Origin of the sequence: Phenylobacterium sp. (assembly GCF_035539035.1) — a bacterium.
GTDB lineage: Bacteria > Pseudomonadota > Alphaproteobacteria > Caulobacterales > Caulobacteraceae > Phenylobacterium.
The window spans coordinates 110262-162804 of the sequence record NZ_DATLJI010000011.1 but is presented as its reverse complement, the minus strand read 5'-3'; the positions used below and the strand labels follow the sequence as shown (position 1 = coordinate 162804).

The window sequence follows — 52543 nt, the reverse complement described above, 5'->3', positions numbered from 1 at the left end:
GAAGTCCGCGGCGTGCCCGGCTGCGCCAACGCCACCACCACCTGCAACATCGGCCTGGGCACCAACCAGGGCCTTCGCCGGCAGCTCGGCGGCGGCTTCCTGAACATCGTGCCGCAGACGGGTGACGCCTGGTCGGTGGGCCTGGACTACATCCCGCCCTACATCCCGGGCTTCGCGGCCAACATCACGCTCTTCAACAACACCTTCGAAGGCGGCGTGAACTCGCCGAACCCGAACTCGATCGTCAACTCGGCGGGCCTGCACGACCGCCTGGTGATCTGCCCCAACACCTGCACCACCGAGCAGATCAACACCTTCGCGAACCTGGCGGGCGGGGCGACGATCAACGGGGCGGTGCCGGCCCAGGTCTACTTCCTGCTGGACCAGAGCTCGGGCAACGTCCTGAACCTGGACATCCAGGGGATCGACTTCATGTTCCAGTACCGCATCCCGACGGACAGTCTCGGCACGTTCCGCATCGGCGACGCGCTCACCTACTTCACCCGCTTCGACCAGAACTTCGGCGGCGGCTCGAGCTTCAGCGTGCTGAACACCTCGGGCTACAACACCACCTTCCCGTCGATCCAGTTCAAGAACCGCGCCTCCTTCGGGTGGGACTTCGGCGCCTTCTCGGCCGACGTGTTCATGAACTACACGGGCAGCTACCGGAACTGGAGCAACACCTCGGTGGCGCCGGTGCTGGTGGACTCCATCGGCAACCCGACGGGCGGCGGCGACAAGGTGAAGTCGCAGACCATCTGGGACCTCCACGCCTCCTACGACTTCGAGGACGGCTACGGCATCATGGAGAACGCCCAGGTGTACCTGGACATCCAGAACGTCCTCGACACCGACCCGTCCTTCTACAACGGCAACACCGCCGGCATCCTCGGCGGGGCGTGGGGCTTCAACGGCTTCGCCTCCAATCCGATCGGCCGCCTGGTCTCGGTCGGCGTGCGGGCGAAGTTCTAGTCCGGCCGCAGGCCCCGGGCCGCAAGGTCCGGGGCCGGGCAGGGGAGGAGAGTTCAAGATGGCGTCTGCAATCCTGAAGCCCGTGGCCCTGGCGGCCCTGCTGGGAAGCCTTGCCTTGGTCGGGGCCAACTCGGCCGGCGCGCAGGCCCAACGGCCTCCGCCGGACTCGGTGATCGCCTGGTCGCCCAAGCCCACGAAGGCCACGCCCTGGACGGCGCCCAACAAGGCGCACTGGAAGCTGGCCGATGTGCTGGCCAAGCGCCGCGGCCAGAAGAGCTGGCGCGAGCCCATCGTCCGGGACCGGGACTTCGAGGCCACCTATGTCCAGATGGCCCCGGGCGAGAAGACCAAGACCCAGTTCTGGCCCGACAACCGGGTGTTCTGGATCGTCCAGGACGGCGAGATGCGGGTGACGATCGAGGGCCAGGAGCCGTTCGTGGCGTCCAAGGGCTTCCTCGTCCAGGTACCCTACCGGGTGCCCTACAGCATCGAGACGGTGGGCGACAGGCCGTCGCTGCGCTTCGAGGTGACCCAGGCCGGGGCGGCCCCGCTCTACCCCACGACCGAGACGCCCACGCCGGTCCCCGGCAAGACCTATGTGAAGGTCGCCTTCAACGGCAAGGGCGCCTACGACGACGTCAACAAGCCCTTCCTCGACTTCAACAAGGATCTCGTCCAGGGCGGCGCACGCGGCGGGGCCTTCGTGCGCGACGACCACACCTTCGCCAACGTGATCCGCGGCCGCGGCCAGCCCGTGCCGCCGCCCACCAACCTCGGCCACTTCCACAACGACTACGGCGAGTTCTGGCTCGTGATGGAGGGCCAGATCGACTACCTGATCGAGGGCGTTCCGTTCTTCAGCGCCCAGGCCGGCGACGTGGTCTACGCGCCTGTGGGCCGCTGGCACCGCGCCAGCTTCGGCGGGACCGGCCCGGCTACGCGCCTGGCCATCAACCCCCGTCCGGCGGGCCTGCACAACTACGAGGCCCCCCACTAGTTTCCCCCTGAGTATCTCCCTCGAAGCGTACCGGACGGGGTCGGCCACAGCCGGCCCCGTTCCGCGTTCGGGGGCGCCCAGGCCAGCCCTGCCGTGAGGTGCCAAACCAAGACGGCTGCTTTACTTGGGTGGGGTCCGAGCGCGAATCGAGGCGAGCGGACCGCCGCCCGCAAACGAGCCGACGAATCCCGGAATGCCCATCCATCCCAGGTGCAGCAACTGCGGCGGCGAAAGATTCGCGCTCCCGGGACCGTCGTCCGACGTGTCGACGACGACAGACGGCCAAGTCATCCCGCACCGCTGGAGCAAGAGCGAATGCGACGCCTGCGGCATGGTCGAGAGCCTGCTCCCGAACCTCGCCGAGCTGAGCGGCTTCTCCTATCGGGACACCTACCGCTTCTACGACAGGGCCGCGATGGCGGCGTTCGAGGCGCCCCGCTACGAGATGTACGCGTATATGGTGGGCGACGTGATCGGCAAGGTCTCGGCGAGGCGGGTCCTCGAACTGGGCGCCGGGGCGGGATGGGTGCTCGAGCGCCTGGGCGCGCGCCATCCAGGCGTGGCCCTGAAGGGGCTGGAGCCGTCTTCCGCCATGGTCGAGGCCGCCAGGGCCGCCGGGCTCCAGATGATCGCGGGGGAACTGCCGAACGCCGAGATCGCGGCGTGGCGGCCGGACTTCGTCTACTCGATCAATGTCATCGAGCACGTGCCGGACTGCGGGCTGTTTCTCGCGGCGGCGGCGGACGTCCTGGCGGACGGGGGAACCCTGCTGATCATCTGCCCCAACGGGCAGGCCGTCGATCCGGAGCTGCTGTTCGTCGATCACCTCCGCACGCTGGAGCCGCAGCATCTGCTCGCCTTCGCCGGCCGCGCGGGCTTCCAGCTTCAGGATTGGTGGCCGCTCGCGCCGGAGTACGGCGCGTTCCAGGCGATGCTGCTGCGGCGGCGGACGACCTCGCCGCAACCCCGGAACGGCGCGGCGCCGTTCGAGCGCCCGGAGGGGCTGAGCGCCCGGCGACGCGACTTCCTGGAGCGGTGGAGCCGGCTGGATTCGATGCTGCTGGAGCGGCTGGGCGACGCGAAGCGCATCCTGGGCTTCGGCGCCGGCGAGACGGCGGACCTGCTCGCCGCCTATGCCCCCCGGACCTGGGCCCGCGTCGGCCGGCTCTGCGTCGACAGGCCCGCCACGCCGGGCGGGAGCGTCGTGGCCGGGTGTGCAGGTCGCAGCATCAGCTACCTGGACGAGGTGGACCCGGGCGAGTGGGACGCCGTTCTCCTGTCCCTGAAGCCGCGGCATCACGCCCGGGCCGCGCCTCGGCTGGCCGGGATGTTCGGACGGGTCGTGCGCTGGGACGACACCTTGCCGGAGCCGTTCCAATGAGGACCGCACAGGAGGCCGCACTGGCGCAGGGCGTCGTGTTCGAGGCCGCTTCGCTGTCGCCCCGGCAGGTCGCCGCAGCCCTGCGCGAGCGCGGCGCCGTCCTGGTGAGGGGCGCTTTGGATGCGGCGTCGATCGAGGTCCTGGAGACGGCGGCGATCGCCAGCTCCCGCAGTCTCGCCGAGATGATCGGCCGGCCGGTGAACGACATGCCCATCTGCTTCAGCGACCCCGCCACGGGCCAGGCCGGCGGCCTGTCGACCTGGAACGGCGGGCCCTACCCGGACTTCCCCGGCGCCCTGGCCGAATCCGGAATGGATCGAAGCTGGTACTATGAGGGCCGGAGGAACTACAAAATCCGTTTCTGGGAGAACGGCGCCTCTTTTCCGAACGTCATACTCGGCCTGGTGCTGCGGTCGCGCCTCCTTGAGATCGCCACGACCTATTTCGGCGACGACGTCGTCTCGCCCTACAGCCACAACACGGTCCGCTACCAGTCGGCCTCGATCTCGGACTTCAGCTACGCCTTTCATCAGGACGGCAGCTTCCATTCGCGCCATCCGGACGAACATGCCGGCCTGACCATCTGGGCGCCCTTCACCCCCTGCGGCGTGGATGCGCCGGGGCTCGAGGTGTCTCCGTACCGCATTGACCGCATCCTCCCCCCGCCCGCCGGCGTGGCCGAGCCCTACCTCTTCATCGAGGACGGCGTGGCCCGTGAGGCGTGCCAGGACCGCTTCTGGCGGCCGGTCATGGACCGCGGCGACGTGCTGATCTTCGACCACTTCGCGGTCCACCGCTCGGCGATCGATCCCGGAATGTCCCGGACCCGCTACAGCGCCGACGTCCGCCTGTTCGCGAAGCATCGCCTCCCGGCGTTCGTGCGGGACTCGATCGGATGGCTGCCGGAGTTTCCCAGCTCGCCTGGGCCAGCCTAGGGGAGGGAACTGGGGCGGTGGCGGTGAGAGAGGGATTCGAACCCTCGATAGGCTTTCACCTATACACGCGTTCCAGGCGTGCGCCTTCAACCACTCGGCCACCTCACCACGCGCCACAGGGGGAGCGGGCTCCCCTCGGGAGGCGCGCAATATAGTCAGGATGCCTCCCGGGGCAAGCGGCGCGTGGCGCGGGCGTCGAAGTGGCCGCGGGAGGTGCATCGCGGGCCCGGAAGACCTATCTTGGGAAGCCCCGCGAAGGAGCCCGCCATGCTGTTCAAGAAGACCCTCGAGCTGCCGACCCAGGAGACCGCGCTGCCGGGCCGCGCGCACCCGATCCCCACCGCCGAGACCCACTTCGTCAACGGCCGGCCGCTGAAGGGTCCCTATCCCGAGGGGCTGGAGACGGCGGTGTTCGCCATGGGCTGCTTCTGGGGCGTGGAGCGGGTGTTCTGGAACCTGCCCGGCGTCTACGTGACCGCCGCGGGCTATGTGAACGGCGTGACGCCCAACCCGAGCTACGAGGAGGTCTGCTCCGGCCGCACGGGCCATACCGAGGCGGTGCTGGTGGTCTACGACCCCAAGGTCGTCACCTACGAGGACCTGCTGAAGACCTTCTGGGAGAACCACGACCCGACCCAGGGGATGCGCCAGGGCAACGACATCGGCACCCAGTACCGCTCGGGCGTCTATCCCACCAGCGACGCCCAGGCCCAGGCGGCCGAGGCCTCGCGGGAGGCCTACCAGCAGGCGCTGGGCAAGCAGGGCTACGGCGCCATCACCACGGAGATCGTCCCGGCCGGCCCGTTCTATTTCGCCGAGGACTACCACCAGCAGTATCTGGCGAAGAATCCGCACGGCTACTGCGGCATCGGCGGCACGGGCGTGACCTGCCCGATCGGCGTCGGCGTCCAGGCCTGACGGCGGGGGCGGTGGCCCATGACGCGGGCGGAGGTCGAGGCGGTGGCCACGGCGCTCCCCGGCGCCGCCAAGGTCACGCTCTGGGACCGGCTCGACGTCTACAAGGTGCGCGGCAGGGTGTTCGCAAGTTGCGGTGAGCGCGACGGCCTGACGTTCCGCGCCTCGCAGATCCTCTACGCCGTGCTCATCGATGACGGTCCGGGCCGGCCGGCCCCGGGGTTCGTCCCCGGCGGCTGGGTTAACCTGCCGCTCGCAGAGGCCGACGCCGCCGACGCCGCCGGCTGGATCGAGAACTCCCACCGCCTTGCCGCCGCAGGGCTCACCCGCAAGGTTCGCCAGGAGCTCGGCCTCGCATGATCACCCGCGACGAGATCGGCGCCGTGGCCATGGCCCTGCCGGCCGTGACCATGGTCGTCCAGTGGGGCGGTTCGGACGTCTACAAGGTCGGCGGCAAGGTGTTCGCCATCTGCGGCGACGACGGCGTCTCGTTCAAGGTGAGCGAGATCGGCTTCGTCGTGCTCACCGAGGAGGGCGGCCCCGGCCGCCAGGCGCCCTACTGCGCCAAGGGGCAGTGGGTGAACGTGGACTATGCCGACATGGCCCCGGACGACGCCCAGGGCTGGCTCGCCACCGCCCACTCGCTGATCGCCGGCAAGCTGACCCGCAAGGCGCGCGTGGAACTGGGGCTCAGCTGATCGGGTCCCCGCCGCCGTCGCCCTGGGCGGGCGGCGCGGGCGGGCGGCTCTCCACCAGCCGGCGCAGATCGGCGATGGCGCGCGCGGCCGGCGAGCGGCGCTGGCGCCAGAACAGCAGCCCCATCGAGCCGATCGTCGCGGCCATGAAGGCGTAGGGGCCGAACAGCCAGGCGCCCGCCGAGAGCGCGAAGTAGTAGCCGCGGACGCCCGAGTTGAACGAGGAGAGCGCCGGGTTGAGCAGCCGGGCCGCCACGTCGCCGAACACCTTGGCCTCCTCCGGCGTCAGGCCCTCGGGCACGGCGCCCACGGTGGCGATGCAGTAGTTCATCTGGCGGATCGACCAGATGAAGTCGAGCAGGCCCCGGGCCAGGCTGACCAGCACCAGGGCCAGCTGGAACTCGAACAGGAAGCGCGAGGAGGTGCGGATCACCTCGAGCGCCGAGACGCTGCGGAAGGTGTTCTCGCCCCCGAACAGCGCCCCGGCTGTGGCGGCGATCAGGATCAGGTTGGACGAGGCGAAGAACGAGGCCGAGTTCAGGGCGTGGCCCAGCAGCTGGCCGTCCATGAACCGGTTCTCGCGCGCCACCATGTTGCGCATCCAGGCGGCCCGGATGGCCATCAGGTCGGTGTTGATCACCCCGCCGCGCTGGCGCGCGAGCAGGCGCAGCAGCGGCTGGTAGGCCAGCCAGCAGACGACGAACAGGCCAAGGGCCGCCAGGTCGAGGGCGCTCACGCCGTCAGTCCTCCCGGATCAGGCTGTGGCGGTTGGTGTCGCGCAGGCGCAGCGCCACCACCATGGCCACGCCCATGATCGCCGACACATAGACGTAGAAGCCGCTCTCCGCGCCGATGCCCTTGAACCACAGCGCCAGATACTCCGCCGTGCCCCCGAACAGGGCGTTCGCGACCGCATAGGGCAGGGCGACGCCCAGGGCGCGCACATGGGCGGGGAACAGCTCGGCCTTCACCAGGCCGCTCACCGCCGTGTAGCCCGAGAGGATCAGCAGCAGCAGGATCACCAGCCCGGTCGCCAGGGTCGCCGAGGTGGCGCCGGAGAGCGCGGTCATCACCGGATAGGTGGCCACCAGTCCGCCGCCGAAGGCCATGGCGATGGTGGTCTTGCGTCCCAGCCGGTCCGACAGCCAGCCGAACAGCGGCTGGGCGAACATGTAGACGATCAGCGCCACCGCGGTGATCGAGGTGGCCGCGCCCTTGGTGAAGCCCGCCGTGTTGACCAGGAACTTCTGCATGTAGGTCGTGTAGGCGTAGAAGGCCAAGGAGCCGCCGGCCGTCAGCACGAAGATGATGCCGCTCTCGCGCGGGTAGCGGGCGAACAGCATCATGGTGCGCGCGCGCTCGGCGCCCTCCGCCTTGGCGGCCAGGTAGGACGCGCTCTCGTCCATCCCCCGCCGGATCCAGAACACCACGACGGCCAGGGCGCCGCCGATGAAGAACGGGATGCGCCAGCCCCAGTCGGCGAGGTCGGCCGGATCCATGAGGGTCTGCAGCAGGATCAGAACGGCGAGCGCCAGGAGCTGGCCGGCGATCAGGGTCACGTACTGGAAGCTGGCCCAGAAGCCGCGGCGGGCGCGGCTGGCCATCTCGGAGATGTAGGTGGCGCTGGCGCCGTACTCGCCGCCCACCGACAGGCCCTGCAGGATGCGCGCGAGCAGCAGGCCCACGGCCGCCCATTCGCCGATCTGGCGCGCGTCGGGCAGGAGCGCGATGGCCAGCGCCCCGGCGCACATCATGGCCACGCTGACCGCCAGCGCCTCGCGCCGCCCGCGGCGGTCGGCGTAGAGCCCCATCAGCCAGGCGCCCAGCGGCCGGGCGAAGAAGCCCACGGCGAAGATGGCCGCAGTCTGCAGGAGCTGGGCGGTGGTGTCGCCGGCCGGGAAGAAGTGCGGCGCGAAGTAGAGGGCGAAGGAGGAGTAGGCGAACCAGTCGTACCACTCCACGAGGTTGCCCGCGGAGCCGCCGACGATGGCCTTGGCGCGCTGGAACGGCGTCAGTCCCGCCTGCGTCGCCGCCGCCGGCGCCTGGGTGTCGACCCCCGTTTCAGCCGCCGTCATGCATCCTCCCCCGTTTGCTGGGGAGGATGCTAGGCGATTGGAGCGCCGAGGCTAAGAGGCGATCGCTACAACCGTCCCATCAGGACGAGGATGATGATGATCACCAGCACCAGGCCGAGCCCGCCCGAGGGGAAATAGCCCCAGCCGCGCGAATAGCCCCAGCTCGGCAGGGCGCCGATCAGGAGCAGGATCAGGATGATGATGAGGATGGTGCCAAGCGACATTGCGCCGTCTCTCCTTGAGCCGTGTCTCCCCACCCGCCGCGCAAACGGCTGTGGTCAAGCTGCGGTTCCGGAGAGCGCCCGGCGCGCCCGTCAGTCGGCGGCGTCGGCCGTGTGGAAGCGGGCCTCGGTGTCGCGCATGCCGAGCGCGTACATCATGCCGATCCAGCCGCCCTTGATGCGCGGCAGGGCCAGCAGGGTGATCAGGCCCAGCGAGCCCAGGATGATCGGCACGGAGTAGTAGGCCGAGCTCTCCCAGACGATCGGGAAGAACAGCATGGGCGCCACGATCAGGTGGCCGACCAGCAGGATGGTGAGATAGGCCGGACCGTCGTCCGCCGGATAGCGCGCCAGCTCGTGGCCGCAGGCCTCGCAGCGCTCGGAGACCTTCAGGTACTTGCGGAACAGCTTGCCCTTCCCGCACGCGGGACAGTGGTGCTGGAGGCCGCGGGAGACCGAGCGGCCGAGCGGGTGCAGGATTTCAGCCATGCGCCGCCATATGGCCCGCCGGCCGCGGTTTAGGAAGGGCGAACGGCGTCATGCCGCACGCTTCGGACCCGTTTTGGGGCGGCCTCGGCCGCCCCGCCGCGGCTACCTGTTGGTGCGGTGCTGCTCGAGGGGCGTCGGCGCGCCGGTGGCGTCGGCGTCGTTGCCCACATCGCCTTCCTCGGTGTTCTCGGCCTCGTCGCCGCGCAGGATGTGCGGATCCTCGCCCGCGATGGTCGTCCCACGGGAGGCGCCGATGCCGGGATCGTCCTGAAGGTCGTCGCGCGGGGGCGTGGCCTCGCCGGGCGCGGGATGCTTGGACGTGCTCATGGGGACCTCCTTTGGGGTTGGTCCCGGTCGAACGGCGCCCGCACCCGGGCCGTTCCCTCACATCAGCGCTTGGCGTCCTCGGCGGTGCTGCTCACCGCGTCGCCGGCGGCGGAGAGGTCGCGGCCGAGGCCGGACAGCGTGTTGCACCCGGACACCCAGAGCGCCGAAAGCGCGGCGCCCAGCACGATCAGTTTGCGCATGTGGTTCCCACCCGTCTTCACGGGCCGCCATTTCGGATGTGCGGCCGCGCCCGTCAAGCCTCCGGTGCGGAAAGCCCCGACAGGCGGGCCGACATGCGCCGCACATGGCTGCCCGGCCAGTAGAGGCGCCCGCAGGCCGGGCAGGCGCGGAAGGGGCCGCGCAGGGCCTGGGCCTGGGCGGGCATGCGGTCGATCTCGTCCAGGGTGGCCTGCCGCAGCCGGGCGTTGTCCATGACGCAGCGGGTGAAGGGGGCGAAGTCCCAGTCCAGCACCACGTTGCGGGTCAGGCTCTCGGCCTCCGCCTCGACGCCGCGGCCTTCGATCAGCACCGATTCGGGCAGGGCGGCCTCGGCCAGCCGCTTGTCGCGGGTGAGCAGGATGCGGCCCTCCTCCCGGGCGATGTGCAGCAGGGCCGAGTCCTTCTCCCCGCCGCTCGCCAGATAGGTGTCGTACCCCGCCGCCCGGAGCAGGCGGGCCAGGCGCACCAGCATCTCGTCGCACAGGAACCGCATGCGGATTCAACGCAGAAGGGCCTAGGCTGGCCGCATGTCCCCGATCCTCGGCCAGCTCGTGCTCGCGGTCCACCTCCTGGTGATCGCCTTCAACGTCCTGGGCCTCGTGGCCATCCCGCTGGGCGCGCGGCTGGGCTGGGGCTGGGTGAGGATCCGCTGGTGGCGGGCGCTGCACCTGGCGTCCTGGGTGGTGGTGGCGATCCAGGCGGCGCTGGGCCGCGCCTGCTTCCTGACCATCTGGCAGGACGACCTCACCGGCGGCGGAGCGGAGCCCCCGCTGATCATGCGGCTCGTGAACGGCCTGATCTACTGGCCGCTGCCGATGTGGGTCTTCACGGCGCTCTATCTGGCGCTGTTCGCCCTGGTGCTCGTCCTGTGGCGCCGCGTGCCGCCGGGCCGGGCGAAACTCGCATAACGCTGCGCTGCAACAAACTCTTCACCGAAGAGTTTTGCAGGTGCGAAGCGGCTGGGCTATAGCCCGCCCCGAGTTCCTGGAGTGTCAGTGTCCATGCTTGCCGTCCCGATGCGCACCTTCCCCGGCCTGTTCGTCGGCCGCCGGACCGTTGTGGAGGCGCTGGAATCCTCGGTGCAGAGCCAGGGCGCGCGCTTCGTCTGCGGCGCCTGCGACGACATCATCTTCACCGCCCAGGACCGCGAGGCGCTGGCCGACCTCGTCGTGAAGTGCCGCTGCGGCGAGTTCAACCAGATCTAGCCACGCGGGGGCGCTGGCCCTAGTCCGCGTCCATCTTCAGCGCGGCGATGAAGGCTTCCTGCGGGATCTCCACCTTGCCGAACTGGCGCATGCGCTTCTTGCCCTCCTTCTGCTTGTCGAGGAGCTTGCGCTTGCGGCTGGCGTCGCCGCCGTAGCACTTGGCCGTCACGTCCTTGCGCAGCGCCCGCACGGTCTCGCGCGCGATGATCCGGCCGCCGATCGCCGCCTGGATCGGGATCTGGAACATGTGCGGCGGGATCAGCTCCTTCATCTTCTCGACCATGCCGCGGCCGCGCTGCTCGGCGCGGTTGCGGTGGACGAGCATGGAGAGCGCGTCGACGGGCTCGGCGTTGACCAGGATCGACATCTTCACGAGGTCGCCCTCGCGGTACTCCTCGATCGTGTAGTCGAAGGAGGCGTAGCCCTTCGAGATCGACTTCAGCCGGTCGTAGAAGTCGAACACCACCTCGTTCAGCGGCAGGTCGTAGACCAGCATGGCCCGCGCGCCGACGTAGGACAGCTCGCGCTGCTCGCCCCGGCGGTCCTGGCAGAGCTTGATGATCGAGCCGAGATACTCGTCCGGGGTGAAGATGGTGGCCTTGATCCAGGGCTCGGAGATGCTCTCGATCTTCACCGGGTCCGGCAGGTCCGCCGGATTGTGCAGCTCGATCTCCGAGCCGTCGGTCATCTTGATCCTGTAGACGACGCTGGGCGCCGTCGCGATCAGGTCGAGGTCGAACTCGCGCGACAGCCGCTCCTGGATGATCTCCAGGTGCAGCAGGCCCAGGAAGCCGCAGCGGAAGCCGAAGCCGAGGGCCGCGCTGGTCTCCATCTCGTAGGTGAAGGAGGCGTCGTTCAGGCGCAGGCGGCCGATCGCGGCGCGCAGGTCCTCGAAGTCGGCGGCGTCCACCGGGAACAGGCCGCAGAACACCACCGGCTGGACCTCGCGGAAGCCCGGCAGGGGCTGGTCCGCGGGCTTGCGCTCGTCGGTGATGGTGTCGCCGACCGCGGCGTGGGCGACTTCCTTGATCTGGGCGGTGATGAAGCCGATCTCGCCGGGGCCCAGCTCCTCCACCTCGGTGCGCTTGGGCCGGAAGTAGCCGATCCGGTCGACCAGGTGGGTCGAGCCGGTCTGCATCATGCGAATGCGCTGGCCCGAACGCAGCGTCCCGTCGATCACCCGCACCAGCACCACGACGCCCAGGTACGGGTCGTACCAGGCGTCCACCAGCAGGGCCTTCAGCGGCGCGGCGGGGTCACCCTTCGGGGCGGGCAGGCGCTTCACGACCGCCTCCAGCACCTCGTGGATGCCCAGGCCCGTCTTTGCCGAGGCCAGAACGGCGTCGGAAGCGTCGAGGCCGATGACGTCCTCGATCTGCTGGCGCACCCGCTCGGGCTCGGCGGCCGGCAGGTCGACCTTGTTCAGGACCGGCACGATCTCGTGGTTGTTGTCGATCGCCTGATAGACGTTGGCCAGCGTCTGGGCCTCGACGCCCTGGCTGGCGTCCACCACCAGGATCGAGCCCTCGCAGGCGGCCAGGCTGCGCGAGACCTCGTAGGCGAAGTCCACGTGGCCGGGGGTGTCCATCAGGTTCAGGACATAGGTCTCGCCGTCGTCGGCCTTGTAGTGCAGGCGCACGGTCTGGGCCTTGATGGTGATCCCCCGCTCGCGCTCGATGTCCATGTTGTCGAGCACCTGCTCGGACATCTCGCGGGCGGTCAGCGCGCCGGTCTCCTGGATCAGCCGGTCGGACAGCGTCGACTTGCCGTGGTCGATGTGCGCCACGATGGAAAAGTTGCGGATCTTGTCGAGGGGAGTGCTCATCAGGCGCGCCCTCTAGCACATATCGCGCGCTTCGCGAGGGACGCGGCGTCGCGTCACGGCGTGCGTGGTTAATCCAGCGTTAAACTGCGATGTTCATTCACTGGCCCTGGGCGGGAGCTAGTTTGGACTACCTCAAGGAGAAGACGCGCCCATGGATCGCCGCACCCTCATCACAGCCGGGCTGGTGACGCTCGGGACCGCCGCCGTGGCGCGCGCCCAGCCCTCGACCGAAATCCGCGACCTGCCGCCGGCCCGCGCCGTCGACGAGACCGCCGCGCCGCGGCCCGAGGCCCCGCCGCCGCCGAACTCGACCCCCAGCTATCCGGCCCAGCCGCCGGGCCAGGTGGAGACCTACACGCGCGACGAGATGGTCCAGAACGTCTCGGACTTCATGGGCGTCACGGCCGAGACCGCCGGCGCCGCCGTGGAGAAGGTGTTCGCCAGGAACGGCCGGCCTACCGCCTACATCGCGGGCGAGGAGGGCTCCGGCGCCCTGGTGTTCGGCGCCCGCTACGGCCGCGGCCTGCTCTACATGAAGGGCCGCGAGCCCGTGGAGGTCTACTGGCAGGGCCCCTCGGCCGGCTGGGACTTCGGCGGCAACGCCAGCCGCGTCTTCACCCTGTGCTACGACCTGGAGAACCCCGAGACCCTGTTCCAGCGGTTCCCGGGCGTCGAGGGCTCGGCCTATTTCGTGGGCGGCCTGGGCGTGAACTATCAGAAGGCCGCGGGCGTGACCCTGGCCCCGATCCGCGCCGGCGTCGGCGTGCGGCTGGGCGCCAACGTGGGCTACCTCAGCTACTCCAAGAAGCGCCACATCCTGCCGTTCTAGGAGGGCGCAAGCCGCAGGCGGGCGGGACGCCGGTCGGGGCCGTAGTCGGCGTCCGGCACGGCGATGGTCGCGCCGTCCTGCGGGAAGACCTCGGGGTTGAGCGTGCGCGAATAGACCCGGCCGCGGGGCGAAAAGGCGTGGGTGGCGCGGCCGTCCTCGGCGGTGATCGTCACCACGCAGTTCCAGGCGGCGGCGAGCCCGGCGAACACCTGGCGGTTCTCCAGCGTGTTCCAGGCGTGCCGCCGGCCGGGCAGGGCGCAGACCTGGACCGCCACCGGCCAGCGGTCGAGGTCGCCCACGCTCAGCAGGAAGCCGCAATCGGGCGGGAAGAACCGGTCCGGCAGCACCGCCGGGTCCTGGCGCCAGAGGCAATGGAAGGTCCGGCACGACGCCGGATGCGCGCCCCAGATCGAACAGCCCGGCCGATCCGCCGGCCGGTGGCGGCAGGCCGTCCAGGTCGGCTTGTCGAGCTCCCGCACCGCCATCACCGTGCAGCAGGCGTCGCAGCCGCCGCAGGCGCGGGCGGGGGAATCGGTCATGGGCCGAGGGTGAGGCCTCGGCGACGGCCCGAAAAGCCGCCTCGCGGCCGCAGGCCCTAGCTCCTGAGCTTCGCGCCCACGGCCTTCTCCGCCGCGGCCACGATCTTGGCCGACAGGGCCTCGATCTCGGCGTCGGTGAGGGTCTTCTCGCGCGGCTGGACCACCACCTCCACGGCCACCGACTTGGTCCCCTCCGGCACGCCCTTGCCCTGGTACACGTCGAAGACGCGGGCGTCGGCGATCAGCGCCTTGTCCGCGCCCAGGATCGGGCGGATCAGGTCCCCGGCCGGCGTCGCCTCCGCCACCACGAAGGCGAAGTCCCGCCGCAGCGGCATCAGCGCCGAGAGGTCCAGCGCCGGCTTCGTCTTGATCGCCTTCCTCTTGCCCTCCGGGATGGCCTCGAGGTTCAGCTCGAACGCCAGCATCGGACCGTCGGCGTCGAGCGCCTTCAGGATGCGCGGATGCAGCTCGCCGAACTCGGCGACCACGTTCTTCGGGCCAAGCTGCAGGCGCGCCGAGCGGCCGGGATGCCACCAGGGCGAGTTGCTCCCCTGCACAGTCTGCAGCGCCGGCGCGCCCAGCTCCTCCAGCAGGAACATCAGGTCGGCCTTCAGGGCGAACAGCGGATCGGCCTTGGCGCCGTCCCACCGGCGGGGCGGACGCGGCGCCACGAGGGCGGCCACCGCCGTCCACTGGTCCTCCGACCGGTCGCCGCGGAAGTTCGGGCCCACCTCGAACAGAGCCGCGTCGGCGAAGCCCTTGCGGGCGTTGCGGGCGGCGGCCTCGATCAGGTTCGGCAGCACCGAGGGGCGCATGCAGGCCAGGTCCGAGGCGATCGGGTTGGCCAGCACCAGCTCCGGCTGGCCGCCGCCGAACATCTGCGCCCACTCCGTGCGCATGAAGCTCCAGGTCAGCGCCTCGGAATAGCCGCGCGCGGCCAGCGCCCGGCGGGCGTTGCGCATGCGGGTCTGGCGCACGGTCAGTGCGCCGCCGGTCGGGGCGGCGATCTCCGGCAGCGGGTCGGTGGGCAGGTTGTCGTAGCCGGCGATCCGGGCGACCTCCTCCACGAGGTCGGCCTTGCCCTCCACGTCGCGCCGCCAGGACGGCGGCTGGACGGTGTCGCCCGACAGCTGGAAGCCCAGCTTCTCCAGGATCTCGTCGGTCCGAGCACGCGGCAGGTCGAGGCCGGACAGCTTCTTCACATAGGCCCGGTCGAAGTCGAAGGCCACCGGCGGGGCGGGCGCCTGGCCGGCGACCCGGATCTCCGACGCTTCGCCGCCGCAGAGGTCCAGGATCATGCGGGTCGCGAGCTCCAGGCCCGGGACCACGCTCTCCGGGTCCACGCCGCGCGCGAAGCGGTACTGGGCGTCGGAGGTGATGCCGGTGGTCCGGCCGGTCTGGGCCGTGCGGATCGGATCGAACCAGGCGCACTCCACGAAGACGTCGACGGTGGCCTCGGAGCAGCCGGTGCTCTCCCCGCCCATCATGCCGCCGAGGCCCACCGGCCGCTGGCCGTCGGCGTCGGCGATGACGCACATCTCGGGAGTCAGGTCGTAGGTCTTGCCGTCCAGGGCGATGAGCTGCTCGTCCTTGTGGGCGTGCGGCGTGGGCTGGTCCTCGCCGGAGGGCTCGGACGGCCCGCGACCCAGGCGGGCCTCGATCGTCTCGCCGACCAGCAGGGCGCGGTCGTAGACGTGCAGCGGCCGGGCGCGGTCGTAGGAGATGTAGTTGGTGACGTCCACCAGCGCGTTGATCGGGCGCAGGCCCACGCTCGCCAGACGCTGCTGCAGCCAGGCGGGGGAGGGCCCGTTCTTCACGCCCCGGATAAGGCGGCCGGCGAACACCGGGCAGGCGTCGCCGTCCACCCGGATTTCGATCGGGCACGGGAACTTGCCGGCCACCGGCTCCGTCGGGTCGGGCTTCAGCGTGCCCAGGCCCGCGGCGGCGAGGTCGCGGGCGATGCCGCGCACGCCCAGCCAGTCGGGCCGGTTCGGCGTCACCTCGAAGTCGATCACCGCCTCCAGGCCGAAGGCCTCGGTCGCCGACGCGCCGACCGGCAGGGCGTCCGGCAGCTCGACGATGCCGTCGGACTCCTCGGCCACCTCCAGCTCCTTCGCCGAGCAGAGCATGCCGTTGGAGACCACGCCGCGCACCGGCCGCGCCTCGAGGGTGACGCCGGAGCCCGGCACATAGGCGCCGATCGGGGCGTAGATGGTGGTCAGGCCCGCGCGCGCGTTCGGCGCGCCGCAGACGATCTCCAGCCGGCCGTCCTTGGTGTCCACCTGGCAGACCCGCAGCTTGTCGGCGTTGGGGTGCTGCACGGCCTCGACGATCTTGGCGACCGTGAACTTGGCGAGCTTGGCGGCCGGGTTCTCGACGCCCTCGACCTCGAGGCCGGCCATGGTCATGGCCTCCACCACCTCCTCGACGGTGGCGGTCGTGTCCAGGTGCTCCTTGAGCCAGGAGAGGGTGAACTTCATCTCGCTATCCTCTCGACGCTCAGCTCAGGCCGGTGGCGGGGTTGGGCGCCTGGAAGGCCGAGAAGCCGTAGTGCTCCAGCCAGCGGACGTCGGCGGCGAACATGTCGCGCAGGTCGGGCATGCCGTACTTCAGCGCGCCCAGCCGGTCGATGCCGAGGCCGAAGGCGAAGCCCTGCCACTCGTCGGGATCCAGGCCGCAGTTCTCGAGCACCTTGGGATGCACCATCCCGCCGCCCAGGATCTCCAGCCAGTCCGACCCCTCGCCGATCCGGATCGCCCCGCCCGAGCGGTCGCACTGCACGTCCATCTCGCAGGACGGCTCGGTGAACGGGAAGTGGTGCGGCCGGAAGCGGGTGACCACGGCGTCGGTCTCGAAGAACCGGCGCGTGAAGGCGTCCAGGGTCCACTTCAGGTGGCCCATGTGGATGTTCCGGTCGATGACCAGCCCTTCCATCTGGTGGAACATCGGCGTGTGGGTGGCGTCCGAGTCCGAGCGGTAGACCCGGCCCGGCACGATCACGCGGATCGGCGGGGCCTGACCCTGGGCGATCCAGGCCGGCAGCTTGCCGTTCTGGCCCTGCTGCATGACGCGGACCTGCACCGGGCTCGTGTGGGTGCGCAGCAGCTTGCGCTCGCCCTGCTCGTTCTCGGGCAGCCAGAAGGTGTCGTGCATCTCCCGCGCCGGGTGCTTGGGCGGGAAGTTCAGCGCCGTGAAGTTGTGGAAATCGTCCTCGATGTCCGGGCCTTCCGCCAGGCCGAAGCCCATGTCGGCGAAGATGGCGATCATCTCGTCCAGCACCTGCATGGTGGGATGGACGCGGCCGCGGCGCTCGGGCGGCGGGGGCAGGGTGAGGTCGACGCGCTCGGCGGCGAGCTTCGCTTCCAGCTCGGCGGCCTCCAGCGCGGCCTTGCGGTCGGCGATCGCCGAGGCCACCCGGTCGCGCAGGCCGTTGATCAGCGGGCCGCGCTCGCGGCGCTCGTCCGGGCTGAGCTGGCCCATGGTCTTGAGCAGCTCGGAGATCGAGCCGGACTTGCCGAGCGCCTCGACGCGCACGGCCTCCAGGGCGGCGACATCCTGCGCGGCGGCGATCCGGCCGGTCAGGTCGGCTTCGAGTTGGGTGAGGTCGGTCATGAGGAGCGGTGTCCTAGCGCGCTGCTTTCACGGGGTGAAGAGGGCAGCAAAAAGCCCTCCGGCGGTTCGGCCGGAGGGCTTCTGAGCTTTTCAGGATCGAAGGGACCCTAAGTGCCTCAAGCCAGCGCGGCGCGAACCTTGTCGGCGATGGCCTTGAAACCGGTGGGGTCGTTGCCCGCGATGTCCGCGAGGACCTTGCGGTCGATCTCGATCCCGGCCTTCTCAAGGCCGAAGATAAATCGGGAATAGGTGAAGCCTTCCAGGCGCGCCGCGGCGTTGATCCGCTGGATCCACAGCGAACGGAAGTTGCGCTTGCGGACCTTGCGGTCGCGGTAGGCGTACTGGCCGGCCTTGTCCACGGCCGCCTTGGCGGCGCGGATGGTGTTCTTGCGGCGCCCGTAGAAGCCCTTGGCTTGCTCCAGGACCTTCTTGTGCTTGGCGTGGGCGGTCACGCCCCTCTTCACGCGAGCCATCTGTCAGCGCTCCTTAGCTGAGGCCGTAGGGCATGAAGGTCTTGATGAGCTTGGTGTCGGCCTCGCTCATGACCTTGGTGCCGCGGTTCTGACGGATGTACTTGGCGTTGTGGCTGATCAGGCGGTGGCGCTTGCCGGCCACACCGGCCTTCAGCTTGCCGGACGCCGTCAGCTTGAAGCGCTTCTTCACGCCTGACTTGGTCTTCAGTTTGGGCATTTCACGTCGGAGCGCGGGGCCCCGTCCTTCTGGTCGTGTTTATGAACCGCCATGGCATGCCTTTGGCCAGGCGGTTCGCAAGGGCGCGGCTATTACGCGAAACGGGGCCCGAACGCAAGGCGACGGGTCACGCCGGCGCGGGCATCCGGTTCCTCACCTGCACGGCCAGCCACAGCCCCGGCAGGATCAGCAGGGCGGCGAAGGCGAAGGGGGAGCCGGGCGTCACGAGCGAGAACAGCTGGCCGGCCAGCACCGGGCCGCCGATGCGGGCCAGGGCCATGCCGCTCATGTTGAGGCCCAGCATCTCCCCCTGCCGGTGCGGCGGGGCGGCCTGGGAGATCAGCGCCGTCAGGTTGGGGAAGCAGATCGACTGGCCCAGGCAGACGAAGGCGAAGCCCAGCATGGCCACGCCCCACACCGGCGAGATCCACTGCACCACCAGCCCCAGCCCCATGAACACCAGGCCGCCGGTGAGCGTGGTGGTCTCGCCGTAGCGGCGGGCGAGCCGCCCCGACAGCCAGCCCTGGCAGACGGCGCCCAGGAGGCCGATGACCATGAAGGCCAGGCCGATCTCGCGCGGGCCCCAGCCGAACCGCGCCTCGGTCCACAGGCCGTAGGTCGCCTCGATCCCGGCGAAGCCCACGACGACGATGAAGCTGATCATCAGCATCCGGCTGATCACCGGGTGCGCCAGCCCCTCCTGCAGCCCGGCCAGCCGCTTCAGCGGCCGGTGCGGCGGCCGCTCGGGGCGGTGCTCGCGCACGAAGACCACCACGGCGACGGCCGAGGCCAGCGCGAACCCCGCGGCCACCAGCAGCGGCAGCTGGAAGCCCAGCGCTCCGCGGCTCGGCTGGGCCAGGAGGCCGCCGATCGCCGGGCCCATGACGAAGCCGGCGCTGAACGCCGCGCCCATGATCCCCATGCGGCCGGCGCGCTTCTCGGGCGGCGTGATGTCGGCCATCGCCCCCTGCAGGGTCGAGATGTTGCCGGCGAAGATCCCGTTGAAGAAGCGGATCGCGAAGGCGACCCAGATGTTCGGCGCGAACGCCAGGGCGGCGTAGCTCAGCCCCACCAGCGAGATGGTCAGGATCAGCACCGGGCGCCGGCCGATCCGGTCCGACAGCCGGCCCCAGAACGGCTCGCCCAGGAACTGCCCGAAGGAGAAGGCCGAGAACATCAGGGTGACCTGCCAGGCCGGGGCGTCGAACGCCTGGGCGAAGAACGGCAAGAGCGGGATGACCAGGCCGAAGCCCGCAATCATCAGGAAGATCACGAACAGCAGGACATAGAGCGCCCGCCGCTCCTCGGGCGGCGTCGTCATGGCGCGCCTCCGCCCCGCCGCCTGGCCGCCAGCTGGCCGGCGGCCAGCGCCAGCCAGATGGCCGGGGCCACGGCCAGCGCGCCCTGCAGGAAGGGTCCGTGGATGGTCAGGCCGGCGAAGGTCAGCCCGGCGGAGAACGGCCCGATCACCCGGGCCAGCGCCCCCATGGCGTTGTTCAGGCCGAGGATCTGGCCCTGGCGGTGCGGGTCGGCGGCCTCGGAGATCATCGCCGCCACGTTCGGCCAGGCGATGGAGGAGCCCACCGCGCTCAGCGACATCAGCGCGATGGTCGCCGGCCCGCTGGGCACGACCGGCTGCAGGGCCAGGCAGACCATGGTGATGGCCATCCCCACCGCCAGCATGCGCCCCTGGCCGAAGCGCTCGGAAAGCGCGCCGGTGACGGTCATCTGGGTGATCGCCGAGGCGGCGCCGGCGAAGGCGAACGCCACGCCGACCTCGCGCGGACCCCAGCCGTAGCGTTCCTGCGCCCACAGGCCGAAGATCGATTCCACCCCGGTGAAGGCGAAGCCCACCAGGAAGGTCACCAGCATCAGCCGCCCGATCACCGGATGGCGCGCGGCCTCACCGGTGGCGGCCCAGCGGTTCGGCCGGTGGACGTTGGTCATCTCCCGCTGACGGCTCTCGCGGATGAACAGCGCGATGCCTACCGCGCAGGTCCCGAACAGGGCCGCGGCGATGAACAGCGGCAGCTGGAAGCCGATCGGCCCCGCCTCCGGCCGGGCGAACAGGCCGCCCAGCGACGGCCCCACGATCAGGCCCACGTTCCAGGCCGCGCTCTGGTAGCTCAGCGCCCGCGTCCGGCGCTCCGGCGGGGTGACGTCGGCGATGTAGCCCTGGATCACCGAGCCGTTGCCGGAGAACAGCCCGCCCAGCAGCCTGACCCCGAACGCGGCCCAGGCGTTGGGCGCGAACGCCAGGGCCAGGTAGCAGAGGCAGTTGGCCAGGATGGTGGAGATCAGCAGCGGCTTGCGGCCGTACTTGTCCGACAGCCGGCCCCAGAACGGCTCGCCGAAGAAGGTCCCCACCGAGAAGGCCGAGAAGATCAGGGCGATCTGCCAGGGCGGGGCGTCGAACGACTTGGCGTAGAAGGGCAGCAACGGGACGACGATCCCGAAGCCCAGCATGTTCAGAAAGATCAGCGAGATCAGCGCCGCCGCCGCAAACCGCGGGGGCGGCGTCGCCTCCCGCGGCGCAGTGTCGGACATGTTAACACTGTTAGGACGGGGCGGGGGCGCCCGGCAAGGACATGGGCGCCACAGTTCCTCCCTATCGGGAGGGAACTACCTCGCCGCCGCCTGCTGCCTGGCGAGGGTGTCGCGGAAGCTCTTGTAGGAGGCCTGGTAGTACGCCTTGCAGCCTTGCGGATCGACGAAGGCGTCGGCCTTGCCGGCGTCCAGCGCCTTCTTCTTGGCGTCGAGGCCGAAGAACCGGGTGTGGCTGGCCAGGAAGACCTCGCAGGGGGCGTTCAGCCAGAATCGGTGGCTCTTCTCGTAGTCGGCGGCCATGCCGGGATAGGTCTCCGGCGCCACCAGCCGGTAGCCCGGCAGCACGCTGGAGGAGCAGTGGACCAGGGCCTGGCGCACCTTGCCGGCGACCCTCACCGGGAAGGTCCAGGTGGTGCAGCCTTTGGTGTGGCCGGGCGTGATGTGGGCCGTCAGGGTGACGCCGCCCAGGCTGATTTTCTGGCCGTCCTTCAGGATCACGTCGACCTTGGTGGGTTCGTACTCCCACTCCGGGCCCTTGAGGTAGGGATCGCCCTTGCCGCCGGCCTCGATGATCGGGGCGTCGGGCGCGCTGACGTAGAGCTTCGCGCCCGGCGCGGCCTTCTTCAGCTCGGCCAGCCCCGCGGCGTGGTCGAAGTGCTGGTGGCTGTTGACCAGAACCTTGATGTTCTTCGGGTCGAACCCGAGGGCGCGGATGTTGGCCACCACCTGGCGCCCGGTGATGGCGTCGCCGCCGTCGATGACGATCAGCCCCGCCCGGGTGGTCAGCAGGTAGGCGGCGTAGTCCGCGGCGCCCACGTAGTAGAGCCCCTCGGCGATCCTGAACGGCGCATAGGGGGCGTTCTCGGGGGTGGGCTTGTCCTGCGCCGCGGCGGGCAAATGAAAAGCGGCCGCCGTGACGGCGACCGCTCCCAGGATTCGCAGCTGTCCGGCGCGCACTAGCGGGGAGCCAGGATCATGATCATCTGGCGCCCCTCCATGCGGGGCTCGTACTCCACCTTGGCCACCGGCTCGAAGTCGGCCTTCACCTTCTGCAGCAGCTTCATGCCGAGTTCCGGGTGGGCCAGCTCGCGGCCGCGGAAGCGCAGGGTGACCTTCACCTTGTCGCCTTCCTCGAAGAACCGGTGCATCGAGCGGGCTTTGACTTCGTAGTCGTGGATGTCGATGTTCGGGCGGAGCTTGATCTCCTTGATCTCCACCACCTTCTGCCGCTTGCGCGCCTCGTTCTTCTTCTTCTGTTCCTGGAACTTGAACTTGCCGTAGTCCAGGATCTTGCAAACGGGCGGATCCGCGTTCGGGACGATCTCCACCAGGTCGAGGCCTGCTTCTTCAGCGGCCTCCAGGGCGGAGGACGTGGGCATCACGCCCTGCTTCTCTCCGTGCTGGTCGATGAGCAGGACACGGGGAACGCGGATTTCATCGTTTATGCGCGGACCGTCTTTGACGGGCGGCGCCTGCATGGGGCGGCGAATAGGCGAGGCTCCTAGGATTGTTTCAACGCAAAACGCCGGCGCGCGTCGAGCGCTCCGGTGGGCCGCCAGTATATGCGTGAGGGTTGACGCTCTATCAACCCGCGCCGGCGGTCTGCGGCAAGAGAGAGACCGCCGCCTGTGCCACCTTGGCCACAGGCATTTCCGACAGCCGGTCGGCCTGCAGGACCAGCACCTTGCCTCGCGGCGCGGACAGCGAGGGCTCCGAGGCGCCGGAGAACAGCACCACCGTCGGCGCGCCGGAGGCGGCCGCCAGGTGCAGCGGACCGGTGTCGTTGCCCACCGCCAGGGCCGCCTTCGCCCCGAGGATGGCCACCCGGGCGAAGTCGGTCCGGCCGGTCAGGTCGCGGGCGCGGGGCACCGTGCGCTGGATGGTGTGGGCGAGCGCCGTCTCCTGCGGCCCGCCGATGATCACGATGTCGAAGCCGCGGGAATAGAGGATGCGGGCGAGCTCGGCGTAGCGCTCCACCGGCCAGCGCTTCTCGGGCCGGTGCGCCGAGCCGCCGGGCACGAACATCACATAGGGCTTGGGCTTCACGGCTCCCGGGACCGGACGGTCCGGCGGCAGGTGCTTCCACACCCACGACAGGTCGGGCGGCGGCGCGGTCCCCGGCGCGGTCGGGGCGTCGGGCCAGATGCCGGCGTACATCAGCTGGTCGGCCTGCCGCTCCAGGGTGTGCATGTGGTCGCGCAGCTTGTTCCTGTGGGGCATGGAGCAGCCGAGCGCGACGCCCGACCACGGCGGCGGGCTGGGCCGGAGGATCTGGAAGATGCGGTTGGACTGGGCCGAGGTCTGCAGGTCGTAGACGCGGGCGTAGTTCGCCGCCTTCAGCCGGCGGCGCAGCGCCATCCACTGCGGGAAGGTCTCGGGCCGCCCGTCGGTCTCCACCGCGTTGAAGTAGGGGCACGACTTCGCCAGCGCCTCGAAGGGCGGGGTGGTCAGCAGGGTGATGTGGTCCTTGCGGTGCGCCTCCCGGATCTTCTTCATGGCGGCCAGCGCCAGCACGAAGTCGCCGAGGGCGCCCAGCTTGATGACGAGGATCTTCTGCACGGCGCGGGGCATCAGGCGCGGGCCTCCAGCACCCGTTCGTAGGCGGCGAGCGTGGCCTCGCACATGGCGTCCACCGAATAGAGCTGGCGCACGCGCGCCTGCCCCTTCTCGCCCATCTCCAGCCGCTTGCCGTGGCCGATCTCGATGGCCCGGGCCATCGCCCCGGCCCAGGCGTCGGCGTCGCCCGGCGGGACCAGCCAGCCGGTGACCCCGTCGACCACCGTCTCCACCGTGCCGCCGTGCGCGGAGGCGATCACCGGCCGGCCCATGGCCTGCGGCTCCACCGCGGCGCGGCCGAAGGACTCCGGCTTGGTGGTCGGCAGGAGCGCCAGGTCGCTGAGGAGGTAGGCCGCCGGCATGTCGTCGCAGTGGCCCACGAGTCGGACCTGGTCGGAAAGACCGGCCCCGGCGATCGCCGCCTCCAGCTCCTCCCGGTAGCCGGTGCGCCCCTGGTCGTCGCCGGCGAACAGGATCAGGAAATCGCCCACGCCCTGCGCCTTCAGCTTCGCCGCGGCCTCGATGATCGTCAGGTGTCCCTTGATGCGGGTCAGCCGGCCCGCCAGCAGGATCTTGGTCCGCCCGTCGGCCTCGTCGATTCCCCAGGCCCGGCGCAGCGCCGCCACCCGGTCGGAGGTCACGAAGGCCGGGCTGAAGCGGTCGAGGTCCACGCCGCGCGGGATGGTGACGATGTGGTCGGCCGCCACGCGGTGCTCGGCCAGCACGTGGTCGCGCGTGTAGTCGGAGTTGGCGATCACCAGGTCGCCCCGCGTCATGACCGCATTGTACCAGCGTTTCAGCGGCGAGCCCGCCTTGTAGACCCCGTGGTAGGTGGCCACGAACGGCGTGTGGGTGGCCTTGGCGGCCCACAACGCCGAGAAGGCCGGCGCCCGGCTGCGGGCGTGCACCACGCTCACCTTCTCCGTGCGGATCAGGTCCACCAGCCGGGCGGCGTTGCCCAGGATCACCAGCGGGTTCTTGGACTGCACCGGCATCTGGGTCAGCCGCCCGCCGTCGGCCTCCAGCCGCGTCGCCATCCGCCCGCCGCGGGTGGCCACCAGCGCGCGGCCGCCGGCCTTCACGACGGCCTGGGCCACGTCGATCGTGGTCTGCTCGGCGCCTCCGGTCTCGAGCTCGGGGACGACCTGCAGGAGGGTGAAGTCGGGCGGCAGGGGCACGCCCCCTGCATAGCGTGAAACGGCCCCCCGTAAACACCGCCGGCGCTGACGCGCGATGCGCCGCAGGCTATGAGCGCGGCATGAGCGAAGAGAGCGGATATCTCGCGCGGCCCGACGGCGCGCGGCTGGCCTGGCGCCGCGTGGCGGGCGAGGGGCCGACGGTGGTCTGGCTGGGCGGCTTCAAGTCGGACATGGCCGGGACCAAGGCGCTGGCCCTGGCCGACTGGGCGCAGGCCGCGGGGCGCGCCTACGTCCGCTTCGACTACTTCGGCCACGGCGAGTCCGACGGCGACTTCCGGGACGGGACCATCACCCGCTGGCGGGAGGACGCGCTGGCGGTGATCGACGAGCTCACCTGGGGCGAGACGGTGCTGGTGGGCTCCTCCATGGGCGGCTGGATCGCCTGCCTGGCGGCCATGGCGCGGCCCGAGCGGGTGAAGGCCCTGGCGCTCATCGCGCCCGCGCCGGACTTCACCGAGAAGCTGATGCGGCCGGAGATCCCGCCGCAGGGCCTGGCCGACCTGGAGCGCGACGGCGTCTGGCTGCGGCCCTCGGAATACGGCGAGCCCTACCCGATCACCCGCGCGCTCCTGGAGGACGGCGCCCGCTGGTCCATCCTGGAGGCGCAGGAGATTCCCATCGAGGTCCCGGTGCGCATCCTGCAGGGCGGCGAGGATCCGGACGTGCCGTGGGCGCACGCGCTCGAGCTCGCCAACGGCCTGAAGGGGCGCGACGTGGTCTTCACCCTGGTCAAGGACGGCGACCACCGCCTCTCCCGCCCGCAGGACATCGCCCGCCTGATCGCGACCGTGGAGGAGCTCGCCTGAGGACGTTCAGCCCCTGGCGGGCCGCGCCCCTCCTGCTCTCGGCGGCGGTCCTGTTCTGGGCCGGCAACTCCATCGCCGGGCGGGCCTTGGTCGGCGTCGCGCCGCCCATGGCGCTGGTCTTCTGGCGCTGGGTCGTGGCCTTCCTGATCGTCTCGGCGCTGGCCTGGCGCGGCCTGGCCGAGGACCGGGCGGAGCTGATCCGCCGCTGGCCCACCGTGCTCGCCCTGGCCGCCACCGGCGTCGCCAGCTTCGGGGCCCTGCTCTACGTGGGCCTGCAGAGCACCACGGCGCTGAACAGCCTGGTCGTGCAGGCCGCCATCCCGCCGCTGATCATGCTGTTCGCCTGGGTGGCCTTGCGCGAGCGGACCGGCCGCTGGCAGGTCGCGGGCGTCGCCCTGTCGCTGGTGGGCGTGCTCGTGGTGCTCTCCCGCGGGCGACCCTGGGACCTGCTGCACCTCGGCCTCAACCGCGGCGACGCGGTGGTGCTGGTGGGCGTGGTGCTCTACGCCGTCTATTCCCTGATCCTGCGCCGCCGGCCGCAGGTGCGCCCCATGAGCCTGCTCTGGGCGACCTTCGGGGCCGCCATCGTCCTGCTGGCGCCCTTCTATCTCGCCGAGCTGGCCTCGGGGCGGACCATGGCTCTGACGCCGAAAGCCCTGCTGGGGGTGGGCTATGTGGCGGTCTTCCCGTCCTTCCTCGCCTACCTGTTCTTCAACCGCGGGGTGGAGCTGATCGGCTCGGCGCGGGCCGGCCAGTACCTGCACCTGCAGCCGGTGTTCGGCGCGGTCCTGGCGGTGCTCCTGCTGGGCGAGTCCTTCCACCTCTTCCACGCCGCGGGCCTGGCCCTGATCGGCGCGGGCATCCTGCTCGCCGGCCGCGGACCGAAACCCTAGCCGCCGGCCGCCAGGATCGCCTGCAGGCCCTCGCGATAGGTCGGATAGGCCGGCCGCCAGCCGAGCTCGGCCTTCGCCCGGGCGTTCGAGACCCGCTTGCTCTCGGCGTAGAACCGCATCGCCTGCGGCCCCAGTCCGGCCTCCGCCAGGGGGATCTCCGGCGGGACCGGCAGGCCGAGCAGGCGCGCGGCGTAGGCCACCACGTCCGGGTTCGGCGCCGGCTCGTCGTCGCAGAGGTTGTAGATCCCGCCGGCCCGCGGCGCGGCGATGGAGGCCCCGAGCCCTGCGGCCAGGTCGTCCACGTGGATCCGCGAGAACACCTGGCCGGGGGCGGCGATGCGCCGGGCCTGGCCGGCCCGCACCCGATCCAGGGCGGAGCGGCCGGGGCCGTAGATGCCGGGCAGGCGGAAGACCGTGACGGTCAGGCCCATGCCGCGGCCCACCTCCAGCCAGTCGCGCTCGGCGCCGACCCGGCGGGCCCCCTCCACCGACTGGGCGGCCAGGCGGCTCGTCTCGAAGACCCAGCCGCCGCGCCGGTCCCCGTAGACCCCGGTGGTGGAGAGATAGCCGGTCCAGTCCGGGAAGGCCCCCGACCGGGCCAAGGCCGGCACGAGCACGGGCAGGGCGGGGCAGCCCTCCGGCCCGGGCGGGGCGGTGACCAGCAGGGCCTGGGTCTGGGCGAGCGCCTGGGCGATGGCGTCGCGGTCGTCCAGCGGCAGGGCGGCGACGCCCTCGGCGGCCAGGGCGGCGCCGGCCTCGGCCTTGCGGAAGGTGGCGGTCACCTCCCACCCCTGCGGGCGCAGCCGCCGGGCGAGCGCGCGGGCCGAGAAGCCGTAGCCGAAGACGAAGAGGCGCAACCGCTATTCCGCCGCCACGGCCCCGGCCTGCGCGGCCGCCGTGGCCGCGGCCCGCTCGGCGTTCCAGGCGGAGACGCAGGGGATCTTGGAGAGGTCCGCGCGGGCGGCGTAGCGCCGGGCGATCTCGGTCACCTCCAGCAGCAGGCCGTCCTCCAGGGTGATGGGATCGAGGCCGTAGGACAGCAGCCGCCGGTTCTCCACGGCCAGGTCGTTCTCGTCGGCCTCCTGGCGCGGGTTGGGCAGGTGGGCCACCTGCGCGCCGGTCAGGCGGGCGACCATCTGGGCCAGGTCGCGGACCCGCCAGCACTCGGTCATCTGGTTCATCACCTTCACCCGCTCGCCACGCTCGGGCGGGTGGGTCAGGGCCAGCTCCACGCAGCGCACGGTGTCCTGGATGTTGATGAAGGCCCGCGTCTGGCCGCCGGGCCCATGCACGGTCAGCGGATAGCCCACCGCCGCCTGCATCAGGAACCGGTTCAGCACCGTGCCGTAGTCGCCGTCGTAGTCGAAGCGGTTGACCAGGCGTTCGTCCATCCGCGTCTCGGCGGTCTGGGTGCCCCAGACGATGCCCTGGTGCAGGTCGGTGACCCGCACGTGGTCGTTCTTGGCGTAGAACTGGAAGAGCAGGGCGTCCTGGGTCTTGGTCATGTGGTAGATCGACCCCGGATTGGCCGGGTAGAGGATCTCCCGCGGGACCCAGCCTTCCGGCGTCTCCACCTTCACGGTCAGATAGCCCTCCGGGATCGCCATTCCGGCCGTGCCGTAACCGTAGACGCCCATGGTGCCGAGATGCGCCAGGTGGATGTCGAGGCCGCTCTCGACGATCGCCGCCAGGATGTCGTTCGTGGCGTTGAGGTTGTTGTCCACGGTGTAGCGCTTGTGGCGCGCCGACTTCATGGAATAGGGCGCGGCCCGCTGCTCGGCGAAGTGGACCACCGCGTCGGGCCGCCAGCCGGTCAGCAGCGCCAGCAGGGTGTCGTAATCCTTGCCGATGGTCAGCGGGTGGAAGCCGATCGTCCGGCCCGACACCTCGGTCCAGGCCGCCAGCCGCGTCTCCATGTCGGCGATCGGGGTCAGCGAATAGGCCCCCAGCTCCGCGTCGATCCTGCGCCGGGACAGGTTGTCCGCGATCGCCACCTCATGGCCGCGCGCCGAGAGGTGGAGCGCCGTGGGCCAGCCGCAGAAGCCATCGCCGCCGAGGATCAGTACCCGCAAATCCGCCGCTCCCGTTCTCCCCCGATGAAAGGGCTAACGCACGGCAGGGCAATCCGGAAGCCTGAGTAGCTAGAGCAGTTCCTGGATCGCCCTGCGCGCGGCGTCCTTCAGGTCGGGCCGCATGAGCGCGAAGGCGACGTTGGCGCGCAGGAGGCCGATCTTGTCGCCGCAGTCGTAGGTGGTCCCCTCGTACTCCAGGGCGTGGAAGTCCTGGGTCTTCATCAGGTTGGCCATGCCGTCGGTGAGCTGGATCTCGCCGCCCGCGCCGCGCTCCTGGGTAGCCAGCACCTCGAAGATCTCCGGCTGCAGGATGTAGCGGCCGGAGATGAAGAGGTTGGAGGGCTCGGTCCCGGGCGCCGGCTTCTCGACCATGCCGGTCATGCGGTTGAGCCGGCCGTCCTGGCCGTCGAGCGCGACGATGCCGTACTTGTGGGCCTCGCCCTCGGGGGCCGGCTCCACCACCACGATGTTGCCGCCGACCTTGTCGTAGGCGGCCACCGCCTGGGCCAGGGCCGCGGGCTGGGCGGCCATCAGCATGTCCGGCAGCATGACCGCGAACGGCTCGTCGCCGATCACGTCGCGGGCGCACCACACGGCGTGGCCAAGGCCCAGCGGGGCCATCTGGCGGATGAAGCTCATCTGGCCGGGCTCCGGCAGGTCGCGGCGGACGTCGGCCAGGATCTCGACCTTGCCCTTGGCCTCGAGGATGCCCTCGATCTCGGGGCTGGCGTCGAAGTAGTCCTCGATAGCGCCCTGGCCGCGGCCGACGATGAACACGAAGTGCTCGATGCCCGCCGCCCGGGCCTCCTCGACGATGTAGGACAGGATCGGCCGGTCGACGACGTTCAGCAGGTTTTTCGGCGTGGTCTTGGCGCCCGGCAGCACGCGGGTCCCTAGGCCCGCCACCGGCAGCACCGCCTTACGCACGCGTTTCGTCATCAACCCCTCCGACCTGTTCGTCTGCTGAAGCTTCGCCTTCGCGGCAGGCGCCATAACGCGGAGCTTGCGATCCCGATCCCCCGCGAGCCGACTAGAGGAGCAGGCCCGGGAAATCCACAGGTCCCTGCGTCAAAAACTCACGTCGGGGGCGAGTTCACGATTTCGGGAAGACACGAGAGTGTGTAAGGTCCGGCCCTGTCGGGGGATAGTCCTCCAGGGGAACCTTCCAATGAAACTGCGTATCCTGACCTCGGTCGCCGCCGCCGCCGTCATGGCCGCCGGCCTGTCCGCCTGCCAGCCCAAGACCGAAGAAGCGCCGGCCACGGGCACGGCCACGGACGCGGCCGCCACGGCTCCGGCCGACACCACCACCATGCCGCCGGCCGACACCGGCGCGATGGCCACCACGCCGCCGGCCGACACCGGCGCCATGGCGACCACGCCTCCGGCCGACGCCGGCGCCACGACGACCACGCCGCCGGCCGGCGCGACCACCACCACGCCGGAACAGAAGTAAGACGTCGCAAGACGCCTGAAGCTGATCTGAGGCGGCCGCCCCTTTCGCAGGGGCGGCCGTTTTCTTTGGGCCCTACTCGACGGTGACCGACTTCGCGAGGTTGCGGGGCTGGTCCACGTCGGCGCCCTTCTGGACGGCCACGTGGTAGGCCAGGAGCTGGATCGGCACCGACATCACCAGCGGGGCGATCAGCGGGTCGCAGCGCGGCGCGGTGACCACCACCTTCGCCCCCGCCGGCGCATGGCGCTCGCCTTCGGGATCGGTGATGAACACCACCTGGCCGCCGCGGGCCATCACCTCGCTCATGTTCGAGGCCGACTTCTCGAAATAGCTGTCGTAGGGGGCGAGGATCACGATCGGCGTCTCCTCGTCGACGAGCGCGATCGGCCCGTGCTTGAGCTCGCCCGCGGCGTAGCCCTCGGCGTGGATATAGCTGATCTCCTTCAGCTTCAGGGCGCCCTCCAGGGCCAGCGGGTACATCGGGCCGCGACCGAGGTAGAGGACGTCGGCGGCCTTGGCGAGGTCGTGGGCGACGCCCTGCACGGCCTCCTCCAGGTTGATCGCCTCGGCGATCAGGCGCGGCGCCTCGACCAGCACGCTGACCAGCCGCTTCTCCTCCGCCGCGTCGATCCGGCCCCGCGCCCGGGCCGCGGCCACCGCCAGCGCGGTCAGCACGCTGACCTGGGCGGTGAACGCCTTGGTGGAGGCGACCCCGATCTCGGGTCCGCAGTAGATCGGCCAGACCACGTCAGCCTCGCGGGCCATGGTCGAGCCCTGGGCGTTGACCACCACCGCGGTCTTGAGCCCCTTGTCCCGGCAGTAGCGCAGGGCCGCCAGGGTGTCGGCCGTCTCGCCCGACTGGGAGATGGCGATCATCAGGGTGTTCTCGCGCAGCGCCGGCTGCCGGTAGCGGAACTCCGAGGCCACATCGACGTCCACCGGCAGGTCGGCCAGCGGCTCGATGAGGTACTTGCCGACCATGCCGGCCAGGTAGGCGGTGCCGCAGCCGACCATCTGGATCCGCTCGATGCCCGCCAGGTCGACGCCCTCGAAGGTGGTGACGCCGGCGACCATGTCGGCATAGGCCGCGATGGTCCGCTGGCAGCCTTCCGGCTGGTCGTGGATCTCCTTCTCCATGAAGTGGCGATAGTTGCCCTTCTCCATGAGCGCCGGGGACTGGGGCACCACCTGCACCGGCCGGTCCACGGGACGGCCGTCCTCGTCGAACACCTTGGCCGACGCGTGGTCGATGGCCACGTAGTCGCCGTCCTCGAGGTAGGCGACGCGGTTGGTGAAGGGGCCGACGGCGAGCGCGTCGGAGCCCAGGAACATCTCGCCGTCGCCGTAGCCCACGACCAGCGGCGGCCCGCGGCGGGCGCCGAGCAGCAGGCTGTCCTGGCCCTCGATCATGACCACCAGCGCGAAGGCGCCGCGCACCTGGTCCAGGGTTGATTTGAAGGCGTCCACCGGCGCCTTGCCGGAGGAAAGCTCACGGTCGAGCAGCTGGGCCACCACCTCAGTGTCAGTGTCGGTCTCGAAGGTGCGGCCCTCGGCCTGCAGCCTGGTCTTCAGTTCGGCGAAGTTCTCGATGATCCCGTTGTGCACCAGGGTCACCCGGCCGGCCTGGTGCGGGTGGGCGTTGCCCTGGGTCGGCGGCCCGTGGGTGGCCCAGCGGGTGTGGCCGATGCCCACCGTGGCCTCCAGCGGCTCGGCCGCCAGCACCGCCTCGAGGTTCTTCAGCTTGCCCGACGCGCGGCGGCGCTGGATGCCCTGGTCCGTGAAGCCGGCGATCCCTGCGGAGTCGTAGCCCCGGTACTCCAGCCGCTTCAGGCTCTCGACCAGCCGCTCCTGCACCGGAGACGCGCCGACGATGCCGATGATACCGCACATGAGGCTTTGATTCCTTTGTGATAGAGGGCGAACCTGCGCTCACGCCTGTAACGCTGGGGCTTTAGCATCCGCTAAGCTGCCGGCCACTAAATCTCAGTTTCGGATCGTTTCGAGAGCAATCGATGAGCAAGCGCGCCTATTTCGGCACCGACGGCATCCGCGGTCAGGCCAACAAGCACCCGATGACGGCCGAAGTCGCCCTGCGGGTGGGCATGGCGGCGGGCAAGCTGTTCATGTCCAAGGACGAGCGCCGCCACCTGGTGGTGATCGGCAAGGACACCCGGCTCTCGGGCTACATGATCGAACCGGCGCTGGTCGCGGGCTTCACCAGCGTGGGCATGGACGTGCGCCTGTTCGGGCCGCTGCCGACGCCGGGCGTGGCGATGATGACCCGCAGCCTGCGCGCCGACCTGGGCGTGATGATCTCGGCCTCGCACAACCACTTCGCCGACAACGGCATCAAGCTGTTCGGCCCCGACGGCTACAAGCTCTCCGACGAGCGCGAGCTGGAGATCGAGGCCCTGATGGACCAGGGCCTGCAGGAGGGCCTGGCCCCGCCCGACGGCCTCGGCCGGGTGCAGCGGATCGACGACTGCCAGGCCCGCTACGTGGAGATCGCCAAGGCCACCTTCCCGCGCCGGCTGAACCTCACGGGCATGCGCGTGGTGATCGATTGCGCCAACGGCGCCGCCTACAAGGTGGCCCCCGAGGCGCTCTACGAGCTGGGCGCCGAGGTGATCCGGATCGGCGTCACGCCCAACGGCTTCAACATCAACGACGAGGTCGGCTCCACCCAGCCCGGGCTGATGCAGAAGACGGTCAAGGAATACCGCGCCGACATCGGCATCGCGCTCGACGGCGACGCCGACCGGCTGGTGATCTGCGACGAGAAGGGGCAGGTCGTCGACGGCGACCAGATCATGGCGCTGATCGCCGACCACTGGGCCAAGCGCGAGCGCCTGACCGGCGGCGGCGTGGTGGCCACGGTGATGTCCAACCTCGGCCTGGAGCGCTTTCTCACCGCCCGCAAGCTCAAGCTGGAGCGGACCCAGGTGGGCGACCGCTACGTCATGGCCCGCATGCGCGAGGGCGGCTTCAACCTCGGCGGCGAGCAGTCCGGGCACATCATCCTGCGCGACTTCGCCACCACCGGCGACGGCCTCCTGGCCGCCCTGCAGGTGCTGGCCGTACTGAAGGAGAGCGACAAGCCGATGAGCGCGCTCGCCCGCCAGTTCGAGCCGGTGCCGCAGCGCCTGGAGAACGTCCGCTTCGCTGCCGGCAAGCCGCTGGAGAGCGAGCAGGTCAAGGCCGTGCTCGCCGACGCGGAGCAGAAGCTGAACGGCTCGGGCCGCCTCGTGGTCCGCGCCTCCGGCACCGAGCCGCTGATCCGCATCATGGCCGAGGGCGACGACGAGAAGCTCGTCCACCAGGTGGTCAAGGAGATCGCCGGCGCGGTGAAGAAGGCCGCCGCCTAGATCCCGGCTACTTCTTCGCCGGGGCCTCGGTCTTGGCCATCATCTCGGCGCACCGCTTGTGCATGGCCGCCATCTCCTCCTTGGAGGGCGGCGTTCCCTTCATGCCCACGGCGTGCCCCATCTTGTCCTTGGCGTGGTCGTGGGGCGGCGGGCCCGCCATCCTGGCGCCCATCATCGCCTGACAGCGGGCGTGCATGTCGTCGGCCGGCTTCTCGGCCGCGGCCGGCGGATGGTGCTGGGCATGATCGGCGGGCGGCGCCTGGGCTAGCGCCGGGCCGGCGGCCAGCAGGGCCGCCAGCGGCAGCGCGAGGCGAAGAACGGACATCGGGAGAACTCCTGGACTAGCGGCGGCCGGCGAACAGGCCGTGGAAGAAGGCGACAAGGGCGCCCACGAAGGCGCCGAACACGACCGCCCACAGCCCGCCCTCCGCGAGCGCCGCCTGCGAGGTGACGGGCTCGGCGGTGAACAGCGAGATGAAGGCGTGGGTGACGCTCAGGCCCGCGATGCCGGTTCCCAGCCAGCAGGCCAGGAACAGCACCCCGGAGACGGCGGCGCCGGTGAGCGCCCCGCGGATCAGGCCGGACCGGCGGCGGGGGGCGGTTGGGACTTGGGTGGCGGTCATGACGCTCTCCTCCGGAGCGGTTGACGATGCGTCACCCTGGACCCCGTGGACGGCCCCGCCTTGACCGGCGTCAACTTTCCGGGCGCGCGGCGAAGCTCTGCAAACCTGCAGAGCGGGTCGGCGAGGCCGCGGATTGCCCGGCCCCGCGGCGCGGCCTAATGACCCGCGCTCCGCGAACGGGGGTCTGCGAGGCCCCGCGTCTGTCGAGCATGGGGGTCCTATGAAACGTCTTCTGCGGTGGGCCGGCCTCGGGCTGGCCGGCCTGGTCACCGTCGCGCTGTGCCTGGCGCTGGGCGCCTTCGCCGCCAGCGAGGTGATGATCCGCCGCGCCTATCCGAAGGCCCCGGTGCGGATCGCCGCGGCGACCGATCCCGCCGCCCTCGAGCGCGGCCGCAAGGTGGCGATCCTCAACGGCTGCCACGACTGCCACGGCGCGGACTTCACGGGCCGGCTGTTCCACGACGAGATGCCGATCCTGCGCGCCTACGCGCCGAACCTGACCCTGGCGGCGGCCGAGCAGAGCGACGCCGAGCTCGACCGGGCGATCCGCCATGGCGTCGCCGCCGACGGCCGCACCCTGTGGGTCATGCCCTCCGAGGCCTTCGCCCGCCTGACCGACGCCGAGGCCGCCGACCTGCTGGCTTACGTCCGCAGCTTCCCGGCGCAGGGCGAGGCGCTGCCGCGCACCCAGGTGGGTCCGGTCGGCCGGCTGGGCGTCCTGATGCGCAAGTTCGACTCCGCTCCGGCCATGCTCAAGGCCGAGGGGGCGATCGAGCTGCCCCGCGTGGGCGCTGAGCACGAGGCCGGACGGCGGCTCGCCCGAGCCTGCATCGAATGCCACGGGCCGGCGCTCACCGGGCGGGAGGTGGTGGGCGCGCCCGACCTGACCATCGCCGCGGCCTACGACCTCTCGGACTTCGAGACCCTGCTGCGCACCGGCGTCGCGCCGGGCGGGCGCAGGCTGGGCCTGATGAGCCAGGTCTCGCCGGCGCGGTTCAACGCCCTGTCGCACGAGGAGGTCGCCGCCCTGCACGGCTACCTGCGCGCCAGGGCCGACCGGGTGCTCTGAAGAAACAACGTCGGGTGATCAGGGCTGCCGTGGCGGCAACCCTACCCAACCCTGAACGCTTGTGTCAGCATCGACACATCCTGCGCCGCTCGACCGGCGCAGGCGAACGAATAGGGTTGGAGGAAACATGCGGCGCGACCTCGCTTTCGGCGGGGCGGCGCGGCCGGTGGTCGGCAAGGGCGTAAGCTCTGTCGCCTGCCTGGCCTTCGTCGTTCTGCTGGCGCTCGCCTTCTGGGCCGGCGCTGTCTGGCTAGGGCAGGTTCTCATTCATCTGAGTTCCGGCGGCTTCTAGGGAAGCCACCGGCTCTCCGTCTCTACGGACGCCCCACGCTCGTGTAGGCGAAGCCGCGCGCCTTCATGTCGTCCGGCTTGTAGATGTTGCGCAGGTCGACGAGCACCGGCCGGTTCATGAGGAGCTTGATCCGATCGAGGTCGAGCGCCCGGAACTGGTCCCATTCCGTGATGATCACCAGGGCGTCGGCGCCTTCGGCCACCGCGTAGGGGTCGGCCTTGAAGTCCACGTCCTTCAGCATGTGCGTCGCCTCGTGCCCTTCCGGGTCGAAGGCCTGGACGCGTGCGCCCGCCGCCTGCAGCGCCGGCACGATGTCGAGGCTGGGCGCGTCGCGCATGTCGTCGGTGTTCGGCTTGAAGGTCAGGCCCAGCACCCCGATCGTCTTGCCGGACAGGTCCTCGCCGTTCACCGCCTTGATGACCTTTCGGGCCATGGCCTTCTTGCGCGCGTCGTTGACCCGCACCGTGGTCTCGATCAGCTCCACGGGCGAGCCCGCGTCGCGGGCGGTGCGCACCAGGGCGAGCGTGTCCTTCGGGAAGCACGATCCGCCGTAGCCGGGCCCCGCGTTCAGGAACTTGCCGCCGATCCGGCCGTCCAGGCCGATGCCGCGGGCCACCTGCTGCACGTCGGCGCCCACCGCCTCGCAGAGGTCGGCGATCTCGTTGATGAAGGTGATCTTCATGGCGAGGAAGGCGTTGCCCGCGTACTTGATCAGCTCGCTGGTCCGCCGGCCGGTGAACTGGATCGGGGTCTCGTTAAGATAGAGCGGCCGGTAGAGCTCGCGCATCACAGTCCGGGCCCGATCGTCGTCGGTGCCCACCACCACCCGGTCGGGGCGCTTGAAGTCCTCGATGGCCGCGCCTTCGCGCAGGAACTCCGGGTTCGACACCACCGCAACGTCGGCGTCGGGGCGCACGCGCTTGAAGATCTTCTCGATCTCGTCGCCGGTGCCCACCGGCACGGTGGACTTGGTGACCACCACGGTGAAGCCGTCCACCAGGCCCGCGATCTCCTCGGCGGCGGCATAGACGTAGGAGAGGTCGGCGTGGCCGTCGCCGCGCCTTGAGGGCGTGCCCACGGCGATGAACACCGCGTCGGCCTGCTTCACCGCCTCGGCCGCCTCCGTGGCGAAGAACAGGCGCCCGGCCTTGACGTTCTGGGCCACCAGCACGTCCAGCCCCGGCTCGTAGATCGGGATCCCGCCCGCCTTCAGCCGCTCGATCTTCGAGGCGTCCTTGTCGATGCAGGTGACCGTGTGGCCGAAGTCCGCGAAACAGGCGCCGCTCACCAGGCCCACATAGCCGGTGCCGATCATCGCCACGTGCATGGAAGTCTATCCCCGAGTCGAGTTTGCGCCTTTCACCACTATGGCGAGGCGGCGCCAACCGGCCGCCGGTTCAGGGCGGCACAATTTCACCAAACCGCAGCAATTTCGGCGCCGCTAGATTTCCTGGTTGTAGGCGCCCACCTGCGGCCGCTTCGCCAGCCTCGGCTTCACCTCCTCGCGGAACAGGGCGCGCATGTCGTCCTCGCTCTGCGAGCTTTCCACCACCACCACGATCTCGGGCTTGTTGGACGAGGCCCGCACCAGCACCCAGGAGCCGTCCTCCAGCGCCACGCGCACGCCGTTGACGGTGATCACGTCGACGATCTCGCGGCCGAGGATCTTCCCGCCGCCCCTGGCGAACTCGGTGTATTCGCGCACCACGTCGTCGACGACGCCGTACTTCTCCTCGTCGGCGCAGTGCGGGCTCATGGTCAGCGAGGTGTAGGCCACCGGCAGGGCTTTCTTCAGGTCCGACAGCTTCTTGCCCGGGTTGCGGTCGAGCATCGCCAGGATCGCGGCCGCCGCCACGATGCCGTCGTCGTAGCCCCGGCCGATCGGCGGATTGAAGAAGAAGTGGCCGCTCTTCTCGAAGCCGGCCAGGGCGCCCAGCTCGGCGGTCTTGCGCTTTATGTAGGAGTGGCCGGTCTTCCAGTAGACGGTCTTGGCCCCGTTGGCCTTCAGCACCTCGTCCGTGGCGAACAGGCCCGTGGACTTCACGTCGACCACGAAGGTCGCGTCCTTGTGCAGCTGCGACAGGTCGCGGGCGAGCATCAGGCCGATCTTGTCGGCGAAGATCTCCTCGCCCTCGTCGTCCACCACCCCGCAGCGGTCGCCGTCGCCGTCGAAGCCCAGGCACAGGTCCGCCCCGTGCTCGCGGACGGCCTTGGCCATCTCCGAGAGCATGTGGTGGTCCTCGGGGTTCGGATTGTACTTGGGGAAATTCCAGTCGAGGTCGCAGTCCATCTCGATGACCTCGGCCACGCCCATCCGGCGCAGGGCCTCGGGCGCGAAGGCGCCGGCCGTGCCGTTGCCGCAGGCGGCGATCACCTTCAGCGGCCGCTGGATCTGCGCCCGGCTCGCCGCGTCGGCGATGTAGCGCTCGCGCACCCCGTCGATGTGCGCCACCGAGCCGCCGGGCCGCTGCTTCCAGGTCCCGGAGAGCACGATCTCCTTCAGCCGGCCCATTTCGTCGGGGCCGAAGGTGAGGGGCCGCTGGGCGCCCATCTTCACGCCGGTCCAGCCGTTCTCGTTGTGGCTGGCGGTGACCATGGCCACGCACGGCGCGTCCAGGTCGAACTGGGCGAAATAGGCCATGGGCGAGGTGGCCAGGCCGATGTCGATCACCTCGCAGCCGGCCGCCACCAGGCCGATGGTCAGGGCCTGTTTGATGGACAGCGAATAGGACCGGTAGTCGTGGCCGACCACGATACGGGTCTGGCCGAGTTCGTGGATATAGGTCCCCAGGCCCAGGCCCAGCGCCTGCACGCCCAGGAGGTTGATCTCCGGCCCGAACAGCCAGCGCGCGTCGTACTCGCGGAAGCCGGTGGCCTTCACCAGCGGCAGGACTTCGTAGTCGAAGGTGTTGGGGGCGAGGTCGGCGCGGGGAGCAGGCAGCATCGGAACTCCGGGAAAACGGCGTTGGGTGTCTTTAATGAGCGGAAGGCCCCAAGGCCACTTCAACGCCCATGGCCCCGCTTTGTGCCCCTACATCACCCCGGCGCGCAGGATGTCGTGCACGTGGAGGATGCCGACGGGCCGCCCGTCCTCGACCACGAACAGCACGGTGACCGCGGGCGCGGGGTCGCTCATCATGGCGAGCGCCTCCGACGCCAGCATGTCCGGCGGCACGGTCTTCTTCGGCCCCGGCGTCATCACCTCGCCGGCGGTATGGTCCATCAGGCCCTCGATGTGGCGGCGCAGGTCGCCGTCGGTGATCGCGCCCTTGAGCCGCCCGGCCGCGTCGGTGACGCCGACGATCCCCCACCGCTTCTCGGTCATCACCAGCAGGGCCTCGCGCATCGGCGTGGCCTCGGTCACCAGCGGCAGCTCGTCGGCCCCGTGCATCAGCGAGCCCGCGGTCCTGAGCATGGCGCCCAGCTTCCCGCCCGGATGGAAGACGTGGAAGTCGGTGGGCTTGAAGCCCCGGCGCTCCAGCAGGGCCACGGCGAGGGCGTCGCCCAGCGCGATCTGCAGGGTGGTGGAGGTGGTCGGCGCATTGACCTCCGCGGTCGCCTCGGCGGCGTCGGCCAGCGGCAGCACCAGGTCGGCGGCCCGGCCCAGCGCGCTCTGCGGCTGGGCGGTCAGCGCGATCAGCGGGATGTCGAAGCGAGCGGCGTAGGCCAGGATGTCGGCCAGCTCGCGGGACTCGCCGGATTTCGACAGCGCCAGGATCACGTCGTCGCCGGTGACCATGCCGAGGTCCCCGTGGCTGGCCTCGGCCGGATGGACGAAGAAGGCGGGCGAGCCCGTCGAGGCGAAGGTGGCGGCGATCTTGCGCGCCACGTGGCCGGCCTTGCCCATGCCGGTGCAGATGATCCGCCCCTTGGCGGCGAACAGCAGGTCGACGGCGCGGCCGAACCGTTCGTCCAGGCCCTGCGCCTGCGCCGACAGGGCCTCGGCCTCCTGGGCGAGCACGCGCCGGCCCACGGCGATGGCGTCGAAGTCGCTCATTGGGTGGGCGCGATGGCCTGGGTCTGCAGGTCGCGGACCGCCTCGCGCGCCTGGTTGGCGCGCTCCTGCGCCGCCTCGTGCTCGCGCTTCATGGCCGCCCTCATCTCCGGCGTCTGCTGGATGGGCGTGTGGCCGAACGGGCCCGGCGAGCGGGCGCCGTAGCCCTGCGGCCAGACCATGGCGAGCGCGATCACCAGAACGGCGGCGAGCCCCAGGATCGGCAGGTAGAGGCGGTCGAGCATGACTGCCGTATAGCGGCTTCGGCGCTTGACGGCCAACGCCCCGCGCCCTAGCCGCTCGGGTCCGCATCGAAGGAGGTCCGACTTGCCGACGCTCATCCTGCTCCGCCACGGCCAGAGCCAGTGGAACCTGGAGAACCGCTTCACCGGCTGGGTGGACGTCGACCTCACGCCCCAGGGCGAGGCCGAGGCGAAGAAGGGCGGCGAGCTGATCAAGGCGGCCGGGGTCCTCCTCGACCGCTGCTACACCTCCGTCCAGACCCGTGCGATCCGCACCTCCTGGATCGCGCTCCACGCCGCCGGCCAGGCCTATGTGCCGGAGGTCAAGGACTGGCGGCTGAACGAGCGCCACTACGGCGGCCTCACCGGCCTCAACAAGACCGAGACCGCCGAGAAGCACGGCGAGGAGCAGGTGAAGATCTGGCGCCGTTCCTACGACGTCCCGCCGCCGGAGCTCGCGCCGGGCGGGGAGTACGACTTCTCGAAGGACCGCCGCTACGCCGGCGTCGCCCTGCCGGCGACCGAGAGCCTGAAGACCACCCTGGATCGCGTGCAGCCCTACTGGGAGGCCGAGATCGCCCCGCAGCTGAAGTCCGGCAAGACCCTGCTGATCGCCGCCCACGGCAACTCGCTGCGCGCCATCGTGAAGCTGCTGTTCAAAGTGGCGGACGACGCCATCGTCGGGGTCGAGATCCCCACCGGCAACCCGCTGCTGATCGAGCTCGACGCGAACCTGAAGCCCACCGCCGCCCGCTACCTCGACGAGGCCCGCGCCACGCCGCTGCCGGCGCTCTAGAAGGCGCCGCCGGCCCGCAGGTTGATCTCGTATTCGAGGTAGGCCTTGAGGCAGCAGAGCATGTGCATCCAGCCGCCGGCGTTGTCGTAGGACGCCTTGGTCCCGGCCGCGTCGGCGGGCCAGCCGCTCTCGCTGATCTGGACCATGGTGTTCCCGTCGTCGAGCGGCCGGAACACCATCTCCACGCGCGTGTCGTAGCCGCCGTCGGCCGGCCATTCGAAGACGATCCGTTCGTCCTTCAGCACCTCGCGCACCTTCACGTCGAAGGGCTCGGGCGCCTCGGCGAAGCTCCATTTCACCACCGCGCCCTCGGCCAGCGGGCCGGTCGAGCTCTGGATGAAATAGCCCGTCAGCTTCTCCGGGTTCACCACCGCGTCGAACACCTCCGACACCGGCTTTCGGATCTTCAGCTGCACCTGGAACTTCGGCTCCATCGGACCTGCCTCCGGTTGCGAATCGAGGCCCATTTATGTTATAAGAATATAACATGTCAACGGCCGACAGCGACGACCTGGTCTTCAAGGCCCTGGCGGATTCCCGCCGCCGCCGGATCCTGGATCTGCTGAAGGCCCAGCCGCGCACCACGGGCGAGCTGTGCGAGGCCTTCGAGGGGGCGCTCGACCGCTGCACGGTCATGCAGCACATCGGCGTGCTGGAGCGGGCCGGCCTGGTGATCGCCCGCCGCGAGGGCCGCACCCGCTGGAACTACCTCAACGCCGCGCCCTTCAAGGACATCTACGACCGCTGGATCTCGCCCTACGCCCACGAGGCGGTGGAGCTGCTCGGGCGGCTGAAGCGCGATCTTGAGGGGGCGTGAGCCAGGCTCCATGGTGCGCCCCATGAGCCCTGACGAGACCCACATGCGCCGCGCCATCGCGCTGGCCGAGACCCACGTCGGCCGCACGGGCGAGAACCCGTCGGTGGGCTGCGTGATCGTCCAGGACGGGCAGGTGGTCGGCGAGGGCGTCACCGGCGAGGGCGGGCGGCCGCATGCCGAGGAGCTGGCGCTGGCTCAGGCGGGCGAGGCGGCCCGCGGCGCCACCGCCTACGTCACCCTGGAGCCCTGCGGCGCCCGCTCGTCCGGCGCGGCGGCCTGTTCGACGCGCCTGGTCTCGGCCGGCGTGGCGCGGGTGGTGGTGGCCTGCGAGGACCCTTCGGTCTTCGCCGCGGGGCAGGGGGCCGAGCGCCTGCGCGCCGCGGGTGTGGCGGTGGAGACGGGGTTGCTGGCCGACGAAGCCCGGCGGCTCTATGCCGCGTACCGTCCGGCCGGAACCTAAGGCGTTGGAAATTCTCCGTTAAGCGCGACGGCCCTAGGCTCGCGGGTCATGGCCGTCGCTCCTGCCAACAGCATGCTGACCCGCCGCCTCACCCAGGCGGAGCTGAACGGGATCGCCACCAAGCACGACCGCCTGTGGAGCTCGAAGCCGGGCGGGGCGCGCGCCGTGTTCGCCTGGGCCGACCTGTCCAACCTCGACCTGCGCGGCAAGAACCTCTGCAACGCCGACTTCACAGGCGCGGTCCTCCAGGACTGCAAGATGAAGGGCGCTCGGCTCGACCACGCCACCTTCTTCGGCGCCGACCTGCAGCACGCCGACCTCTCCGAGGCCTCCCTGCGCCGGGCCGACCTGCGCGGCGCCTGCCTGCGCAACGCCAACCTGACCGGCGCCGACCTCTTCGAGGCGGACCTGCGCGAGGGCTCGCTCGCCGCCGCGGACCGCAAGGAGGGCTTCAAGCGCCTGGAGCCCACCGCCCGGCCGGGCGAGGTGGCCGGTGCGATCCTGGCCGGCGCCAACCTCGAGCGCTCGCGCCTCTCCGGCGTCATGGCCCAGAAGGCCGACTTCACCGACGCGGTGCTGAAGGACGCCAAGCTGATCCGGGCCAACCTGAAGCAGGCCCAGATGCGGGGCGCCAACCTCTCCGGCGCCGACCTGTCGGGTGCGGACCTCGCCGGGGCGGACCTGCAGGACGCGGTCCTGGTAGGCGCCAAGACCGCCGCCTGGAACGTCATGGACGCCAACATGAAGGGCGTGCTGACCGACGAGCCGGCCGGCATTCCGGCCGCCGACCTGCCCTACGAGATCATGATCCGCGAGCACGCCCGCTGGTGCGCCACCGGCGGCGCGGAAGGCCATCCGTCGTCGTTCAACAACGCCGACCTGCGGGCGCTGGCCAGCATCCGCGGCTTCAACCTGACGGCGCTCTCGGCCAAGGGCGCGGTGTTCTACGGCCTCGACATGGAGGGCGTGCAGCTCCAGGGCGCCCACCTCGAGGGCGCGGACCTGCGCAACACCAACCTGCGCCGCGCCGACCTGCGCGGCGCGCGCCTGGTGGGCGCCAAGCTCGCCGGCGCCGACCTGCGCGACGCGCTCATGGGTCCGCTGCTGATCGGCCCCAGCCGCGTCCTGCCGGCCGACCTGACCGGCGCCAACCTGAAGAGCGCCGACCTCGCCCGCGCCGACCTGCACCAGGCCAACCTGACGGGCGCCGACGTCAGCCGGGCGAACTTCACCAGCGCGCTGCTGCGCCAGGCCAACTTCACGGGCGTCGTCCGCCAGGGCGCGCGCGGCCTGGAAGACATCATCTGACACGAAAAAGGGCGGCCCCTTGCGGGACCGCCCCATGTTCGGGCTGAGAGGCTCCGGGCCTTAGGCGGCCTTTTCGCCCTCGATCAGCGGGGACTTGCCCGAGCCGATCTCGATGCGGCGCGGCTTCAGGGCTTCCGGAAGCTCACGCTTCAGCGAGATGGAGAGCAGGCCGTCGGCGAGGTTGGCGTCCGTCACCACCACATAGTCGGCCAGCTGGAACCGGCGCTCGAAATTGCGCTCGGCCAGGCCGCGGTGCAGGTAGCGGCGGGTCTCGTCGTTGGCGGCCTTCCGGCCCTGCACGGTGAGGAGGTTCTCCTTCACCTCGACATTGAGCTCTTCCGGACGGAAGCCGGCCACCGCGATCTCGATGCGGTAGGCGTTCTCGTCGGTCCGCTCGATGTTGTAGGGCGGATAGCCCGTGGCGGCTTCGGTGGTGGCGGACTCGAGCAGGTCGGCCAGGCGGTCGAAGCCCACGACGGAGCGATAGAGGGGGGAGAAGTCGATCGTACGCATGCGGTCACATCCTTCTTCAACAGCAAGGTTGCGTTTCTGGGACTGTCGGCGAGCCATCAGGCCTCGCGCGGCGCCCCGGAAGGCCCGGACATCCAGCGCCTTCCGCCAGTAGAGGTAGGGGGCGCCGAGGCGCGTTCAAGGGGGCCAATCCGGGCCTTGCCAGCCGCTTTCCCGCACGCGAGGGTGGCGCCCGAACAGCCGGGCCACCGGCCGGCCACAAGGGAAGAAACCGACATGCTCCGCGCCCTCCTCGCTGCGTCCGCTCTCGTCCTCACGGTCGCCGCCGCGCCCGTCCAGGCCGCCGACGCCCAGCTGCAGAAGGCGGTGGACAATCCGGCCCGCGGCGCCGAGCACCGGGCGCGCGACCAGTGGCGCCACCCGGCCGAGACGCTCGCCTTCTGGGGCCTGAAGCCCGGCCAGACGGTGATCGAACTGTCGCCGGGCTCCGGCTACTGGACGGAGATCCTGGCGCCCTACGCCAAGGCCACCGGCGGGACCTACGTCACCACCGGCGCCGACCTCGACAATCCGAAGGTCTCCGAGGGCGCGAAGAAGGGCCGCGCCGACTTCGAGGCCAAGTACGCCGACGCCGCCAAGTGGGGCCCGGTGAAGGTCGTCAACTTCGGCCCGCAGTCGGGACCGCTCGGCGCGCCGGGCTCGGCCGACATGGTCATCACCGCCCGCAACATCCACAACTTCATGTACCAGCAGGGCATGCTGGATAAGGTGATGAAGGACGCCTTCGCGGTCCTGAAGCCCGGCGGCGTGCTGGCGGTCGAGGAGCACCGCGCCGACCCGCGGCCGGAGACGCCCGGCGTGACGGACGGCTATGTGGCCGTGAAGTCCGTGGTCGCCGCCGCCGAGAAGGCGGGCTTCAAGCTCGCCGCCCAGTCCGAGGTCAACGCCAATCCGAAGGACACCAAGGACCACCCGTTCGGCGTCTGGACCCTGCCGCCCGTGCGCCGCTCCGCGCCCGGCGGCCAGCCGGCGAACCCCGGCTTCGACCGCACCAAGTACGAGGCCATCGGCGAGAGCGACCGCATGACGCTCCGCTTCGTGAAGCCTTCGTGACGCCGAGGCTTTGACCGCCGCTGCGGCGCAGGCTACTTCGACGGTCGATGTCAGATGCCGGGGGGCGTGACGAGGTCGATTTGGCGCGCCCCATTCCCATCCTTTCCCGCCGCTCCGTGCTGCTGGGCGCCGTCGCGCTCGGCGCCTGCAGCCCGCGTGGCGCGGCCGAGGCGCCGGCGAAGAAGGCCGCCGCGTCCGGCGGTCCGGACACCATCGAGGGCGCCGTCGCCGGCGACTGGCGGCTGCCCGCCGACCGCGCGCGCGACGCCTGGCGCCATCCTGTCGAGAGCCTGAAGTTCTGGGGCCTCAAGCCCGGGCAGACCGTCGTGGAGTTCTGGCCCGGCGCCGGCTGGTACACCGACATCGTGGCGCCGTTCCTGGCCGCCACCGGCGGCAAGCTCTACGCCGCCAACCTGCAGGCCGACCCGGCCGATCCCGTGGCCGCTCAGGCGGTGGACGCCTACCGCCGCAAGCTCGCGGCCAATCCCCGGCTCTATGGGCAGGTGGAGATCACCGCCTTCGGCCCCACCAGCGGCCCTGTGGCCCCGGCCGGGACCGCCGACCTCGTCCTCTTCCTGCGCAACCTGCACAACTGGATGGCCGCCGGCATCGCCGAGAAGGCCTTCCGCGACGCCTTCGCCGCCCTCAAGCCCGGCGGCGTCCTGGGCGTCGAGGAGCACCGGGCGAACGTCGGCGCGGTGCAGGACGTGCTGGCCGCCGACGGCTACGTGCAGCAGGCCTATGTAGTGAAGCTCGCCCAGGAGGCCGGTTTCCAGCTCGCCGCGGCCAGCGAGATCAACGCCAATCCGAAGGACACCAAGGACCATCCCTTCGGCGTCTGGACGCTTCCGCCGGTGCGCCGCTCCAGCCCGCGCGGCCAGCCCGACGACCCCAATTTCGACCACGCCCGCTTCGATGCGATCGGCGAGAGCGACCGAATGACGCTCAGGTTCGTGAAACCTTCCACAACGCAACCCTGACGGTTTACTTCGCTCGCCTGCAAAGCGAAGCTCGGCGGTGAGTCGGGAGGCCGGGGGGCATGGCGACCATCGAGGAAATCACCGACCGAATCCGCCGCGCGGCGGCGTCGGGCGCCCTCGAGCGGTCGATCAAGCTCGACCTGAAGGGCGAGGGTTTCATCCACATCCAGGGCGCCGAGGTCTCCAACGCGGACCTGCCCGCCGACCTCGTGGTGCGCGTGGCGCGCAAGGACCTGGAGGCGCTCGGCAAGGGCGAGCTCGATCCCATGCGGGCGATGATGACCGGACGCCTCAAGCTTTCCGACATGGGGCTCGCCATGAAGCTCCTGCCGCAGATTCAGTCTCTGTTTTCCAGCGCCGGCTAAGGGACGTCCATGCCCTCGTCCGCGCCCCTCTTCCCGACGCCCGGCAATCCGCTCCCGGCGGGCGGCACCGCCGAGTGGTTCACCGGCCACGGCGGGGCGAAGCTGCGCGCCGCCCTGTTCCAGCCGGAAGGCGCGCCGCGCGGATCGGTGGTGCTGTCGGGCGGCCGCACCGAGCCCATCGAGAAGTATTTCGAGACGGTCGAGGACTTCCGCGCCCGCGGCTTCGTGGTGCTGGTCCACGACTGGCGCGGCCAGGGGCTGTCGCACCGAGCGCTGGCCGACCGGCTGAAGGGCCACGCCAGCGGCTACAAGGCCTTCCTCGACGACTACCGCGCCCTGCTGGGGGCTTTCGCGCCCCGGCTCCCGAAGCCCTGGCTGGCGGTCGGCCATTCCATGGGCGGTTGCCTGACGCTGCTGGCCCTGGCCCACGGCGAGGACCGCTTCTCCGGCGCCCTGCTCTCCGCGCCCATGCTCGGCCTGCAGACCGGCAAGACCCCGGCCGGCCAGGCGAAGATCATGGCCCGCCTGCAGGTGCTCACCGGCCGGGCGGCGCGCTACGTGCGCGACGTCCGCCGCGCCGCGCCCGAGGACGACTTCTCAGCCAACATCCTGACGCACGACCGGGAGCGCTTCGCCCGCAACTGCGGCATCGTCGCTGAGAACCCGGACCTGGCGCTCGGCCAGCCCACCTGGGGCTGGCTCGACTTCGCCTTCCGCGCCACCGCCTTCCTCGCCCGGCCCGAGCGCCTGCGCGAGGTGACCACGCCCGTGACCATCGTCTCGGCCGAGGACGACAGGCTGGTGGACAACGCCGCCCAGGCGGCGGCCGCCCGACACCTGCCGCAGGGAAAGTTCGTCAACGTCCCCGGCGCCTACCACGAAATCCTGATGGAGACCGACGAGATGCGTAACATCTTCCTGAAGGCGTTCGACATGCTGACCGGCCGCACTGCGCCGAAGCCTGCCGAAGCGCCGAAGCCGACGGCTGCGGCGCCTGCGCCGAAGCCCGCCGAAGCCCCCAAGCCCGCGCCGGCGCCCCAGCCCGCCGCCAGCGCCCCCGCCGTTCCGGTGACCGCCGCCGCCCCGGCCGCCAAGCCGGCGGCCGCGAAGCCCGCCGCGGCGAAGAAGCCGGCGGCCAAGAAGCCCGCCGCCGCCAAGGCCGCGGCTCCGAAGGCCGCCGCCAAGCCGGCCGCGAAGCCCGCCGCCGCGAAGCCCGCCGCCCCCAAGGCGGCCGCCCCGAAGGCGGCTGCCCCAAAGTCGGCTGCCCCGAAGTCGGCTGGCAAGCCGGTCGCGGCGAAGGCCACGGCCGCCAAGGCCCCGGCCAAGAAGGCTCCGGCCAAGGCGGCGGCTCCGAAGGCCGCCGCGTCCAAGCCTGCGGCCGCCAAGACCCCCGCCACGAAGGCCGCGGCTCCGAAGGCCGCGGCGAAGCCAGCCGCCAAGCCTGCGGCCAAGCCCGCTGCGAAGGCTGTCGCCAAGCCCGCCGCCGTCGCCAAGCCGGCCGTGGCCAAGAAGCCGGCGGCTCCGAAGGCCGCTGCCAAGAAGCCCGCCGCGAAGAAGCCCGCGACGGTCTAGGCTATTTGGCGGATCGCCGAAGGGCGACCAGCGCCTCGTCCAGGCAGGCGCGGTCGCCGGCGATCGCCACCTGTCCGCCCCGCTCGGGCATCGGGCGTCCGCGCCAGTCGGTGACGACGCCGCCCGCGCCCTCGATGAGCGGGGCGAGGCCGGCCACGTCCCAGGGCTGCAGGCCGGCCTCGACCACCAGGTCGATCTGGCCGGTGGCGACCATGGCGTAGGCGTAGGCGTCGCAGCCCAGCCGCGCGAGCCTCGCCGCCGCCCGCACCTGGGTCCAGGCGCCGTGCTCGGCCCCGTCGAAGCAGCCTTCCGGGTCGGTGGTGGCGATGATGGCGTCGGTGAGCTTCGGGCAGGGGCGGACCTTCAGCGGCCACTCGCCGCCGCGGGCGACCAGCCGTGAGCCCTGCGGCGTCCCCACATAGATTTCGTCGAGATAGGGCTGGGCGATCGAGCCCAGCACCTGGCGGCCTTCGACGCGCAGCCCGATCAGGGTGCACCAGAGCGGCAGGCCGGCGATGAAGGCCCGCGTGCCGTCCACCGGGTCGGTGACCCAGACGAACTCGGCGTCCGGCCGGTCCTCGCCGTACTCCTCGCCGATGACGCCGTGCTCCGGATAGCGCTCGGCCACCAGCTTGCGGATGGCGCGTTCGGCGCCCTTGTCGGCCTCGGTGACCGGGTCGAAGCCCTTCACCCCGCCCTTGTCGACCATGCCGTGCTCGGCGCGGAACAGGGGCAGGATGGCCTCGGCGGCCACGCGGTTCAACTCGAGCAGGAAGGCGTCCAGCTCGGCGATCTTGTCTTGGGAGAGGGCGGGCATGGCCCGCCCTTTATCAGCCTTCCGCCTCGCCGTTGAGCGACTTGGCGAGGTCCAGCAGCCGACGGCGCGGCCGCTCGCCCAGCTGGTAGTAGGCGTGGATCAGGTCGCGCGTCTCCTTGCGGGCGAACATCTCGCCGCCGCCTTCGCCGGCCGCCGCGTGCAGCTCCCGCTGGGCCTGGGAGAGGCCCTCGTAGAAGTAGCTCACCGGCACCTCCAGCACCTCGGAGAGCTGCCACAGGCGGGCGGCCGACATGCGGTTGGCGGCGCACTCGTACTTCTGGATCTGCTGGAAGCGCACGCCGCAGACCGCCGCCAGCTGCTGCTGGGTCAGCCCCAGCAGGCGGCGTCGGCGCCTCAGCCTGCGCCCAAGATGAACGTCGATCTCGCTGCTCATGACGCCAACCCCATCATCCCCGTCCCATGCCGGGACATTTGCAGGACGACGCCGCAAGTCGCGCGCCACGCGAATTGCCGGCCAGGTTGGACGGAAGGCGCGACGCCCCCTAGTTAGGCGGTATGGCGGAGAAGAAGCCCTCGCTGGGGCAGGACATCGCGTGGCGCCTGGAGGCCTTCGCCTACGACGTGGCCGAGGCCCTGGCGCGCGCCTTCCCGATCGACGCCGTATCGGATTTCGGCGCCTGGCTGTTCACGAGGCTGGGGCCGCTGACCAGCGCCCACCGGGTGGCCGAGACCAACCTCAGGATCGCCTTTCCGGAGAAATCCGACGCCGAGATCGGGGCCCTGCTCGCCGAGCAGTGGGCCCACGCCGGCCGCTGGTTCACCGAATTCCCGATCCTCGACCGGATCATCGCCGACCCGTCGCGGGTGGAGGTGGTGGGCGCCGAGCGGCTGGCCGCGATCCGCGACGGTGCGGGTCCGGTCGTCTTCATCTCCGGCCACTTCTCGTCCTTCGAGATCATGCCGGCGGTGATCATCCATTCCGGCGTCACCTGCCAGATCACCTACCGGGCGACCAACAACCCCTACGTGGACGAGCGCATCCGGCGCAGCCGGTTCCGCTACGGCGTCCGGCTCTTCGCGCCCAAGGGCACGGACGGCGCGCGCGAGCTCCTGCGCGCGCTCTCCCGCGGCGAGTCCGTCGCCCTGATGAACGACCAGAAGTTCAACGGCGGGGTCGCCGCGCCCCTGTTCGGCCTCACCGCCCACACCGCGCCCGGGCCGTCGTCCTTCGCGCTCAGGTTCGGGATCCCGCTGCAGCCGATGAGCGTGCAGCGCAAGGACAAGGCCCGCTTCCGGGTGGTGGTCCACGAGCCCATCCGGCTCGCCGACACCGGCGACCGCAACGCCGACATCGAGGCCGGCGTCCGCACCATCAACGCCTGGATGGAAGAGCGCATCCGCGAGCGCCCGGCCGAGTGGTTCTGGGTCCACAAGCGCTGGCCGAGCGAGCTCTACAAGCGCAAGCGGCGCTAGCCGTTGGTTTCCTTCCACCGCTGCAGCGCCTCGGCGGGGCCGGCGTAGGCCTCCTGCAGCGGGGCGCTCCAGTAGCGGAGCTGCTCGAGCGGCACCTTCTTGCCGGTGACGGCGCAGATCACGTAGCGGCCGGGCTTCAGCACGGCGAACTCGCCGTCGCCGTAATGCAGCTTGGCGAGGTCCTGGCCGGAGAAGTCGCGGTCGTGGGCGTTCATGGCTGCCGATATAGCGCCCCGGCGGGCGTCAGAACAGATCGCCCTGCGCGGGCGAGGGCGCTTTCGGCTTCGCTTTCGCCGGCTTGGGCGCGGCCGGAGGCTCGCTGCCGCCCGCCCCGTCGATCACCGCCTGGCGGGTCACCTTGTCGCCGAACTTGATGGACACCGCCTCGCCGCTGGCGAGGGCCGCGCCCTGCCGGACGATCGAGCCGTCGGCCCTGGTGACCCGCGCGAAGCCGCGCTCCAGGGGGCGCTCGGGATCGACCGAGGCGTGCAGCTTGGAAAGCGCGGCCAGCCGCTCCGACAGCCGCTCCAGCTTGCGCTCGGCCGCCGGCTGCAGGCGCACGGCGACGGCCTCCAGCCGCTGCTTCTGCACCTGCTGCGGCCGCTGCAGCAGCAGGGGCGAGAGCCGCGACGCCACCCGCACTAGGTCGCGCTCGTGGGCGGCGGCGTTCTTGGCCAGGCCCGCGCCCAGCCGCCCCGACACGATGCCGAACCGCTGCACGGCCAGCTCGACCAGGTCCGGCACCCGGCGCAGCGCCCGCTCGGCGTGCTGCACCCGGCCCCGGCGGTCCTCCACCGCGCGCCCGCCGCAGCGGTGCATCCGCGCGCCGAGGTCGCTGACCAGGGCCTTCAGCTCCGCCAGCACCGGCGTCGCCATCTCGGCCGCGGCCGTGGGCGTCGGCGCCCGGCGGTCGGAGACGAAGTCGATCAGGGTGGTGTCGGTCTCGTGGCCCACGGCGCTGATCAGCGGGATGGTCCCGGCCGCCACGGTGCGGGCCAGGGTCTCGTCGTTGAACGGCCATAGGTCCTCCACCGAGCCGCCGCCGCGCGCGACGATCAGGATGTCGGGGCGCGGGATCGGCCCGCCGGGCTCCAGGGCGTTGAAGCCCCGGATCGCGGCGCAGACCTGGGCGGCGGCGGCGTCGCCCTGCACCACCACCGGCCAGACCACCACCCGGCAGGGCCAACGGTCGCGGATACGGTGCAGGATGTCCCGGATCACCGCGCCGGTCGGGCTGGTGATCACCCCCACCACGGCCGGCATGGCGGGCAGGGGGCGTTTGCGGGCGGCCTCGAACAGGCCCTCGCCCTGCAGCTTGGCCTTCAGCCGTTCGAGCTGGGCCAGCAGGGCGCCCACGCCCGCCGGCTCCATGGTCTCGATGACGATCTGGTAGCGGGAGCCCTGCGGATAGGAGGTGATCTTGCCGGTGACCACCACCTCCATGCCCTGCTGCGGGCGCACCTGCAGCCGGCTCACCTGGCCCTTCCAGACGACGCCGTCGATGGCGGCGCGCTCGTCCTTCAGCGTCAGGTAGACGTGGCCGTTGGAGTGGTGGGTGACCTTGGAGAGCTCGCCGCGCAGCCGCACGAAGCCGTAGGCGTCCTCCAGCGTCCGCTTCAGCGCGAACGCCAGCTCCGAAACCGAATACGGCCGCGCATTGCCGCTCTCGGCGGCCGGGGACTCAGGGGCGGGCTCGCTCATCGGGGGAAGTTAGCGACGGGCCGCCGAAAACCCAATGCATCGGCCCCACTTGTTCGCAATATGTTCTGAAACTAGTGTCATCCCGGAAAGCGCGTCAGCGCTTATCCGGGACCCATGAACACCGATGTGGGACGAGCGCACCTACTGGGTCTACATCCTCTCCAGCCGGCGCCACGGCACGATCTATGTCGGGGTGACGAACAGCCTCGAGCGCCGTGTGGCCGAGCACAAGGCGGGACAGGTCTCCGGCTTCACCAGCCGGTACGGCGTCGACCGCCTGGTGTGGTTCCGCGGCTTCGGCGAGGTGACGGAAGCGATCGCCTTCGAGAAGAAGCTCAAGCGCTGGCGGCGGGACTGGAAGGTCGCGCTGATCGAGGAGGCCAATCCGTTCTGGCAGGACCTCTATCCCGGCATGATGGCCGAGACGGCGCCGCTCCATCCTGATCTTGCCGACTTCGCCGACGCGCTGCGGCGGCTGGGCTCGATCCAGGCCTGAGGCGCGGAGATCATGGATCCCGGATAGCCGCTGCGCGGCTTCCGGGATGACACCGGAATGGGAAAGGGCGCGCCGGCCGCTAACAGCGTCCAACGCGCCCCCATCCCCAACGGATCACTCACCGCGCAGGGGCGGATCTCAGATGTAGCGGCGCAGGCTCCGGGCGAGCTCGGCGGCGCTGGACTTCTTCTTGGTCTGGGCCGGCTGGTAGGCCACCTGGCTGTGCTCGTGGCAGTAGGGGCCTTCGCCCGACCGGCGGCCGCAGAAGGTGAAGTTGTCCATGGCCGGGTCGCCGATCGGCCACTTGCACATGTGGGCGCCCAGGGTCAGCACCGTGGCGGTGCCGGGGGCCTCTTCCACGTAGCGCACGGGCGAGGGCTGGGTCGCGGCCAGGGCCGGGGGCTCGGCGATGCGGCGCGGGGCCGAGGGGGCCGCCGTCACCGGACGCGCCGGGCGCGGCGCCTTGAAGACGGTGCGGGCCGGCTTCGACGGAGTGGCCCGGCCGGACAGACCCAGGCGGTGGACCTTGCCGATCACCGCGTTGCGGGTGACGCCCCCCAGCTGCTTGGCGATCTGACTGGCCGAAAGGCCGTCCTGCCAGAGCTTCTTCAAAAGCTCGACGCGCTCGTCCGTCCAACCCATTTCGCCTCTCCCAGCCCAGGGATCCGGCCGCGCCCCCGCGGTCTCGGATCAACATCTTGTGGCGTTGAGCAGCCTCAGCGCCTACCAACCACCATCAGTAGTAAACAACTCCTTAAGGGCCACAATAGGCGCCCTCGGGCTTGTCCACAGGAACTAGATGTAGGGTCGGTGGACGCCGATTTTGTCGCAGGCTTGCGGCTTGCGCGCTGGCGGCGCACATCAGCGGGCATGAAGGACATGGCCACCGCCGACGCCGTTTCGCCGCCCCGGCCCCGGGAATACCCGGGCGTCAACTGGGTGGGCCTGCAGACCCTCTATCTGCGCGAGGTCCGCCGCTTCATGAAGGTGGGCATGCAGACCCTCGCCGCCCCCGTGGTGACGGCCCTGCTCTACATGCTGGTCTTCGTGGTCGCGGTGGGCGGCGGCCGCGCGGTCCACGGCGTCGACTACGGGACCTTCGTCGCGCCCGGCCTGATCATGATGCAGATCCTGTCCAACGCCTTCGCCAACTCCTCGTCCAGCCTGCTGCAG

Annotated in this window: 63 protein-coding genes and 1 tRNA gene (2 of these 64 only partly in view); 27 read left to right on the top strand and 37 right to left on the bottom strand. The window is 70.8% G+C overall.

Translation table 11 applies throughout. The features are described from left to right. The 4 genes from VM685_RS05030 to VM685_RS05015 all read left to right on the top strand — a co-directional run. Positions 1-972, top strand: partial view of a TonB-dependent receptor domain-containing protein gene (locus VM685_RS05030; RefSeq protein ID WP_325459027.1) — the end only. It extends 1983 nt beyond the left edge of the window; only the last 972 of its 2955 coding nucleotides appear in the window; its start codon lies off the left edge, out of view; its stop codon occupies positions 970-972. A gap of 58 nt (positions 973-1030) precedes the next feature. Next, positions 1031-1969: a cupin domain-containing protein gene (locus VM685_RS05025; protein ID WP_325459026.1), complete on the top strand. Its 939-nt coding sequence runs from the start codon at positions 1031-1033 to the stop codon at positions 1967-1969. Positions 1970-2231: 262 nt separating this feature from the next. Continuing rightward, complete coding sequence (locus VM685_RS05020) at positions 2232-3350, top strand: class I SAM-dependent methyltransferase (protein ID WP_325459025.1); 1119 nt, start codon at positions 2232-2234, stop codon at positions 3348-3350. Further along, positions 3347-4285, top strand: coding sequence for a phytanoyl-CoA dioxygenase family protein (locus VM685_RS05015; RefSeq protein WP_325459024.1), 939 nt, complete (start codon positions 3347-3349; stop codon positions 4283-4285). The genes VM685_RS05020 and VM685_RS05015 overlap by 4 nt, the downstream gene beginning before the upstream one ends. Before the next feature lie 18 nt (positions 4286-4303). Here VM685_RS05015 and VM685_RS05010 read toward each other — a convergent pair. Beyond that, a tRNA-Ser gene (locus VM685_RS05010) sits at positions 4304-4393 on the bottom strand. A 159-nt stretch (positions 4394-4552) separates the two neighbouring features. Between VM685_RS05010 and msrA the strand changes: the two genes are divergently transcribed. Genes msrA through VM685_RS04995 form a run of 3 tightly spaced genes read left to right on the top strand, consistent with a single transcriptional unit; the run spans position 4553 to position 5898 of the window. Beyond that, positions 4553-5203, top strand: a complete 651-nt coding sequence (gene msrA, locus VM685_RS05005) for a peptide-methionine (S)-S-oxide reductase MsrA (RefSeq protein ID WP_325459023.1) — start codon at positions 4553-4555, stop codon at positions 5201-5203. Positions 5204-5221: 18 nt separating this feature from the next. Next, positions 5222-5560: an MmcQ/YjbR family DNA-binding protein gene (locus tag VM685_RS05000; protein ID WP_325459022.1), complete on the top strand. Its 339-nt coding sequence runs from the start codon at positions 5222-5224 to the stop codon at positions 5558-5560. Then, positions 5557-5898 (top strand): MmcQ/YjbR family DNA-binding protein, encoded by a 342-nt coding sequence (locus VM685_RS04995; RefSeq protein ID WP_325459021.1) that lies wholly within the window; start codon positions 5557-5559, stop codon positions 5896-5898. Before VM685_RS05000 ends, VM685_RS04995 begins: the two co-directional genes overlap by 4 nt. Here the strand turns inward: VM685_RS04995 and VM685_RS04990 are convergent. From VM685_RS04990 to VM685_RS04960, 7 genes are all read right to left on the bottom strand, one after another. Next, the gene (locus tag VM685_RS04990) at positions 5891-6631 is read right to left on the bottom strand and encodes a DUF599 domain-containing protein (RefSeq protein ID WP_325459020.1); all 741 of its coding nucleotides are present in this window, start codon (positions 6629-6631) and stop codon (positions 5891-5893) included. The two genes, VM685_RS04995 and VM685_RS04990, sit on opposite strands and share 8 nt — an antisense overlap. A 4-nt stretch (positions 6632-6635) precedes the next feature. Further along, positions 6636-7970, bottom strand: coding sequence for an MFS transporter (locus VM685_RS04985; protein ID WP_325459019.1), 1335 nt, complete (start codon positions 7968-7970; stop codon positions 6636-6638). 65 nt (positions 7971-8035) lie between these two features. Further along, positions 8036-8194, bottom strand: a complete 159-nt coding sequence (locus VM685_RS04980) for a DUF3309 family protein (protein WP_325459018.1) — start codon at positions 8192-8194, stop codon at positions 8036-8038. 90 nt (positions 8195-8284) lie between these two features. Then, positions 8285-8680 (bottom strand): DUF983 domain-containing protein, encoded by a 396-nt coding sequence (locus VM685_RS04975; RefSeq protein ID WP_325459017.1) that lies wholly within the window; start codon positions 8678-8680, stop codon positions 8285-8287. Between the two features lie 102 nt (positions 8681-8782). Further along, positions 8783-9007, bottom strand: a complete 225-nt coding sequence (locus VM685_RS04970; protein ID WP_325459016.1) for a hypothetical protein — start codon at positions 9005-9007, stop codon at positions 8783-8785. Positions 9008-9069: 62 nt separating this feature from the next. Beyond that, positions 9070-9207, bottom strand: a complete 138-nt coding sequence (locus VM685_RS04965) for an entericidin A/B family lipoprotein (RefSeq protein WP_325459015.1) — start codon at positions 9205-9207, stop codon at positions 9070-9072. A 53-nt stretch (positions 9208-9260) separates the two neighbouring features. Then, on the bottom strand, positions 9261-9719 hold the full coding sequence (locus VM685_RS04960; protein WP_325459014.1) for a DUF5615 family PIN-like protein: 459 nt from the start codon (positions 9717-9719) through the stop codon (positions 9261-9263). A gap of 34 nt (positions 9720-9753) precedes the next feature. Between VM685_RS04960 and VM685_RS04955 the strand changes: the two genes are divergently transcribed. Both VM685_RS04955 and VM685_RS04950 read left to right on the top strand, forming a co-directional pair. Beyond that, complete coding sequence (locus tag VM685_RS04955) at positions 9754-10134, top strand: DUF2784 domain-containing protein (RefSeq protein ID WP_325459013.1); 381 nt, start codon at positions 9754-9756, stop codon at positions 10132-10134. Between the two features lie 87 nt (positions 10135-10221). Further along, positions 10222-10431: a hypothetical protein gene (locus VM685_RS04950; protein ID WP_325459012.1), complete on the top strand. Its 210-nt coding sequence runs from the start codon at positions 10222-10224 to the stop codon at positions 10429-10431. Between the two features lie 19 nt (positions 10432-10450). Here the strand turns inward: VM685_RS04950 and lepA are convergent, their stop codons facing one another. Continuing rightward, positions 10451-12259 carry a translation elongation factor 4 gene (lepA, locus tag VM685_RS04945; RefSeq protein ID WP_325459082.1) on the bottom strand — a complete coding sequence of 603 codons (1809 nt, stop codon included), beginning with the start codon at positions 12257-12259 and terminating at the stop codon, positions 10451-10453. 148 nt (positions 12260-12407) lie between these two features. On the opposite strand from lepA, the gene VM685_RS04940 reads away from it, so the two are divergent. Further along, positions 12408-13085 carry a DUF1134 domain-containing protein gene (locus VM685_RS04940; protein WP_325459011.1) on the top strand — a complete coding sequence of 226 codons (678 nt, stop codon included), beginning with the start codon at positions 12408-12410 and terminating at the stop codon, positions 13083-13085. Here the strand turns inward: VM685_RS04940 and VM685_RS04935 are convergent. From VM685_RS04935 to VM685_RS04885, 11 genes are all read right to left on the bottom strand, one after another. Continuing rightward, entirely contained in the window at positions 13082-13624 is a 543-nt protein-coding gene (locus tag VM685_RS04935) for a hypothetical protein (RefSeq protein WP_325459010.1), read from the bottom strand. The genes VM685_RS04940 and VM685_RS04935 overlap by 4 nt on opposite strands. Before the next feature lie 56 nt (positions 13625-13680). Then, positions 13681-16104 (bottom strand): phenylalanine--tRNA ligase subunit beta, encoded by a 2424-nt coding sequence (pheT, locus tag VM685_RS04930; protein WP_325459009.1) that lies wholly within the window; start codon positions 16102-16104, stop codon positions 13681-13683. A gap of 19 nt (positions 16105-16123) precedes the next feature. After that, a complete protein-coding gene (gene pheS, locus VM685_RS04925; RefSeq protein ID WP_325459008.1) occupies positions 16124-17236 on the bottom strand; it encodes a phenylalanine--tRNA ligase subunit alpha in 1113 nt (370 codons plus the stop codon). A 116-nt stretch (positions 17237-17352) separates the two neighbouring features. Continuing rightward, positions 17353-17709, bottom strand: a complete 357-nt coding sequence (gene rplT / locus VM685_RS04920) for a 50S ribosomal protein L20 (RefSeq protein WP_325459007.1) — start codon at positions 17707-17709, stop codon at positions 17353-17355. A gap of 13 nt (positions 17710-17722) precedes the next feature. Further along, positions 17723-17926, bottom strand: coding sequence for a 50S ribosomal protein L35 (rpmI, locus tag VM685_RS04915; RefSeq protein WP_325459006.1), 204 nt, complete (start codon positions 17924-17926; stop codon positions 17723-17725). A 127-nt stretch (positions 17927-18053) separates the two neighbouring features. Further along, positions 18054-19247, bottom strand: coding sequence for an MFS transporter (locus tag VM685_RS04910; RefSeq protein ID WP_325459005.1), 1194 nt, complete (start codon positions 19245-19247; stop codon positions 18054-18056). Beyond that, positions 19244-20473, bottom strand: coding sequence for an MFS transporter (locus tag VM685_RS04905; protein WP_325459004.1), 1230 nt, complete (start codon positions 20471-20473; stop codon positions 19244-19246). Before VM685_RS04905 ends, VM685_RS04910 begins: the two co-directional genes overlap by 4 nt. Before the next feature lie 75 nt (positions 20474-20548). Further along, the gene (gene bla / locus VM685_RS04900) at positions 20549-21370 is read right to left on the bottom strand and encodes a subclass B3 metallo-beta-lactamase (RefSeq protein WP_325459003.1); all 822 of its coding nucleotides are present in this window, start codon (positions 21368-21370) and stop codon (positions 20549-20551) included. Positions 21371-21429: 59 nt separating this feature from the next. Then, positions 21430-21951, bottom strand: a complete 522-nt coding sequence (gene infC / locus VM685_RS04895) for a translation initiation factor IF-3 (protein WP_257816266.1) — start codon at positions 21949-21951, stop codon at positions 21430-21432. Positions 21952-22057: 106 nt separating this feature from the next. Further along, on the bottom strand, positions 22058-23044 hold the full coding sequence (locus tag VM685_RS04890) for a glycosyltransferase family 9 protein (RefSeq protein WP_325459002.1): 987 nt from the start codon (positions 23042-23044) through the stop codon (positions 22058-22060). Then, on the bottom strand, positions 23044-24207 hold the full coding sequence (locus tag VM685_RS04885) for a glycosyltransferase family 4 protein (protein ID WP_325459001.1): 1164 nt from the start codon (positions 24205-24207) through the stop codon (positions 23044-23046). Before VM685_RS04885 ends, VM685_RS04890 begins: the two co-directional genes overlap by 1 nt. An 80-nt stretch (positions 24208-24287) precedes the next feature. Here VM685_RS04885 and VM685_RS04880 point away from each other — a divergent pair, with 80 nt between their 5' ends. Together VM685_RS04880 and VM685_RS04875 are read left to right on the top strand one after the other, a co-directional pair. Further along, positions 24288-25034, top strand: a complete 747-nt coding sequence (locus tag VM685_RS04880) for an alpha/beta hydrolase (RefSeq protein WP_325459000.1) — start codon at positions 24288-24290, stop codon at positions 25032-25034. Then, positions 25031-25927, top strand: a complete 897-nt coding sequence (locus VM685_RS04875) for a DMT family transporter (RefSeq protein WP_414693343.1) — start codon at positions 25031-25033, stop codon at positions 25925-25927. Before VM685_RS04880 ends, VM685_RS04875 begins: the two co-directional genes overlap by 4 nt. Here VM685_RS04875 and VM685_RS04870 read toward each other — a convergent pair. The 3 genes from VM685_RS04870 to VM685_RS04860 all read right to left on the bottom strand — a co-directional run bounded on the left by VM685_RS04870 (position 25924) and on the right by VM685_RS04860 (position 28938). Further along, a complete protein-coding gene (locus VM685_RS04870; RefSeq protein WP_325458998.1) occupies positions 25924-26784 on the bottom strand; it encodes an SDR family oxidoreductase in 861 nt (286 codons plus the stop codon). The two genes, VM685_RS04875 and VM685_RS04870, sit on opposite strands and share 4 nt — an antisense overlap. A gap of 3 nt (positions 26785-26787) precedes the next feature. Then, a complete protein-coding gene (locus VM685_RS04865) occupies positions 26788-27999 on the bottom strand; it encodes an NAD-dependent epimerase/dehydratase family protein (protein WP_325458997.1) in 1212 nt (403 codons plus the stop codon). 69 nt (positions 28000-28068) lie between these two features. Continuing rightward, on the bottom strand, positions 28069-28938 hold the full coding sequence (locus VM685_RS04860) for a UTP--glucose-1-phosphate uridylyltransferase (RefSeq protein WP_325458996.1): 870 nt from the start codon (positions 28936-28938) through the stop codon (positions 28069-28071). A 229-nt stretch (positions 28939-29167) separates the two neighbouring features. Here VM685_RS04860 and VM685_RS04855 point away from each other — a divergent pair, with 229 nt between their 5' ends. Next, on the top strand, positions 29168-29455 hold the full coding sequence (locus tag VM685_RS04855; RefSeq protein WP_325458995.1) for a hypothetical protein: 288 nt from the start codon (positions 29168-29170) through the stop codon (positions 29453-29455). Positions 29456-29527: 72 nt separating this feature from the next. Here the strand turns inward: VM685_RS04855 and glmS are convergent, their stop codons facing one another. Then, on the bottom strand, positions 29528-31345 hold the full coding sequence (gene glmS / locus VM685_RS04850; protein ID WP_325458994.1) for a glutamine--fructose-6-phosphate transaminase (isomerizing): 1818 nt from the start codon (positions 31343-31345) through the stop codon (positions 29528-29530). Positions 31346-31467: 122 nt separating this feature from the next. Between glmS and glmM the strand changes: the two genes are divergently transcribed. Continuing rightward, a complete protein-coding gene (glmM, locus tag VM685_RS04845) occupies positions 31468-32820 on the top strand; it encodes a phosphoglucosamine mutase (RefSeq protein ID WP_325458993.1) in 1353 nt (450 codons plus the stop codon). Between the two features lie 7 nt (positions 32821-32827). Here the strand turns inward: glmM and VM685_RS04840 are convergent, their stop codons facing one another. Further along, positions 32828-33145 (bottom strand): hypothetical protein, encoded by a 318-nt coding sequence (locus tag VM685_RS04840; RefSeq protein WP_325458992.1) that lies wholly within the window; start codon positions 33143-33145, stop codon positions 32828-32830. A gap of 16 nt (positions 33146-33161) precedes the next feature. Continuing rightward, on the bottom strand, positions 33162-33443 hold the full coding sequence (locus VM685_RS04835; protein ID WP_325458991.1) for a hypothetical protein: 282 nt from the start codon (positions 33441-33443) through the stop codon (positions 33162-33164). 220 nt (positions 33444-33663) lie between these two features. Between VM685_RS04835 and VM685_RS04830 the strand changes: the two genes are divergently transcribed. Then, positions 33664-34512, top strand: a complete 849-nt coding sequence (locus VM685_RS04830; protein ID WP_325458990.1) for a c-type cytochrome — start codon at positions 33664-33666, stop codon at positions 34510-34512. Positions 34513-34639: 127 nt separating this feature from the next. After that, positions 34640-34804 carry a hypothetical protein gene (locus VM685_RS04825; RefSeq protein ID WP_325458989.1) on the top strand — a complete coding sequence of 55 codons (165 nt, stop codon included), beginning with the start codon at positions 34640-34642 and terminating at the stop codon, positions 34802-34804. 22 nt (positions 34805-34826) lie between these two features. Here VM685_RS04825 and VM685_RS04820 read toward each other — a convergent pair whose 3' ends face one another. The 4 genes from VM685_RS04820 to VM685_RS04805 form a co-directional block, all read right to left on the bottom strand. Continuing rightward, positions 34827-36131, bottom strand: a complete 1305-nt coding sequence (locus VM685_RS04820; protein ID WP_325458988.1) for a UDP-glucose/GDP-mannose dehydrogenase family protein — start codon at positions 36129-36131, stop codon at positions 34827-34829. A 114-nt stretch (positions 36132-36245) separates the two neighbouring features. Further along, positions 36246-37748: a phosphomannomutase/phosphoglucomutase gene (locus tag VM685_RS04815; protein WP_325458987.1), complete on the bottom strand. Its 1503-nt coding sequence runs from the start codon at positions 37746-37748 to the stop codon at positions 36246-36248. A gap of 87 nt (positions 37749-37835) precedes the next feature. Next, positions 37836-38801 (bottom strand): KpsF/GutQ family sugar-phosphate isomerase, encoded by a 966-nt coding sequence (locus VM685_RS04810; RefSeq protein WP_325458986.1) that lies wholly within the window; start codon positions 38799-38801, stop codon positions 37836-37838. After that, positions 38798-39043 carry a hypothetical protein gene (locus tag VM685_RS04805; RefSeq protein WP_325458985.1) on the bottom strand — a complete coding sequence of 82 codons (246 nt, stop codon included), beginning with the start codon at positions 39041-39043 and terminating at the stop codon, positions 38798-38800. The genes VM685_RS04810 and VM685_RS04805 overlap by 4 nt, the downstream gene beginning before the upstream one ends. Positions 39044-39125: 82 nt before the next feature. On the opposite strand from VM685_RS04805, the gene gpmA reads away from it, so the two are divergent. After that, positions 39126-39836, top strand: coding sequence for a 2,3-diphosphoglycerate-dependent phosphoglycerate mutase (gene gpmA / locus VM685_RS04800; RefSeq protein WP_325458984.1), 711 nt, complete (start codon positions 39126-39128; stop codon positions 39834-39836). Here gpmA and VM685_RS04795 read toward each other — a convergent pair. Then, positions 39833-40270 (bottom strand): SRPBCC family protein, encoded by a 438-nt coding sequence (locus VM685_RS04795; RefSeq protein WP_325458983.1) that lies wholly within the window; start codon positions 40268-40270, stop codon positions 39833-39835. The two genes, gpmA and VM685_RS04795, sit on opposite strands and share 4 nt — an antisense overlap. 53 nt (positions 40271-40323) lie before the next feature. On the opposite strand from VM685_RS04795, the gene VM685_RS04790 reads away from it, so the two are divergent. From VM685_RS04790 to VM685_RS04780, 3 genes are read left to right on the top strand one after another with little or no spacing between them, the layout of a single operon-like run. Then, positions 40324-40653 carry a metalloregulator ArsR/SmtB family transcription factor gene (locus VM685_RS04790; RefSeq protein ID WP_325458982.1) on the top strand — a complete coding sequence of 110 codons (330 nt, stop codon included), beginning with the start codon at positions 40324-40326 and terminating at the stop codon, positions 40651-40653. 22 nt (positions 40654-40675) lie between these two features. After that, positions 40676-41113: a bifunctional diaminohydroxyphosphoribosylaminopyrimidine deaminase/5-amino-6-(5-phosphoribosylamino)uracil reductase RibD gene (locus VM685_RS04785; RefSeq protein WP_325458981.1), complete on the top strand. Its 438-nt coding sequence runs from the start codon at positions 40676-40678 to the stop codon at positions 41111-41113. Positions 41114-41161: 48 nt separating this feature from the next. Beyond that, positions 41162-42421 (top strand): pentapeptide repeat-containing protein, encoded by a 1260-nt coding sequence (locus VM685_RS04780; protein ID WP_325458980.1) that lies wholly within the window; start codon positions 41162-41164, stop codon positions 42419-42421. A gap of 60 nt (positions 42422-42481) precedes the next feature. Here the strand turns inward: VM685_RS04780 and VM685_RS04775 are convergent, their stop codons facing one another. Continuing rightward, the gene (locus VM685_RS04775) at positions 42482-42934 is read right to left on the bottom strand and encodes an Hsp20 family protein (protein ID WP_325458979.1); all 453 of its coding nucleotides are present in this window, start codon (positions 42932-42934) and stop codon (positions 42482-42484) included. Between the two features lie 234 nt (positions 42935-43168). Here VM685_RS04775 and VM685_RS04770 point away from each other — a divergent pair, with 234 nt between their 5' ends. The 4 genes from VM685_RS04770 to VM685_RS04755 are packed head-to-tail and all read left to right on the top strand — an operon-like array spanning position 43169 to position 46922. Beyond that, on the top strand, positions 43169-44005 hold the full coding sequence (locus VM685_RS04770) for a class I SAM-dependent methyltransferase (RefSeq protein WP_325458978.1): 837 nt from the start codon (positions 43169-43171) through the stop codon (positions 44003-44005). A gap of 47 nt (positions 44006-44052) precedes the next feature. Further along, complete coding sequence (locus VM685_RS04765; RefSeq protein WP_414693342.1) at positions 44053-44985, top strand: class I SAM-dependent methyltransferase; 933 nt, start codon at positions 44053-44055, stop codon at positions 44983-44985. A gap of 59 nt (positions 44986-45044) precedes the next feature. Next, positions 45045-45350 carry an SCP2 sterol-binding domain-containing protein gene (locus VM685_RS04760; protein ID WP_325458976.1) on the top strand — a complete coding sequence of 102 codons (306 nt, stop codon included), beginning with the start codon at positions 45045-45047 and terminating at the stop codon, positions 45348-45350. Positions 45351-45359: 9 nt separating this feature from the next. Then, a complete protein-coding gene (locus VM685_RS04755) occupies positions 45360-46922 on the top strand; it encodes an alpha/beta hydrolase (RefSeq protein ID WP_325458975.1) in 1563 nt (520 codons plus the stop codon). A gap of 1 nt (position 46923) precedes the next feature. Here the strand turns inward: VM685_RS04755 and hisN are convergent, their stop codons facing one another. Together hisN and VM685_RS04745 are read right to left on the bottom strand one after the other, a co-directional pair. Next, entirely contained in the window at positions 46924-47739 is an 816-nt protein-coding gene (gene hisN / locus VM685_RS04750; RefSeq protein ID WP_325458974.1) for a histidinol-phosphatase, read from the bottom strand. Positions 47740-47752: 13 nt separating this feature from the next. Further along, positions 47753-48133, bottom strand: a complete 381-nt coding sequence (locus tag VM685_RS04745) for a helix-turn-helix transcriptional regulator (protein WP_325458973.1) — start codon at positions 48131-48133, stop codon at positions 47753-47755. 122 nt (positions 48134-48255) lie between these two features. Between VM685_RS04745 and VM685_RS04740 the strand changes: the two genes are divergently transcribed. Continuing rightward, positions 48256-49173, top strand: coding sequence for a lysophospholipid acyltransferase family protein (locus VM685_RS04740; RefSeq protein ID WP_325458972.1), 918 nt, complete (start codon positions 48256-48258; stop codon positions 49171-49173). Here the strand turns inward: VM685_RS04740 and VM685_RS04735 are convergent. Both VM685_RS04735 and xseA read right to left on the bottom strand, forming a co-directional pair. Then, positions 49170-49388 carry a DUF2093 domain-containing protein gene (locus VM685_RS04735; protein WP_325458971.1) on the bottom strand — a complete coding sequence of 73 codons (219 nt, stop codon included), beginning with the start codon at positions 49386-49388 and terminating at the stop codon, positions 49170-49172. The genes VM685_RS04740 and VM685_RS04735 overlap by 4 nt on opposite strands. Before the next feature lie 28 nt (positions 49389-49416). After that, on the bottom strand, positions 49417-50874 hold the full coding sequence (xseA, locus tag VM685_RS04730; protein WP_325458970.1) for an exodeoxyribonuclease VII large subunit: 1458 nt from the start codon (positions 50872-50874) through the stop codon (positions 49417-49419). 124 nt (positions 50875-50998) lie between these two features. Between xseA and VM685_RS04725 the strand changes: the two genes are divergently transcribed. Then, positions 50999-51370, top strand: a complete 372-nt coding sequence (locus VM685_RS04725) for a GIY-YIG nuclease family protein (RefSeq protein WP_325458969.1) — start codon at positions 50999-51001, stop codon at positions 51368-51370. A 138-nt stretch (positions 51371-51508) separates the two neighbouring features. Here the strand turns inward: VM685_RS04725 and VM685_RS04720 are convergent, their stop codons facing one another. Further along, positions 51509-52012, bottom strand: coding sequence for a GcrA family cell cycle regulator (locus VM685_RS04720; protein WP_325458968.1), 504 nt, complete (start codon positions 52010-52012; stop codon positions 51509-51511). 228 nt (positions 52013-52240) lie between these two features. Between VM685_RS04720 and VM685_RS04715 the strand changes: the two genes are divergently transcribed. Next, positions 52241-52543 carry the 5' end (the start) of an ABC transporter permease gene (locus tag VM685_RS04715; protein WP_325458967.1) on the top strand. 516 nt of this gene lie beyond the right edge of the window, so only the first 303 of its 819 coding nucleotides appear in the window; it begins with the start codon at positions 52241-52243; its stop codon lies beyond the right edge, outside the window.

Excerpts from the sequence above, each read along its gene's own strand:
- VM685_RS04825 (WP_325458989.1), top strand. The coding sequence starts at position 34,640 with ATGCGGCGCGACCTCGCTTTCGGCGGGGCGGCGCGGCCGGTGGTCGGC.
- VM685_RS04740 (WP_325458972.1), top strand. The coding sequence starts at position 48,256 with ATGGCGGAGAAGAAGCCCTCGCTGGGGCAGGACATCGCGTGGCGCCTG.
- glmM (WP_325458993.1), top strand. The coding sequence starts at position 31,468 with ATGAGCAAGCGCGCCTATTTCGGCACCGACGGCATCCGCGGTCAGGCC.
- VM685_RS04765 (WP_414693342.1), top strand. The coding sequence starts at position 44,053 with ATGTCAGATGCCGGGGGGCGTGACGAGGTCGATTTGGCGCGCCCCATT.
- glmS (WP_325458994.1), bottom strand. The coding sequence starts at position 31,345 with ATGTGCGGTATCATCGGCATCGTCGGCGCGTCTCCGGTGCAGGAGCGG.
- VM685_RS04995 (WP_325459021.1), top strand. The coding sequence starts at position 5,557 with ATGATCACCCGCGACGAGATCGGCGCCGTGGCCATGGCCCTGCCGGCC.
- VM685_RS04960 (WP_325459014.1), bottom strand. The coding sequence starts at position 9,719 with ATGCGGTTCCTGTGCGACGAGATGCTGGTGCGCCTGGCCCGCCTGCTC.
- VM685_RS04890 (WP_325459002.1), bottom strand. The coding sequence starts at position 23,044 with ATGCCCCGCGCCGTGCAGAAGATCCTCGTCATCAAGCTGGGCGCCCTC.
- pheS (WP_325459008.1), bottom strand. The coding sequence starts at position 17,236 with ATGACCGACCTCACCCAACTCGAAGCCGACCTGACCGGCCGGATCGCC.
- VM685_RS04815 (WP_325458987.1), bottom strand. The coding sequence starts at position 37,748 with ATGCTGCCTGCTCCCCGCGCCGACCTCGCCCCCAACACCTTCGACTAC.
- VM685_RS04770 (WP_325458978.1), top strand. The coding sequence starts at position 43,169 with ATGCTCCGCGCCCTCCTCGCTGCGTCCGCTCTCGTCCTCACGGTCGCC.
- pheT (WP_325459009.1), bottom strand. The coding sequence starts at position 16,104 with ATGAAGTTCACCCTCTCCTGGCTCAAGGAGCACCTGGACACGACCGCC.
- VM685_RS04720 (WP_325458968.1), bottom strand. The coding sequence starts at position 52,012 with ATGGGTTGGACGGACGAGCGCGTCGAGCTTTTGAAGAAGCTCTGGCAG.
- VM685_RS04910 (WP_325459005.1), bottom strand. The coding sequence starts at position 19,247 with ATGACGACGCCGCCCGAGGAGCGGCGGGCGCTCTATGTCCTGCTGTTC.
- VM685_RS04975 (WP_325459017.1), bottom strand. The coding sequence starts at position 8,680 with ATGGCTGAAATCCTGCACCCGCTCGGCCGCTCGGTCTCCCGCGGCCTC.
- VM685_RS04980 (WP_325459018.1), bottom strand. The coding sequence starts at position 8,194 with ATGTCGCTTGGCACCATCCTCATCATCATCCTGATCCTGCTCCTGATC.
- VM685_RS04785 (WP_325458981.1), top strand. The coding sequence starts at position 40,676 with ATGAGCCCTGACGAGACCCACATGCGCCGCGCCATCGCGCTGGCCGAG.
- VM685_RS05025 (WP_325459026.1), top strand. The coding sequence starts at position 1,031 with ATGGCGTCTGCAATCCTGAAGCCCGTGGCCCTGGCGGCCCTGCTGGGA.
- msrA (WP_325459023.1), top strand. The coding sequence starts at position 4,553 with ATGCTGTTCAAGAAGACCCTCGAGCTGCCGACCCAGGAGACCGCGCTG.
- VM685_RS04805 (WP_325458985.1), bottom strand. The coding sequence starts at position 39,043 with ATGCTCGACCGCCTCTACCTGCCGATCCTGGGGCTCGCCGCCGTTCTG.
- VM685_RS04735 (WP_325458971.1), bottom strand. The coding sequence starts at position 49,388 with ATGAACGCCCACGACCGCGACTTCTCCGGCCAGGACCTCGCCAAGCTG.
- VM685_RS04905 (WP_325459004.1), bottom strand. The coding sequence starts at position 20,473 with ATGTCCGACACTGCGCCGCGGGAGGCGACGCCGCCCCCGCGGTTTGCG.
- VM685_RS04820 (WP_325458988.1), bottom strand. The coding sequence starts at position 36,131 with ATGCACGTGGCGATGATCGGCACCGGCTATGTGGGCCTGGTGAGCGGC.
- VM685_RS04855 (WP_325458995.1), top strand. The coding sequence starts at position 29,168 with ATGAAACTGCGTATCCTGACCTCGGTCGCCGCCGCCGCCGTCATGGCC.
- VM685_RS04780 (WP_325458980.1), top strand. The coding sequence starts at position 41,162 with ATGGCCGTCGCTCCTGCCAACAGCATGCTGACCCGCCGCCTCACCCAG.
- rpmI (WP_325459006.1), bottom strand. The coding sequence starts at position 17,926 with ATGCCCAAACTGAAGACCAAGTCAGGCGTGAAGAAGCGCTTCAAGCTG.
- xseA (WP_325458970.1), bottom strand. The coding sequence starts at position 50,874 with ATGAGCGAGCCCGCCCCTGAGTCCCCGGCCGCCGAGAGCGGCAATGCG.
- VM685_RS04935 (WP_325459010.1), bottom strand. The coding sequence starts at position 13,624 with ATGACCGATTCCCCCGCCCGCGCCTGCGGCGGCTGCGACGCCTGCTGC.
- VM685_RS04880 (WP_325459000.1), top strand. The coding sequence starts at position 24,288 with ATGAGCGAAGAGAGCGGATATCTCGCGCGGCCCGACGGCGCGCGGCTG.
- VM685_RS04965 (WP_325459015.1), bottom strand. The coding sequence starts at position 9,207 with ATGCGCAAACTGATCGTGCTGGGCGCCGCGCTTTCGGCGCTCTGGGTG.
- VM685_RS05015 (WP_325459024.1), top strand. The coding sequence starts at position 3,347 with ATGAGGACCGCACAGGAGGCCGCACTGGCGCAGGGCGTCGTGTTCGAG.
- VM685_RS04970 (WP_325459016.1), bottom strand. The coding sequence starts at position 9,007 with ATGAGCACGTCCAAGCATCCCGCGCCCGGCGAGGCCACGCCCCCGCGC.
- VM685_RS04940 (WP_325459011.1), top strand. The coding sequence starts at position 12,408 with ATGGATCGCCGCACCCTCATCACAGCCGGGCTGGTGACGCTCGGGACC.
- VM685_RS04860 (WP_325458996.1), bottom strand. The coding sequence starts at position 28,938 with ATGACGAAACGCGTGCGTAAGGCGGTGCTGCCGGTGGCGGGCCTAGGG.
- VM685_RS04840 (WP_325458992.1), bottom strand. The coding sequence starts at position 33,145 with ATGTCCGTTCTTCGCCTCGCGCTGCCGCTGGCGGCCCTGCTGGCCGCC.
- hisN (WP_325458974.1), bottom strand. The coding sequence starts at position 47,739 with ATGCCCGCCCTCTCCCAAGACAAGATCGCCGAGCTGGACGCCTTCCTG.
- rplT (WP_325459007.1), bottom strand. The coding sequence starts at position 17,709 with ATGGCTCGCGTGAAGAGGGGCGTGACCGCCCACGCCAAGCACAAGAAG.
- VM685_RS04830 (WP_325458990.1), top strand. The coding sequence starts at position 33,664 with ATGAAACGTCTTCTGCGGTGGGCCGGCCTCGGGCTGGCCGGCCTGGTC.
- VM685_RS04955 (WP_325459013.1), top strand. The coding sequence starts at position 9,754 with ATGTCCCCGATCCTCGGCCAGCTCGTGCTCGCGGTCCACCTCCTGGTG.
- VM685_RS05000 (WP_325459022.1), top strand. The coding sequence starts at position 5,222 with ATGACGCGGGCGGAGGTCGAGGCGGTGGCCACGGCGCTCCCCGGCGCC.
- VM685_RS04790 (WP_325458982.1), top strand. The coding sequence starts at position 40,324 with ATGTCAACGGCCGACAGCGACGACCTGGTCTTCAAGGCCCTGGCGGAT.
- VM685_RS04760 (WP_325458976.1), top strand. The coding sequence starts at position 45,045 with ATGGCGACCATCGAGGAAATCACCGACCGAATCCGCCGCGCGGCGGCG.
- VM685_RS04775 (WP_325458979.1), bottom strand. The coding sequence starts at position 42,934 with ATGCGTACGATCGACTTCTCCCCCCTCTATCGCTCCGTCGTGGGCTTC.
- VM685_RS04795 (WP_325458983.1), bottom strand. The coding sequence starts at position 40,270 with ATGGAGCCGAAGTTCCAGGTGCAGCTGAAGATCCGAAAGCCGGTGTCG.
- infC (WP_257816266.1), bottom strand. The coding sequence starts at position 21,951 with ATGCAGGCGCCGCCCGTCAAAGACGGTCCGCGCATAAACGATGAAATC.
- VM685_RS04755 (WP_325458975.1), top strand. The coding sequence starts at position 45,360 with ATGCCCTCGTCCGCGCCCCTCTTCCCGACGCCCGGCAATCCGCTCCCG.
- VM685_RS04810 (WP_325458986.1), bottom strand. The coding sequence starts at position 38,801 with ATGAGCGACTTCGACGCCATCGCCGTGGGCCGGCGCGTGCTCGCCCAG.
- VM685_RS04725 (WP_325458969.1), top strand. The coding sequence starts at position 50,999 with ATGTGGGACGAGCGCACCTACTGGGTCTACATCCTCTCCAGCCGGCGC.
- VM685_RS04835 (WP_325458991.1), bottom strand. The coding sequence starts at position 33,443 with ATGACCGCCACCCAAGTCCCAACCGCCCCCCGCCGCCGGTCCGGCCTG.
- VM685_RS04745 (WP_325458973.1), bottom strand. The coding sequence starts at position 48,133 with ATGAGCAGCGAGATCGACGTTCATCTTGGGCGCAGGCTGAGGCGCCGA.
- VM685_RS04985 (WP_325459019.1), bottom strand. The coding sequence starts at position 7,970 with ATGACGGCGGCTGAAACGGGGGTCGACACCCAGGCGCCGGCGGCGGCG.